The sequence below is a fragment of the Methylobacterium sp. 285MFTsu5.1 genome (assembly GCF_000383455.1).
Lineage (GTDB): Bacteria > Pseudomonadota > Alphaproteobacteria > Rhizobiales > Beijerinckiaceae > Methylobacterium.
Genome location: NZ_KB911285.1, coordinates 56535 through 112250 on the forward strand (window position 1 = coordinate 56535; position 55716 = coordinate 112250).

Annotated in this window: 49 protein-coding genes, 1 riboswitch and 1 other annotated feature (2 of these 51 running past the window's edge); of the genes, 26 read left to right on the top strand and 23 right to left on the bottom strand. The window is 72.5% G+C overall.

Going from position 1 to position 55716, the window contains the following annotated elements; translation table 11 throughout:
• From H288_RS0121240 to H288_RS0121250, 3 genes are all read right to left on the bottom strand, one after another.
• Positions 1-100, bottom strand: the start of a protein-coding gene (locus H288_RS0121240) for a tellurite resistance TerB family protein (protein ID WP_020094590.1). Its footprint begins 362 nt before the window's first position; only the first 100 of its 462 coding nucleotides appear in the window; its start codon is at positions 98-100; the stop codon falls past the left edge of the window.
• Between the two features lie 230 nt (positions 101-330).
• A complete protein-coding gene (locus H288_RS0121245; RefSeq protein WP_020094591.1) occupies positions 331-1497 on the bottom strand; it encodes a carboxylate-amine ligase in 1167 nt (388 codons plus the stop codon).
• Between the two features lie 90 nt (positions 1498-1587).
• Positions 1588-3105, bottom strand: a complete 1518-nt coding sequence (locus H288_RS0121250; RefSeq protein WP_020094592.1) for a CYTH and CHAD domain-containing protein — start codon at positions 3103-3105, stop codon at positions 1588-1590.
• 375 nt (positions 3106-3480) lie between these two features.
• On the opposite strand from H288_RS0121250, the gene selB reads away from it, so the two are divergent.
• Entirely contained in the window at positions 3481-5418 is a 1938-nt protein-coding gene (gene selB, locus H288_RS0121255) for a selenocysteine-specific translation elongation factor (RefSeq protein ID WP_234082317.1), read from the top strand.
• Between the two features lie 85 nt (positions 5419-5503).
• Here the strand turns inward: selB and H288_RS0121260 are convergent, their stop codons facing one another.
• From H288_RS0121260 to H288_RS0121270, 3 genes are all read right to left on the bottom strand, one after another.
• Positions 5504-5809 carry a hypothetical protein gene (locus H288_RS0121260; protein ID WP_026605167.1) on the bottom strand — a complete coding sequence of 102 codons (306 nt, stop codon included), beginning with the start codon at positions 5807-5809 and terminating at the stop codon, positions 5504-5506.
• Between the two features lie 98 nt (positions 5810-5907).
• On the bottom strand, positions 5908-6186 hold the full coding sequence (locus H288_RS0121265; protein ID WP_026605168.1) for an MSMEG_0570 family nitrogen starvation response protein: 279 nt from the start codon (positions 6184-6186) through the stop codon (positions 5908-5910).
• Entirely contained in the window at positions 6179-7405 is a 1227-nt protein-coding gene (locus tag H288_RS0121270) for an MSMEG_0565 family glycosyltransferase (RefSeq protein ID WP_020094596.1), read from the bottom strand. Before H288_RS0121270 ends, H288_RS0121265 begins: the two co-directional genes overlap by 8 nt.
• Before the next feature lie 333 nt (positions 7406-7738).
• Here H288_RS0121270 and H288_RS0121275 point away from each other — a divergent pair, with 333 nt between their 5' ends.
• From H288_RS0121275 to H288_RS0121305, 7 genes are all read left to right on the top strand, one after another.
• Positions 7739-8548 carry a GDSL-type esterase/lipase family protein gene (locus H288_RS0121275; protein WP_020094597.1) on the top strand — a complete coding sequence of 270 codons (810 nt, stop codon included), beginning with the start codon at positions 7739-7741 and terminating at the stop codon, positions 8546-8548.
• Positions 8549-8672: 124 nt separating this feature from the next.
• The gene (gene hslV / locus H288_RS0121280; RefSeq protein WP_020094598.1) at positions 8673-9200 is read left to right on the top strand and encodes an ATP-dependent protease subunit HslV; all 528 of its coding nucleotides are present in this window, start codon (positions 8673-8675) and stop codon (positions 9198-9200) included.
• Between the two features lie 470 nt (positions 9201-9670).
• Positions 9671-11359, top strand: a complete 1689-nt coding sequence (locus H288_RS0121285; RefSeq protein WP_020094599.1) for a CHASE3 domain-containing protein — start codon at positions 9671-9673, stop codon at positions 11357-11359.
• A gap of 148 nt (positions 11360-11507) precedes the next feature.
• The gene (locus H288_RS0121290; protein ID WP_020094600.1) at positions 11508-13178 is read left to right on the top strand and encodes a methyl-accepting chemotaxis protein; all 1671 of its coding nucleotides are present in this window, start codon (positions 11508-11510) and stop codon (positions 13176-13178) included.
• 129 nt (positions 13179-13307) lie between these two features.
• Positions 13308-13363: a sequence feature (sul1 is cis-regulatory element that is thought to sense ions involved in sulfur or methionine metabolism; They are found in Alphaproteobacteria), on the top strand.
• 60 nt (positions 13364-13423) lie between these two features.
• On the top strand, positions 13424-14920 hold the full coding sequence (locus tag H288_RS0121295; protein WP_020094601.1) for a SulP family inorganic anion transporter: 1497 nt from the start codon (positions 13424-13426) through the stop codon (positions 14918-14920).
• A 100-nt stretch (positions 14921-15020) separates the two neighbouring features.
• Positions 15021-16334, top strand: a complete 1314-nt coding sequence (gene hslU, locus H288_RS0121300) for an ATP-dependent protease ATPase subunit HslU (protein WP_020094602.1) — start codon at positions 15021-15023, stop codon at positions 16332-16334.
• Between the two features lie 161 nt (positions 16335-16495).
• On the top strand, positions 16496-17383 hold the full coding sequence (locus H288_RS0121305) for a DMT family transporter (protein WP_020094603.1): 888 nt from the start codon (positions 16496-16498) through the stop codon (positions 17381-17383).
• Between the two features lie 10 nt (positions 17384-17393).
• Here H288_RS0121305 and H288_RS0121310 read toward each other — a convergent pair whose 3' ends face one another.
• The 4 genes from H288_RS0121310 to H288_RS0121325 all read right to left on the bottom strand — a co-directional run bounded on the left by H288_RS0121310 (position 17394) and on the right by H288_RS0121325 (position 20943).
• Positions 17394-17795 (bottom strand): PTS sugar transporter subunit IIA, encoded by a 402-nt coding sequence (locus H288_RS0121310; RefSeq protein ID WP_010682249.1) that lies wholly within the window; start codon positions 17793-17795, stop codon positions 17394-17396.
• Positions 17796-17969: 174 nt separating this feature from the next.
• Entirely contained in the window at positions 17970-18410 is a 441-nt protein-coding gene (locus H288_RS0121315) for an aldolase (protein ID WP_020094605.1), read from the bottom strand.
• Positions 18410-20215, bottom strand: coding sequence for a sensor histidine kinase (locus H288_RS0121320; RefSeq protein ID WP_020094606.1), 1806 nt, complete (start codon positions 20213-20215; stop codon positions 18410-18412). Before H288_RS0121320 ends, H288_RS0121315 begins: the two co-directional genes overlap by 1 nt.
• 17 nt (positions 20216-20232) lie before the next feature.
• Complete coding sequence (locus H288_RS0121325; protein ID WP_020094607.1) at positions 20233-20943, bottom strand: response regulator transcription factor; 711 nt, start codon at positions 20941-20943, stop codon at positions 20233-20235.
• A gap of 313 nt (positions 20944-21256) precedes the next feature.
• Here H288_RS0121325 and H288_RS0121330 point away from each other — a divergent pair, with 313 nt between their 5' ends.
• The 3 genes from H288_RS0121330 (at position 21257) to lepA (ending at position 24332) form a co-directional block, all read left to right on the top strand.
• Entirely contained in the window at positions 21257-22042 is a 786-nt protein-coding gene (locus tag H288_RS0121330; protein ID WP_020094608.1) for a DUF2470 domain-containing protein, read from the top strand.
• Positions 22043-22103: 61 nt separating this feature from the next.
• Positions 22104-22304: a hypothetical protein gene (locus H288_RS0121335; RefSeq protein ID WP_010682254.1), complete on the top strand. Its 201-nt coding sequence runs from the start codon at positions 22104-22106 to the stop codon at positions 22302-22304.
• Between the two features lie 225 nt (positions 22305-22529).
• A complete protein-coding gene (lepA, locus tag H288_RS0121340; protein WP_026605171.1) occupies positions 22530-24332 on the top strand; it encodes a translation elongation factor 4 in 1803 nt (600 codons plus the stop codon).
• A gap of 107 nt (positions 24333-24439) precedes the next feature.
• Here the strand turns inward: lepA and H288_RS0121345 are convergent, their stop codons facing one another.
• The 3 genes from H288_RS0121345 to H288_RS0121355 all read right to left on the bottom strand — a co-directional run bounded on the left by H288_RS0121345 (position 24440) and on the right by H288_RS0121355 (position 27960).
• Positions 24440-24757, bottom strand: a complete 318-nt coding sequence (locus tag H288_RS0121345; protein WP_020094610.1) for a cytochrome c — start codon at positions 24755-24757, stop codon at positions 24440-24442.
• Positions 24758-24905: 148 nt separating this feature from the next.
• Positions 24906-26189, bottom strand: a complete 1284-nt coding sequence (locus H288_RS0121350) for a PQQ-dependent sugar dehydrogenase (protein WP_020094611.1) — start codon at positions 26187-26189, stop codon at positions 24906-24908.
• Between the two features lie 268 nt (positions 26190-26457).
• Positions 26458-27960 (bottom strand): NAD(P)/FAD-dependent oxidoreductase, encoded by a 1503-nt coding sequence (locus tag H288_RS0121355; protein WP_020094612.1) that lies wholly within the window; start codon positions 27958-27960, stop codon positions 26458-26460.
• Between the two features lie 208 nt (positions 27961-28168).
• Here H288_RS0121355 and H288_RS0121360 point away from each other — a divergent pair, with 208 nt between their 5' ends.
• A complete protein-coding gene (locus H288_RS0121360) occupies positions 28169-29953 on the top strand; it encodes a hypothetical protein (protein ID WP_020094613.1) in 1785 nt (594 codons plus the stop codon).
• 3 nt (positions 29954-29956) lie between these two features.
• On the opposite strand, the gene glp is transcribed toward H288_RS0121360, so the two are convergent.
• The 7 genes from glp to H288_RS0121395 form a co-directional block, all read right to left on the bottom strand.
• Entirely contained in the window at positions 29957-31186 is a 1230-nt protein-coding gene (gene glp / locus H288_RS0121365) for a gephyrin-like molybdotransferase Glp (protein WP_020094614.1), read from the bottom strand.
• Complete coding sequence (gene moaC / locus H288_RS0121370) at positions 31183-31674, bottom strand: cyclic pyranopterin monophosphate synthase MoaC (protein WP_020094615.1); 492 nt, start codon at positions 31672-31674, stop codon at positions 31183-31185. The genes glp and moaC overlap by 4 nt, the downstream gene beginning before the upstream one ends.
• A 3-nt stretch (positions 31675-31677) precedes the next feature.
• The gene (gene trpC, locus H288_RS0121375; RefSeq protein ID WP_020094616.1) at positions 31678-32565 is read right to left on the bottom strand and encodes an indole-3-glycerol phosphate synthase TrpC; all 888 of its coding nucleotides are present in this window, start codon (positions 32563-32565) and stop codon (positions 31678-31680) included.
• Positions 32562-33599, bottom strand: coding sequence for an anthranilate phosphoribosyltransferase (trpD, locus tag H288_RS0121380; RefSeq protein WP_020094617.1), 1038 nt, complete (start codon positions 33597-33599; stop codon positions 32562-32564). The genes trpC and trpD overlap by 4 nt, the downstream gene beginning before the upstream one ends.
• 34 nt (positions 33600-33633) lie before the next feature.
• Positions 33634-34248, bottom strand: a complete 615-nt coding sequence (locus H288_RS0121385) for an aminodeoxychorismate/anthranilate synthase component II (protein ID WP_026605172.1) — start codon at positions 34246-34248, stop codon at positions 33634-33636.
• 130 nt (positions 34249-34378) lie between these two features.
• On the bottom strand, positions 34379-35899 hold the full coding sequence (trpE, locus tag H288_RS0121390) for an anthranilate synthase component I (protein WP_020094619.1): 1521 nt from the start codon (positions 35897-35899) through the stop codon (positions 34379-34381).
• Positions 35900-35902: 3 nt separating this feature from the next.
• Entirely contained in the window at positions 35903-37804 is a 1902-nt protein-coding gene (locus H288_RS0121395) for a peptidylprolyl isomerase (RefSeq protein WP_020094620.1), read from the bottom strand.
• A gap of 186 nt (positions 37805-37990) precedes the next feature.
• On the opposite strand from H288_RS0121395, the gene tpiA reads away from it, so the two are divergent.
• Entirely contained in the window at positions 37991-38752 is a 762-nt protein-coding gene (tpiA, locus tag H288_RS0121400) for a triose-phosphate isomerase (protein ID WP_020094621.1), read from the top strand.
• Between the two features lie 55 nt (positions 38753-38807).
• Here tpiA and H288_RS0121405 read toward each other — a convergent pair whose 3' ends face one another.
• The gene (locus H288_RS0121405; protein ID WP_020094622.1) at positions 38808-39266 is read right to left on the bottom strand and encodes a nuclear transport factor 2 family protein; all 459 of its coding nucleotides are present in this window, start codon (positions 39264-39266) and stop codon (positions 38808-38810) included.
• A gap of 305 nt (positions 39267-39571) precedes the next feature.
• Here H288_RS0121405 and secG point away from each other — a divergent pair, with 305 nt between their 5' ends.
• From secG to H288_RS0121425, 4 genes are all read left to right on the top strand, one after another.
• The gene (secG, locus tag H288_RS0121410) at positions 39572-40006 is read left to right on the top strand and encodes a preprotein translocase subunit SecG (protein ID WP_020094623.1); all 435 of its coding nucleotides are present in this window, start codon (positions 39572-39574) and stop codon (positions 40004-40006) included.
• Positions 40007-40162: 156 nt separating this feature from the next.
• A complete protein-coding gene (locus H288_RS0121415) occupies positions 40163-41791 on the top strand; it encodes a CTP synthase (protein WP_020094624.1) in 1629 nt (542 codons plus the stop codon).
• A 58-nt stretch (positions 41792-41849) separates the two neighbouring features.
• Complete coding sequence (locus H288_RS0121420) at positions 41850-42302, top strand: DNA polymerase III subunit chi (RefSeq protein ID WP_020094625.1); 453 nt, start codon at positions 41850-41852, stop codon at positions 42300-42302.
• A gap of 2 nt (positions 42303-42304) precedes the next feature.
• Complete coding sequence (locus H288_RS0121425) at positions 42305-43894, top strand: peptidase S10 (RefSeq protein WP_020094626.1); 1590 nt, start codon at positions 42305-42307, stop codon at positions 43892-43894.
• A gap of 22 nt (positions 43895-43916) precedes the next feature.
• On the opposite strand, the gene H288_RS0121430 is transcribed toward H288_RS0121425, so the two are convergent.
• The gene (locus tag H288_RS0121430) at positions 43917-45281 is read right to left on the bottom strand and encodes a discoidin domain-containing protein (protein ID WP_020094627.1); all 1365 of its coding nucleotides are present in this window, start codon (positions 45279-45281) and stop codon (positions 43917-43919) included.
• 161 nt (positions 45282-45442) lie between these two features.
• A riboswitch (cobalamin riboswitch) is annotated at positions 45443-45638 on the top strand.
• 34 nt (positions 45639-45672) lie between these two features.
• Here H288_RS0121430 and H288_RS0121435 point away from each other — a divergent pair.
• The 9 genes from H288_RS0121435 (at position 45673) to cobJ (ending at position 54985) form a co-directional block, all read left to right on the top strand.
• Positions 45673-45855 carry a CbtB domain-containing protein gene (locus tag H288_RS0121435; protein WP_026605173.1) on the top strand — a complete coding sequence of 61 codons (183 nt, stop codon included), beginning with the start codon at positions 45673-45675 and terminating at the stop codon, positions 45853-45855.
• Positions 45856-45871: 16 nt separating this feature from the next.
• The gene (locus H288_RS0121440) at positions 45872-46624 is read left to right on the top strand and encodes a CbtA family protein (protein WP_020094629.1); all 753 of its coding nucleotides are present in this window, start codon (positions 45872-45874) and stop codon (positions 46622-46624) included.
• Positions 46617-47018, top strand: a complete 402-nt coding sequence (locus H288_RS0121445) for a DUF1636 domain-containing protein (RefSeq protein ID WP_020094630.1) — start codon at positions 46617-46619, stop codon at positions 47016-47018. The genes H288_RS0121440 and H288_RS0121445 overlap by 8 nt, the downstream gene beginning before the upstream one ends.
• A complete protein-coding gene (cobW, locus tag H288_RS0121450; RefSeq protein ID WP_020094631.1) occupies positions 47015-48049 on the top strand; it encodes a cobalamin biosynthesis protein CobW in 1035 nt (344 codons plus the stop codon). Before H288_RS0121445 ends, cobW begins: the two co-directional genes overlap by 4 nt.
• Positions 48050-48095: 46 nt before the next feature.
• A complete protein-coding gene (gene cobN, locus H288_RS0121455) occupies positions 48096-51425 on the top strand; it encodes a cobaltochelatase subunit CobN (protein ID WP_020094632.1) in 3330 nt (1109 codons plus the stop codon).
• Positions 51426-51499: 74 nt separating this feature from the next.
• On the top strand, positions 51500-52759 hold the full coding sequence (locus H288_RS0121460) for a precorrin-3B synthase (RefSeq protein ID WP_081636505.1): 1260 nt from the start codon (positions 51500-51502) through the stop codon (positions 52757-52759).
• Positions 52756-53448 (top strand): precorrin-8X methylmutase, encoded by a 693-nt coding sequence (locus tag H288_RS0121465; protein ID WP_267965793.1) that lies wholly within the window; start codon positions 52756-52758, stop codon positions 53446-53448. The genes H288_RS0121460 and H288_RS0121465 overlap by 4 nt, the downstream gene beginning before the upstream one ends.
• Positions 53448-54227, top strand: a complete 780-nt coding sequence (locus H288_RS0121470; RefSeq protein ID WP_020094635.1) for a precorrin-2 C(20)-methyltransferase — start codon at positions 53448-53450, stop codon at positions 54225-54227. Before H288_RS0121465 ends, H288_RS0121470 begins: the two co-directional genes overlap by 1 nt.
• Positions 54224-54985: a precorrin-3B C(17)-methyltransferase gene (cobJ, locus tag H288_RS0121475; protein WP_020094636.1), complete on the top strand. Its 762-nt coding sequence runs from the start codon at positions 54224-54226 to the stop codon at positions 54983-54985. The genes H288_RS0121470 and cobJ overlap by 4 nt, the downstream gene beginning before the upstream one ends.
• Here the strand turns inward: cobJ and H288_RS0121480 are convergent.
• On the bottom strand, positions 54952-55716 hold the 3' portion of the coding sequence (locus H288_RS0121480; RefSeq protein ID WP_020094637.1) for a cobalt-precorrin-6A reductase. Its footprint extends 48 nt past the window's final position; only the last 765 of its 813 coding nucleotides appear in the window; the start codon falls outside the window, past its right edge — the gene reads right to left on this strand; its stop codon occupies positions 54952-54954. The genes cobJ and H288_RS0121480 overlap by 34 nt on opposite strands.

Genomic DNA, 55716 nt, shown 5'->3' on the forward strand with positions numbered 1-55716 from the left:
TGGCGGCGGCCGAGACCGCCGCGAGCATCAACGCCTTGTCGCCGGCATAGGCCGTCACGGTACGGCCGACATGGCCGAAGAGGTCGCGCAGGAGGCTCATTCCGGAGGGTCGGCCGCGGAGTCGGGGTGGCTGCTGGGACGCGAGGGATAGCAGAGGACGGCACGGAGGGAACCCGTCGCCGCGCGACCGGCCATAAAGGCGCGCGGTACCGGCGGCCAGACATCCTTCGGCAACATGGCCATGCGACTCATACGGCCGACCGCGTCCTCGAGCGCGGCCGACGGAACGCGGCCTCGACGATCCCCCCTCAGCCGGTTCCGCGCCCGTCGTCACGCCGCCGGAGCGATGTTCGGGTGCCCCCCAGGCCCGGACCTCGAGCCGGCGGCGGTCTCCGCCGCGAGATGATCGACCACCGCCGACAGAGCCGCGCGCTCCCGCGCGCCCGACCGGCGCGCGGCCGCGAACACGCCCATCTGCCTGTCGGCGCTGGTCCCCTCCGCCACGATCCGCGCCGCGTGCCCGCAGGCGGCGGCGCAGCCCAGCGCCTCGGCATCCTCGGCGATGTCGGCGAGAAGGGTCTCGACCAGCGCGGAGACCGGCACCGTCCGGACCTGCGCCTCGTCGATGAGCGTCGCGCGCACGCCGTCGCACTCGGCCCGCCAGAGATTCTCCATGACGAAGCCGCGGGAGGCGGCGGTCAGGCCGGCATTGAGCCGCTTGTCCCGGACCACCCGGCGCACGAGGCAGCGGAACAGCGCGGCGATGCACAGCGCGTCGTCGAGGCGCGTGCAGCTGTCGGCGACCCGCAGTTCGAGGGTCGGATATTTCAGCGACGCGCGCACGTGCCACCAGAGATAGCTGGCATCCGCGATGGCGCCCGAGCGGGTCATCACGTCGACGTAGCGGGCGTAGTCGTCGGCATCGGCGAACAGCTCGGGCACGCCCGTGCGCGGCAGCTCGGCGTAGGCGCGCATCCGGTAGCCGGCGAGGCCGGTCAGTTGCCCCTGCCAGAACGGCGAGCCGGTGGAGAGCGCGAGCAGCACCGGCAGGTAGGGCAGCAGCCGGTTGATCAGCCCGACCCGCGCCTCGGGGTCCGGGACCTCCACGTGGACGTGAAGGCCGCAGACGAGGTTGCGCCGGCCGAGCATCCGGAGGTCGGCCATGATCCCGTGGTATCGGGCCTTGTCGGTGGGGCGCTGGTCACGCCACCGGGCGATCGGATGCGTGCCCGCGGCGAAGGTCAGGATCCCGCGCTCGGCGCCGATCTCCGCGAGGCTGCCGCGCAGATCCGCGAGATGCCCCCGTGCCTCGGCGAGATCGGCGGTCGGCGGCGAGGCCACCTCAACCTGGCACTGGAGCTGCTCGCGCTCGGCGTCGTCGAGGCGGGCCCGCACGGCGGCATGGAAGGCCCGGAGGCCGGCCCGCGGCGTGCCGCGCGTGCGCGCATCGGCCAGGAAGAACTCCTCCTCGATGCCGAACCTGTAGGCGTGGGCCATCCGCGCTCCCTGCCCCGGACGGGCCGATCCGCGTCCGGCGAACGCCGCCGCACCGGCCGGGTTCCGACCGGGCCGGCGGCGCGAGAAGCCTCAGCGCCAGAAGGGCTTGACGTCGAGGAGCTCGGACCGTGCGTCCGCGGCCTCGTCGAGCAATTTCTGTGCCCCCGGATCGTCGGAACCCGGCATCGGCGGTCCCGACAGGCTCTCGGTCATCGCCCGGGCCGTCTCCAGATCGTTGAGCGCGCCGAGATGGTCCTGCAGGTCGGAGAGCGCGGCGCCGAACTTCTCCTGCCGGCGGACCGCCTTCTTCTTCCGGTAGAGACCGGCGAAGAACTCCGCGCCGTAGCGGAGCTTCTTGGCGGCGATCCGCGCCCGGTGCCGCGTGTGCGGATCGAGGTGCCGGAGGCCGCGCCCGCGCTTCTTGAGGCGCGCGCGCGCCTTGTCGAGCACCTGCGCGGCGAAGTGGCGCCCGTCGACGGCCGCGTCGGGGCCGGCGGCCCAGGAGCCCGCCTCGACCCAGCCGGCGAAGTCGATGACGAGCGCGCGCCATTGCGGGCTCTCGAGGGTCTCCGAGACCGCGTCGTACGCGGTGGCGCGCTCCGCCTCGGCGCGCGCGCGCAGGGCGTCCAGGCCGGGCTCGTCGGGGCGCTGTTCCGCGAGATCCGGCAGCGTGTCGCTCAGGAATACGTCGAGGTTGCGGGCGTGGCCGAAGGGCTCGGTGACGCGCTTGATCTCGTCGTTGAAGCCGGCCGCCCGGGGATCGCTCTCCAGCATGGGCCCGAACAGCGACAGCGCCGAGCGCAGGCGGCGCAGGGAGACGCGGATCTGGTGGAGCGCCTCGGGCGGGCGGCCGCCTTCCAGGAAGGCGGTCTCGTTGAGGCGCATGTGGCGCAGGCAGGCGCGCGCCACCCGGCGGAAGACCTCCCCGGCGCTCGCGCCCTCGGGCAGTTCCACCGCCTCGGCCTTCACGACGCCGGGCTCGATCCCGTCGAGGAGCGCGTAGCCGACCGCGCTCTTGGCTTTCACGCCGAGGCGCAGCGGCACGGTCTCGGCCAGCTCCCGCGCCAGCGCGAACAGGTCGGCCGGATCGCCGGACTGGAGTTCCAGCTCGACCTCGCAGAGCGGCGCGACGCCCGAGTCGGTCTCGACATGGCCCTCGTCGAGGGTGACGAGCACGCGCGACTCGCCCTGCGCGACCGGGATCTCTCGGCGCTGCACCACGGTGGCGAACAGCCGCTCCAGCGGCGCGTCGGCCTCGCGCAGGATCGGCCCGGCGGCCGTGTCGGCCCAGGCCGCGGGCTCCGGCGCCTGCCCGGCGATCTCGCTCTCCCACTCGGCCCGGTCGAACAGGCCAACGCCGCCGCTCCCGGCCTTCACGGTCTGGATATGGCGGTCGCCCTTGGCGCGGACGCGCAGGGTCAGGCCGTTCTTCCGGAGCGCGCGATCGGGCGTGTCGTAGTAGGTCGTCACCAGGGATTCGGGCTCGGTCGCCGACGCGTCCTTCAACCGGGGATGGGACGCGAGCGCCGTCAGATCCGGCCCGGCGCAGTCGAGCTTCAGCTCGACCTCGCGGGGCTCCGCCGCGGCGTGGCTATCGGTGTCGCTCATACGCTCCTCTTCGTCGCCTGCCCCGGCTAACGAGCCAGGGATGGGCTCCGGTTGCATCGCATCCTGCGTCGCATCTCGCGGAGCCGGCATCGGGGCGTGACCGTCCGACGCACCCGCGGCAGCAAAGGCGGCGGCGCCGCCGTCGTCAAGCTGGGACGGGACCGGTCGCCCGCGGCGGATGGATGCTGCGCTGCGTTAAAATCGCGCTTTCCCAAAACGGCACGGCGTGGCAAGACAAATTGTCCACAATCCATCTGCCTCGCAGCCCCGGCCCCGACCGCCCGGAGGCGCACACGGCGCCGCGACGCGCCGGCGCGGCGGATTCCCCTTCGAGCGAGCGGTGCGCCCCTTGTGGACGGCGGCACCGCGGAGAAGATGCGGTCGGTGGCTGCTTTGAAGACACTCCTCGTCGGCGTGATCGGGCACGTCGATCACGGCAAGACGGCGCTCGTCCGCGCGCTCACCGGCGTCGAGACCGACCGGCTCAAGGAAGAGCGCGCCCGCGGCGTGTCCATCGTGCCGGGCTTCGCGCTGCTGACCGCCGCGCAGGGCGAGATCGACCTCGTCGACCTGCCGGGCCACGAACGGTTCGTCCGCGCCATGATCTCCGGCGCCACCGGCATGCGGGCCGTTCTGCTGGCGGTCGACGCCCACGAGGGCATCAAGCCGCAGACGGTGGAGCATCTCGAGATCGCCGCCCTCATCGGCGTCCGCCGCGGTGTCCTGGCGCTGACCAAGGCGGACCTCGCGACGCGCGAGACCGTGGCCGCGCGCGCCGCCGAGATCGCCGCAGCGGCCGCCCGGGCCGGGATCGAGGCCGGCCCGGTCATCGCCACCTCGACCGTGACGGGCGACGGCCTGCCGGAGCTCGCCGCCGCCCTCTCGGCGCTGGTGGCGGAGACGGAACCGGTCCGCGACGACGGCTTCCCCTACCTTCCGGTCGACCGGGTCTTCTCCCGGCCGGGCTTCGGCACCGTCGTGACCGGGACGCTGCGACGCGGGCCGCTCGCGGTCGGCGACACCGTCGAGATCGCCCCCGGCGGCCGCACCGCCACGGTGCGCGGCCTGCAGATCCACGGGCGCGCGGTCGAGCGCGCCGAGCCGGGGCGCCGCACGGCGGTCGCCCTGCGCGGCATCGACCTCGACCAGATCGCCCGTGGGCAGGCGCTGTCGCTGCCGGGCCTGCTCGCGCAGAGCCCGTGGCTCGACGTGGCGATCACCGCGGCCGCGAGCCTGCCGGACGCCCTGGCAGGCGGCACGGCCTGCCGCCTGCTCTTCGGCACCACCGAGGTCGAGGCGCGGCTGCGGCTGCTCGACTGCGACGCCCTGGAGCCGGGCGCCAGTACCCAGGCGCAGCTCCACCTCGGCGAACCGGTGGCGGTGCCGGCGCGGGAGCCCTTCGTGCTGCGGCTCGATTCGCCCTCCGTCACGGTGGCGGGCGGCCGGATCCTCGACCCGGCGAGCCGCCGCCGCCGGCGCCACGATCCCCGGGTCATGGCCGACCTCGCCGCCCTGGCGGCGGGCGGTCCCGCCGAGGCGATCACGGTCCGCCTCGGGCAGCTCGGCGCGGCCGGGGCACCGCTCAACGAGCTCGCCCGGATCGCCGGTATCGCGCCGGACCGCGCTCGGCAGGCGCTCTCCGAAGACGGTGCCCGCGCGATCGGCGACCGCTTCGTCGGGGCCGCGGCCTTCGAGGCGCTGCGCACCGGCACGCTGGCCGCCCTGGCACACCATCACCGCGACTACCCGATGGAGCACGGCATCGCCCTGGAGCGCCTGTCCCGCGCCCTGGCGCTGCCCGAGGCGGTGACCGGCGCGGTCCTGCGCGACCTCGCGGCCGCCGGCGGCGTCGCCCAGGCGGGCGCCCTGTGGCGGCGGGCCGAGTTCGACCCCGCGCGGAACGAGAGCGAGGCCGCCCGCCGGCTGGAGCAGGTCTTCCGCCGCGCCGGCCTCAGCCCGCCCGACGAGGCCGAGGCCATCGGCCGGGACGTGCGCCGCCGCGAGGCGCTGACCTACCTCGTGGGAGCCGGCACGGTGATCCGCGCCGTCGACCGGGTGCAGCGCCGCGCCGTGCTGTTCCACCGGGAAGCGGTGGCCACCGCCAAGAGCCGCCTGATCGACGCCTTCCCGACGGCGCGGACGGCGGAGACCGGATTCCTGGCCCGCGAGGCCGGTGCGACCCTGGGAATCTCACGCAAGTTCTCGATCCCGCTGCTGGAGCACCTCGACGCCACGGGCTTCACCCGCCGGGCCGGGGATCGTCGGGTGATCGTCGCCCTCGAACCCGGTCGGGCGGTCCCGGACGCCGGCTGACGCGGCGCGCTCGCTGCGCCGGCGTCCCGCACTTCACCCCCCTCTTCCACGCTCGAGAAACGCGGCAGCGCGATCGGGAACGGTGCTAGTCGTCCACACCCAACCAGTCGCCGCGTCCGGGCTCGTAGCAGGTGTACCCGATCAGGCAGCTCGGGTTGTCGCGGGTCGGCCGAAAGGCGCGCCGCGCGATCTCGGTGGGCTCGCAGAACGAGCGGTCGCGGACGAACCGGTCGTAGGTCATGCCGCCGGTCCCGAGGACGAGCGCTCCGCGCGCCTGGATGAGGCGGATCGTCTGCTGACAGGTCATCGCCGTGCTAGACGGCCGCGTCTGCGCCGCCGCGGGTGACGCGGCCAGCACCAGCACCAGCACTGCCGCAATCCGGGTCATCATCGCCTAGGCCTCCGCGCGCCGTGGGTCCTGCGGACAACCCGGCGCGCCGCTGGTCCGCGCCGCGTCGCCTCGCCGCACGGCGATGCCGCGGGCCCTCATCAGTCCTCGAAGGCCTCGACGTGGACGGTCCCGGGCTCCTGGCGGCGGGCGCCCTCCTCGATCCGGGCGAGCTGCGCCTGCGCGCGGCCGCACGGGAACCCGTAGCGGGCGCGGACGCGCTCGCTGGCGATGCCCAGGGCCAGCCGGGTCAGCGCGACGAACTCGTCGAGCGGGTAGTCCTGCCCGACCGCGAGGTGGTCCTTGATCACCAGCGACGGCGAGTAGCAGGCCTCGCGGGTCCCGTCCGGCCACCGGATATGGAAGCGCATCTCAGGCATCGCGCGGGACCCGCAGCGTGTTCCAGGCCGCCGCCCCCGTGGCCGCGGCCATCAACGGCGCGTCCCCGGGCGCGAGTTCCGCGTAGGTCGGCAGGTGGCGCGCCGCGCAGGCGTCCCAGACATGCGCCCGGGCGACCTCTCGGCCGGCATTGCGCAGCCGCGCCCGCCGGCTCGGCTCCAGGCTCGCCCGCATGGCCGACGCAATGGCGTCGGTGTCGTCCGGGTTCACCGACAGGGCTTCGCCGGGGGCGATATACTCGGTGAAGGGCGGCCGGCCCGACACGATCACCGGCGTTCCGCAGGCCATCGCCTCGAGAACGCACAGACCGTAGCTCTCGGCGAGTGAGGGAGAGACCAGGGTGTCGGCGAGGCGGTAGAGGCCCGGCATGTCCGCCTGCGCCACGGCGCCGGTTCGGATCACCGGCAGCCCGGGCCCGACCTCGAGCCCCTCGCGCTCGAGCGTGGCGCAGCACCGGGCCTCGTAGCCGGCCTGATCGAGAGGCGGCGCGGCGCCGGCCACGACCAGCTGCGCGTCGGGGCAGGTTTGGCGCAGGGCCGCGAAGGCCTCGATGATCGCCAGCGTGTTCCTGCGCGCCTCGAAGCCGCCGACGCTGAGGAAGACCGGGCCGCCGCCGAGGCCGAGGCGGCGGCGGAGCGCGTCGTCTTCCGGCCCGGGATCGGGCGTGAAGGCCGCCCCGTCGACGCCCGTGCCGACCACGTCGGCCCGGGCGCCGTACTCGGCCGCCAGCGTCGCCGCCCAGGTCCGGCTGACGCAGAGCAGGCGCCCGGCATCGAGGATCGCCCGCTCCTCCCACTGCGCGAGCCGCGGATCCGTGAACGTGTCGATCCGGTGGACCGTGCGCACGAAGCCCGGGATCAGGCGGCGCCGGGTCAGGGTGGCGAGCGCGTTGCCGCTGATCCGGCACTGGGCGTGGAAGACGTCGAAGTCGCAGGCGGCGGGCGTCGAGAAATGCGCCAGGTAGTCGGCGATCCGGGCGCCGACCAGCGCGGCGGCCGGTCCCGCGACCGGCTTGGCCGCGACCGAGATCACCGGACACTGCGCCGCGCGGAAGAAGCCGCCGCCGGTCGGGTCGGGCGCGTGGACCACCGCCTCGTGGCCGAGCCTGCCCAGGGCCTCCCCGAGAGCCAGAGCATGGACCACGCCGCCGCGCGGGTCGGTCGAGTGCGTGAGGATCGCGATGCGCAAGCGGTCGACCATGGGACGGCTCACGGAGCCCCGCAGCCGGTCGGGGGACGCGCCGCGGCCCCGACCGCGCGCTCCGCCGCCCTCTCGGAGACGCGTCGGGGTTTGTTCTGCATGGTTCATGCCGACTCGGCGTCGGGCGTGCGGGTGCCGCGACGCCAACGTCGCTGGGGTCGACCCGCCGCGCCGATGTTGCCGGGAATCCTCGGGCAAGGGCGCGCCTCCCCACTCATGCCTAATTTAGCGTTACGAATTCAGTGCGTTTTCAAACTCTGCCCGGAACCGCTCTTTTCAGGGCCCTGTGTCAGATTGTATCTACCGCTCACGAGAGCCGGAGCCGTCGGTCCCGTGTCCAAGACGCTGAACACTGTCTTCCCCGCCCGCAGGATGCTGCGCCGCCTGGGCTTGTTGGGCGCCCTCTTGGTCCTTCCGACGGCGGTCCTCGCCTACGCGGACCTGCTGCCTGAATCCCTGGACATGCTGGGCTTCGACCTGGGCGACAGCCCGGACCTGCCCCACGTCGCTCGCCAGATCGCCATCGGCGCCCCGCTCAAGATCGTCGCCTTCGGGTCGTCCTCGACGGAGGGCGTGGGCGCGTCGACCCCGGCCAACGCCTACCCGGCCCGCCTGCAGATCGACCTGCGCAAGAAGCTGCACGGGATGGACGTGGCGGTCATCAACCGCGGCATCGGCGGCGAGCACGTCGACGACATGCTGGCGCGCCTCGACCGCGACGTAATCGCGGCCGAGCCCCAGCTCGTTATCTGGCAGACGGGCAGCAACGACCCGCTGCGCGGCGTGTCGCTCGACCATTTCCGCGAGGCCACCGTGTCGGCGATCCGCCGGATCCGGGAGGCCGGCATCGACGTGGTGCTGATGGAGCCGCAATGGTGCCCGAAGCTCGAATCCACGCCGGGCGCCTCGCGCTTCCGCGACGCGGTGCGCAGCATCGGCGACGAGCTCGACGTGCCGGTGATCCGCCGGGCCGACCTGATGCACGGCTGGGTGCGCGAGGGTAAGCTGACGACCAAACAGCTCTTCGCCGCCGACGGCCTGCACATGGCCGACCGCGGCTACGCGCTCCTGGCCGAGGCCGCCGCGCAGTCGATCCTGCAGGATGCCGGCCCGGTGCGCAGCCCCGAGGCAGTCGCCGAGTAGGCGCGCGATACCGGCACCGGCTGGACTCGGCCGGCGAAGCTCCCCATCTCGGCGCGATCGAGAGCGGAGCCGAATCTTGAGCCAGGACGCATTCAGGTACGACGACCGGGGCGCCGTCCCCCAGATGCACGCGACCACGATCCTGATGGTCCGCAAGGGCGGCCGCGTCGTCATCGGCGGCGACGGTCAGGTCAGCCTCGGCCAGACCATCGTGAAGGGGAACGCCCGCAAGGTCCGGCGCCTCGCCAAGGGCGCGGTGATCGGCGGCTTCGCTGGCGCCACCGCGGACGCGTTCACGCTGTTCGAGCGCCTCGAAGCCAAGCTGGAGCAGTATCCCGGTCAGCTGACCCGGGCCTGCGTGGAACTCACCAAGGATTGGCGGACGGACCGCTACCTGCGCCGGCTCGAGGCGATGATGCTGGTCGCCGACCGCGAGGTCAGCCTGCTCCTGTCGGGCTCGGGCGACGTGCTGGAGCCCGAGAGCGGCGTCATGGCCATCGGGTCTGGCGGCAATTACGCCTTGGCGGCCGCCCGCGCGCTGGAGGACGGCGACCTCGACGCCGAGGCGATCGTGCGGCGGGCCATGACGATCGCCGCCGAGATCTGCGTCTACACCAACGGAAACCTCGTCATCGAGGCGCTGGATACCTGAGACCGGGCCGGGCGGAGCCGAGTTCGCCGGCTCCGCCGCCGTCGCCGTGCGCTCGATCGCACACGGTGTGCCCGCGTCGCCCGGATCCCGTCGCGGGCGCACGCGCATCGGCGCGGGGTCTGCCCGGCTGAACGCGGGTCATCACAGCTTCCGCGCGAAACGCGCCGCGGGCGAATACGCTACGGCGCCGGTCTTCGCATCCTGCAAACCTTCCTCGAAGCCGCGCACGAATCGTAGCGCCGCAACGAAATCCGGCCCGACGCCTCTTATCTCAGGTTGTACTCGCCGACGACAACAGTGCGCGGGACGATCACCGACGCTCGATTGCTGACAGCAGGTTTTCAACCGCCGTTCAACCGGGTTCATCCGGGCGATACAGCCCGCTGTAAGACAAAATTTACAGCGTATAATTTATCACAACCGCCAGGGAACCAAATCCGAATTCCCGAATGGGGCCCTGGGGACTGAAAATGCGCTCGATCAACGATGTCCGGATCGTAACGAAGCTGACTGCCGCATTCGGCAGCCTGGCGGCGGTCACGGTGGGGATCAGCGCCATCGGATACAGTCACCTGTCTTCGATCGAGCGCGTCAATCATCTCACGGAGCACTCCTATCAGGTCATCTCCGCCCTCGACGGCCTCACGCAGGCGATGGTCAATCAGGAGACGGGCCTGCGCGGCTACCTGATCGCGGGCGATCCGAAATTTCTGGAGCCGCTCCGCGCCGGCCAGAAGTCCTTCAAGGTGTCGCTGGAGAGCGCCAAGTCGCTCACCGCCGACAACGCCGCCCAGCAGGCGCGCCTGGAGGCCGTGCGCGGCTCGGCGGAGACATGGTCGAACGATATCGCCGCCAAGGAGATGGCCCTCGTCGAGGCGGGGAACCTCGACAAGGCCCGGCAGATCGAGGCGAGCGGCGCCGGCAAGGCGTCCATGGACGCCCTGCGCGCCAAGATCGGCGAGGCCGAGAAAGCGGAGCGCGACCTCCTCGCCGCCCGAAGCGACGAGCAGGCGCGCTCCTTCGGCGCCGCCTACCTCGCGAGCCTGCTCGGCAGCGTCGCCAGCGTCGTCATCGCGGGGCTGCTGGCCTTCCTCGTCTTCGCCATGCTGACCCGCCCCCTCGGCCGCCTCGTGGCCGTGCTGCAGCGCATGGCCCGCGGCGAGATCGAGGCCGAGATCAAGGAGGCCGCCCGCGGCGACGAGATCGGCGCGGTCGGGCGTGCCGTGGACGGGATCAAGGCGATGGTCGCCAAGAAGGCCGCGGAGGAGGCCGAGATGAAGCGGATCGCCGACGCGGCCGCCGCGGCCGAGCGGCGCCGGACCATGATCGAACTCGCCGACAGCTTCGATCGCGCGGTCGGCGGCATCGTCGGCATGGTCTCGTCCTCGGCCACCGAGCTGCAGGCGACCGCCCGGACCATGTCGGCGACGGCGTCCCAGACCTCGAGCCAGTCGAACACGGTCGCGGCGGCCGCCGAGGAGGCCGCCTCCAACGTCAACACCGTCGCGGCCGCGGCCGAGGAACTCGGCTCGTCGGTGCAGGAGATCGGCCGGCAGGTGGACGGCTCGGCGCATCTGGCGCAGCGGGCCGTCTCCGACGCCGATCAGACCGGCGCGCTCGTCCAGGAACTGAGCAATTCCGTGTCGCGGATCGGCGACGTGGTCGGGTTGATCTCCAACATCGCCGGCCAGACCAACCTGCTTGCCCTCAACGCCACCATCGAGGCGGCCCGCGCCGGGGCCGCCGGCAAGGGCTTCGCGGTCGTCGCCTCCGAGGTGAAGGCCCTGGCCGAGCAGACTGCCAAGGCGACGCACGAGATCTCCGGCCAGATCGCGCAGATCCAGGCCTCGACCGGGCAGGCGGTGACGTCGATCGCCGGCATCACGGACCGGATCCGCGAGATCAGCGGCGTCGCCACCTCGATCGCCGCCGCGGTCGAGGAACAGGGTGCGGCGACCCAGGAGATCGTCCGCAACGTCGCGCAGGCGGCCGTCGGCGCCGGCGAGGTCACGAGCAACATCTCCGGCGTGGCCGGCGCGGCCGAGGAGACCGGCGTCGCCGCCGGCCAGGTCCTCGACGCGGCCTCGGAGCTGTCCCGGCAATCCGAGCACCTGACTGCGGAGGTCAGCCGCTTCCTCGACACCGTCCGGGCGGCCTGATCGGGTCGGGCGCGGCGCCCGCCGCGCCCCTTTTTCATCAGGACCCTGCTCAGAGGCGTGACAAATAATTCCGGATCAGCTCAGTTTACGACGTCTTGACGAATAACCGGCATTTTGACGCCAATCGCGTCTCGACGGTCGGATAGCAATGAAAATCGGCGGAAAACTCCTGAGCTTCGTCGGCGCCTGCAGCCTGACGACGCTGGTCGTAGCAGGGGTCAGCGTCGCGACGCTGAAGAGCTTCGAGCGCTCGCTGACGAGCGTCGAGAGCGCGTCGATCCGGGCGCTCGACGCCGCGAACTTCAACCGCCTCGCCGCCGAAGTCACCATGGACTCGCGCGGCGTCTACGCCTCCGCCGACCGCGCGGAAGCCGCGAAGTACACCGCCGGGATCCGCAAGGGTCTCGCCGAGATGGACGCGCTGCGGGCCGACTGGGCACCGCGGGTGACCGAGGCCGAGCGGCCGCTCTTCGAGACGATGGTGCGCAACGCCGACGCGTTCCGCGCCCTCCGCAGCGCCCTCGCGGACGCGGGCGACACGACCGGCCCCAAGGCGGCCGCGGAGCTCGGGTTCAACGACGCCAACCGGGCAAACCGCAAGGCCTTCCAGGCCAGCATCGACGCCCTGGTGAAGCAGGGCCGGGGCGAGATGGCGGCGATCAAGGCCGACACCCAGGCCCTGTTCGAGACGCGCACCCTCCTCCTGCTCGGCCTCGCCCTGATCGGCACCGTGATCTGCTGCGCCCTCGGCCTGCTCATCGGTCAGCGGCAGATCGCCCGGCCGCTGCGGGCGGTCTCGGACGCGATCCAACGCCTCTCGCGCGGCGACCACACCCTGCCCGCCGTCAAGCCGGGACGCGACGAGATCGGCGCGATCTGGACGAGCATGCAGGTCTTCAGCGACACGATGCGGGAGGCCGAGGGCCTGCGGCACGAGCACCAGCGGCTGGAGGCCGACACGGCGACGCGCAAGCGCGCCGAGATGGCCGGGCTCGCCGAGCGGTTCCAGGGCAGCATCGGCGGACTCGTCGAGCACCTCGCCGGGGCCGCCGCCGGGCTGGAGCGTGCCGCCGCGACCATGGCGGGCAACGCTGAGCACGCCGGCACGCAGTCGCAGGCGGTCACCCGCGCCGCCGAGACGACGGCCCACAACGTCGAGGCCGTCGCCGCCGCCACCGAGGAGCTCGCCGCCACCGCCAGCGAGATCGGCGTCCAGGTGACCCAGACCTCGACGGCCGCCGAGAGCGCCGTCGAGGCGACGCGGCGGACCCGGGCGAGCGTCCAGGCCCTCGCCCGCAGCGCCGACGGGATCGGGCAGGTCGTCTCCCTCATCTCCACCATCGCCGGGCAGACCAACCTGCTGGCGCTCAACGCCACGATCGAGGCGGCGCGGGCCGGCGAGGCCGGGCGCGGCTTCGCGGTCGTCGCCACCGAGGTGAAGGATCTCGCGACGCAGACCGCCAAGGCCACCGAGGAGATCGCCGGGCAGATCGCCGCGATGCGGACCGCGACCCACGACGCCGTCGCGGCGATCGAGGAGATCGGCGGCACGATCGAGCAGGTCCACGGGATCGCCCTCGGCGTGGCCGCCGCCGTCGAGGAGCAGCAGCTGGCGACCCAGGAGATCGCCCGCAGCGTCTCCGAGGCCGCCAGCGGCACCCGCGCCGTCACGGACACGATGGCGCTGGTCCTGGGCGCGGCCCGCGAGACGGGCGCCAGCGCTGCGGAAGTCCTCGACGCCGCCGCCGACATCGCGCGCCGCTCGAACGGGCTCGGCGGCGAGGTCGCGGGCTTCGTGACCCAGGTCCGCGCGGCCTGAGGCGGCCGGACCGACGCGCCGGTCATTTCAGAACCGCGGAGCCGGACCCGCGATGACGGAGGCGTCGCCGAGCGTTTCCCGCCACGTTGTTGCATTGCAGCGCGCGCGCCCCTAGGGTCGGCGCATTCGCAAGGACCCGGTGAAAGCCCGGGTGGCTCTTCCGGCCGCCGATCCGCCGGACCACGCATTCGAGACGCGCTCTGACCCGCCAGCGACGCGGGCACGCCGCTCGTGCGGATTCATCGATGTCAACACACGCAGCCCGGAACGCCGGATATCTCCGGTCGTGGACCTCCAACCTGCGCGGCGACACCCTGTCGGGGATCGTCGTCGCCCTCGCGCTGATCCCAGAGGCCATCGGCTTCTCGGTCATCGCTGGGGTCGACCCGAAGGTCGGCCTCTACGCCTCGGTCGTCATCGCCTGCACCATCGCCTTCGCCGGCGGTCGCCCGGCCATGGTCTCGGCCGCCACCGCCGCCACCGCGGTGGTGATGGTCGACCTCGTGCGCGAGCACGGCGTCCAGTACCTCTTCGCCGCCACGATCCTGATGGGCGTCATCCAGATCCTGGCCGGGTTGCTCAGGCTGGGCCGGCTGATGCGGTTCGTCTCGCAATCGGTGATGACCGGTTTCGTCAACGCGCTGGCGATCCTGATCTTCCTGGCGCAGTTGCCCGAGCTCACCGGGGTCACGCCGGCGACCTACGGGCTGATCGCCCTCGGTCTGGCGATCATCTACGGATTCCCGCGGCTCACCCGCGCGATCCCGTCGCCGCTCGTGGCCATCGCCGTCCTGACGGCGATCACCGCGATCTTCCACCTCGACGTGCGCACGGTCGCCCATCTCGGCGCCCTGCCCTCGACGCTGCCGAGCTTCGCCCTGCCGGACGTGCCCCTCACCCTCGAGACCCTGCGGATCCTCCTGCCCTACGCGGCGACGCTCGCCGCGGTCGGCCTGCTGGAGAGCCTGCTCACGGCGCAGATCGTCGACGACATGACCGACACGGCCAGCGACAAGAATCGCGAGTGCATGGGCCAGGGCGTGGCCAACATGGCCTCGGCCCTGTTCGGCGGCATGGGCGGCTGCGCGATGATCGGCCAGTCGGTGATCAACGTCTCGTCGGGTGCCCGCGGGCGCCTCTCGACGCTCGTGGCCGGCGCATTCCTGCTGGTGCTCCTCGTGGCACTGCAGGACCTGCTGGCCGTCGTGCCGGTGGCGGCGCTGACGGCCGTGATGATCATGGTCTCGATCAACACCTTCTCGTGGCGCTCGCTGCTGCGGCTGCGCACCAACCCGCTGCCCTCCTCAGCGGTGATGCTGGCGACCGTCCTGGTCGTGGTCGCCACCAAGGATCTCGCGATCGGCGTGCTGGTCGGCGTGCTGCTGTCCGGCGTGTTCTTCGCCGGCAAGGTCGCCCGGCTCAACCGGATCACGTCCGCCCTCTCGGCCGACGGCGGCACCCGGACCTACACCGTCACCGGGCAAGTGTTCTTCGCCTCGGCCAGCACCTTCTCGGAGGCGATCGACGTGCTGGAGCCGGTCGAGCGCCTCGTGATCGACGTCCACGCGGCGCATTTCTGGGACATCTCGGCCATTGCGGCCCTCGACCGGGTGGTGCTCAAGGCCCGCGCCCGGGGCCGCGACGTGACGGTCATCGGCCTCAACGAGGCCAGCGCGACCCTGGTGGAGCGGTTCGGCCGGCACGACAAGGGCGACGCCGCGGCGGTCCCGGCGGCGCACTGAGGCGGCGACCGGCCGACGCGTGGCCCCTTGCGCGGGGCCGCGCGCGACCCCATTCCCGGCGCGGGGCCGTTTTCGGGCCGGGAACAGGGATGGCAAAGCGGTGACGACGTTCTCTCCCCGCGAGATCGTGTCCGAACTCGATCGGTTCATCGTCGGGCAACACGACGCCAAGCGCGCCGTGGCGATCGCGCTGCGCAACCGCTGGCGCCGCCAGCAGCTGACCGGTCCGCTCCGCGAGGAGGTCGCGCCCAAGAACATCCTGATGATCGGGCCGACCGGCTGCGGCAAGACCGAGATCGCCCGCCGCCTCGCCCGGCTCGCCAACGCGCCGTTCCTGAAGGTCGAGGCCACCAAATTCACCGAGGTCGGCTACGTCGGCCGCGACGTCGAGCAGATCGTCCGCGACCTCGTCGAGGTGGCGATCGGCCTGACGCGGCAGGTGAAGCGCGAGGGCGTCAAGGCCAAGGCCGAGGCGGCCGCCGAGAACCGGATCCTCGACGCGCTCGTCGGGCCGACGGCGAGCCAGGCCACCCGCGACAGCTTCCGGCGCAAGCTCCGCAACAGCGAGCTTGACGACAAGGAAGTGGAGCTGGAACTGACCTCCGGCGCCCCCGCGGGCATGCCGATGTTCGAGATTCCCGGCGTTCCGGGCGCCTCGATGGGCGCGATCAACATCGGCGACATGCTCGGCAAGGCGCTCGGCGGCCAGCGTGGCAAGCCGCGCCGTGTGCTGGTGCGGGACGCCTACGCGCCGCTGATGGCCGAGGAATCCGACAAGCTCGTCGACGACGAGGTGCTCGTCCGCGAGGCGATCCGCGAGGTCGAGAACAACGGCATCGTCTTCCTCGACGAGATCGACAAGATCTGCGCCCGCGAGGGCCGCTCGTCCGGCGACGTCTCGCGCGAGGGCGTGCAGCGCGACCTGCTGCCGCTGATCGAGGGGACGACCGTCGCGACCAAGCACGGGCCGGTGAAGACCGACCACGTGCTGTTCATCGCCTCTGGCGCCTTCCACGTCTCGAAGCCGGCGGACCTCCTCCCCGAACTGCAGGGCCGCCTGCCGATCCGGGTGGAATTGCAGCCGCTGACGGTGGACGATTTCAAGCAGATCCTGACCGCCACCGAGGCGAGCCTTCTCAAGCAGACGGTCGCGCTGATGGAGACGGAGGGCGTCACCCTCACCTTCTCCGACGACGCCGTGGACGCCCTCGCGCGGGTCGCCGTGGAGGTGAACTCCTCGGTGGAGAATATCGGCGCGCGCCGGCTCCAGACGGTGCTGGAGCGGGTGATCGACGAGATCTCCTTCACCGCCACCGATCGGTCCGGCGAGACGGTGCCGATCGACGCGGCCTACGTGCGCGACCGGGTGCAGGATCTGGCCTCGAACGCGGATCTGAGCCGCTTCATCCTGTAAGGGCCGGTCACGGACGACGCCGGGCCGGCGGACGCTCCGCTGGCCCGGGACGGCGAGCCGTGCGCGAGGATGGCGTGTGCCATGAGGCCGAGCGTGGGCCGCGGCGGCCCCGGCATCTGCTATGCCCGCGCCGGATCCCGGTCCTCAGGAATGTCGCCCCCGTGTCACGCAACAGGTTCGGCCTCGGCGATACGGTGCTGTCCGTGGCGGCGCTGGTCACCGGCATGGTGTCGCTCCAGTGCGGCGCGACCTTCGCCAAAAGCCTGTTCCCAGCGCTGGGCGCGGCGGGGACCTCGGCCCTCCGGGTCGGCTTCTCGGCGCTGATCCTGATCGCCGTCTGGCGGCCCTGGCGGCGCAGCCTCCCGGCACGCGAGGCCGGCTGGATCGCCCTCTACGGGACGGCCCTCGGGCTGATGAACCTCCTGTTCTACCTCGCGCTGGCACGGCTGCCGCTCGGGCCGGCCGTGGCCATCGAATTCGTCGGGCCGCTGGCGGTCGCGCTGATCGCGTCGCGCCGCCGCTCGGATTTCCTGTGGATCGGCGTGGCGGTGGCCGGGCTCGCGCTGCTGCTGCCGATCGCCGGCGCGGACGGCCTCGACCCGGTCGGCGTCGCCCTCGATCTCGGCGCGGCCTTGTGCTGGGCGCTCTACATCCTGTTCGGGCAGCGCGCGGGGCGGATCGACGGCGGCCAGGCCGTGTCCCTGGGCATGCTGACGGCGGCCCTCGTCGTGGCGCCGTTCGGCGTGGCGGAGGCCGGACCGGCCCTGCTCGCGCCCGGACTCCTCATCGCCGGCTTCGCGGTGGCGCTGCTGTCGAGCGCCCTGCCCTACTCACTGGAGATGGTCGCCCTGCGCCGCCTGGACCGGAAGAGCTTCGGCGTGCTGATGAGCCTGGAGCCCGCCGTGGCGGCCTGCGCGGGTCTGGTCCTGCTGGGAGAGCGAATCAGCGCCGTCCAGTGGCTGGCGATCGCGCTGGTGATCGCGGCATCGGTGGGAATCACCGTGAGCGCGCGGCGCGCGGCTCCGCCGGCGGCCGTCCTGGAAGCCTGATCCCGGAGAACTACTTGCCCGCCAGGACGCGCGAAGCGACGTTGATGTATTTGCGGCCGGCTTCCTGCGCGTGCAGCACGGCGTCGCCGAGCTTCTCCTCGTCGCGGACGCTGGCCAGCTTGATCAGCATCGGCAGGTTGATCCCCGCCACGACCTCCACCGATCCGCCGTTCATGCAGGACAGCGCGAGGTTCGACGGCGTGCCCCCGAACATGTCGGTCAGCACCACCACACCGTCCCCGGTATTCACGCGACAGACCGCGGACATGATGTCCCGGCGTCGCAGCTCCATATCGTCCTCCGGCCCGATCGTGATCGTTTCGATCTGATCCTGTGGACCGACCACGTGCTCCAGCGCGGCCTTGAACTCGGTCGCCAGGAGTCCGTGGGTGACGAGCACCATGCCAATCATCGACACGTGTTCCAACGTCCTGTGTGTGCCGCCATGTTGTGCATCGCACAGCCCCCCACAAGGCGATCGCGACTTTTTTGCCCGGACATTGGTGCGATCATGCCACGGCCGCCGCGTGTGCGCCATGGGGGATACCAGTCTTGGGCGAATCGAGGCGCCTGTGCGGCTGCGAAGTCACGGCCGTGGCTTTCGCAGCGCCGCACGAACCAGGAGCGGTGCGAGGCCGGCCGCCCGCGCACCCCGATCGAGGACGAGGCGCGGAACGGCGAGGCCGAGGATGTCGGCGGGTTCCGGCGGCTCGGGCAGGCGCGGTGCCGTCTCCACCAGGTCGACGGCGAGATGCAGCACCGCCTCCGGCCGCACCGCCAGGCCGAGATCGGCCGCCGACAGGATCCCCTGGCCGCGGACCTCGACACGTCCGGCGAGCGCGGGATGGGGACCGGCCGTGATTCGCCCGTCGCGAATCGCGCAGAGCACCCGGTCGTCCGCCACGAAGGCGCCGTCCGGCGCGGCGGCGAGCAGGAGCGCGAGGCTGGACTTGCCCGCGCCCGAGGGACCCCGAATCAGGATCCCGGCCCCGCACAGCGCGATGCAGGCGCCGTGCAGGGTGACCATCAGGCGTGGAGCTGCCGCGGCGCCGCCGGCAGGCGCACGATGAAGCGGGCGCCGCGCACCGTCGGCTCGCCGTCCTCGTCGGGGGCGCCGGGCCGGTTCTCGGCGCGGATCGTGCCGCGATGGGCCTGGACGATCTGGCGGGAGATCGACAGGCCGAGGCCGGAGTTCTGGCCGAAACCCTGCTCCGGCCGGTCGGTGTAGAAGCGCTCGAAGATCCGCTCCAGGGCGTGCTCCGGGATGCCAGGTCCCTCGTCCTCGCAGATCATCTCGACCTCCCCGCGCACGCGGCGCAGCACGACCCGGACCTTCGCGTCGGTCGGCGAGAACGAGCGGGCGTTGTCGAGGAGATTGTTGACCACCTGCCCGAGCCGGCTGTCGTGGCCGATGATCGTGAACGGCGCGTCCTGCTCCGAGCCCGTCGCCTCGACGTCGAGCTGGATCAGGCAATCCTTCGGGCGCCGGCGCTCGTTGGCGACCGACACGACGGTGGTGAGCAGCCGCCGGAGATCGACGCGCCGGGCCTCGGCGCGGGCGAGCTCCGCGTCGAGGCGCGAGGCGTCGGCGATGTCGCTGATCAGACGGTCGAGGCGCTTCACGTCGTGCTGGATGATCGCCATCAGCCGGCCACGGGACTCGTCGGTCTTGGCGAGCGGCAGTGTCTCGACCGCGCTGCGGAGCGAGGTCAGCGGGTTCTTCAACTCGTGGCTGACATCCGCCGCAAAACTCTCGATCGCGTCGATTCGCCGGTAGAGGGCCTGAGTCATGTCGCGCAGGGCGCCCGACAGGTGGCCGATCTCGTCCGTACGTTCGGTGAAGTCCGGGATCTCCTCGCGGGTCTTGATACCCATGCGGACCTTCTCGGCGGCCTCCGCGAGGCGGCGGACCGGTCCCGCGATCGCACCCGCCAGCAGGAACGAGAGCACCACCATCACCGCCGAGGCGACGAGGAAGACCTGCAGCAGACCGAACCGCTCCGAAGCGATGACCCGGTCGATGGCGTCGCCCTGAGTCGAGATCAAGAGGGCGCCGCGGACCGAGCCCGCCCGGTGGATCGGCACCGCCACCGAGACGGTGGTCTCACCGAGCTTGTTCCGGCGCACGAGGCTGCCGCGATTGCCGCCGAGCGCCGCCTGGACCTCCCGGAGCGAGTGCCCGTTCACCGGCCCCGTCTCCTCGGTGGTCTCGGACCGGCTGCGGAACAGGCCGCCGAGCTTGGACTGTACCGCCTCGAAGGCGGATTCGAGGATGCCGGGCTTGTGGGGCTTCGGCTCGAGCGGGTCGGGCCGGCTGGCATCGCCGCGCTTGAACAGGGTGCGGGTGTCGAACAGGAGGCCGCCCTCTTGGTCGTAGACCCGGGCGCGGTTGCCCGTCGGCGTCACGAGGCGCGACAGCAGCGGCGCCACCTTCTCGGGGTTCAGCGAGAAGGCGAGCGGCTGCGATTCCTCCTCCGCCGCCTCGCCGGCCTGCTGCTGGAGCAGCTTGTCGGGATCGATGCGGATCGTGTCGGTGTCCACCGAGGCCGAGGCGGCGATCGCCCCCGCGATGATCTCGCCCTGGATGGCGAGGCTCTGGATCCGGGCCTGGATCAGGCCCTGGCGGAACTGGTTGAGGTAGAGGAACCCAACGAGGAGCGCGATCAGCCCGACGAGGTTGAGGACGACGATGCGGCGCGTCAGGCTCGACGAGGCGCGCTGGCCGACCGCCTCCCACACGGCGCGGGGCCAGCCGAGCGGTCGGGACAGGGTCTGGGCCAGGGAGGCGCGGGGCGGGGCATCCTCGGTCTGGGTCTGGGTACGTGCGGCCACGGGGCTGATCCTGGAGATCACGCCTCCTTGAAGCGGTAGCCGACGCCGTAGAGCGTCTCGATCATGTCGAAGCTCTGGTCGGTGACCTTGAACTTCTTCCGCAACCGCTTGATGTGGCTGTCGATGGTCCGGTCATCGACGTAGACTTGGTCGTCGTAGGCCGCGTCCATGAGCGCGTTGCGGCTCTTCACGACGCCGGGGCGCTGGGCGAGCGCCTGGAGGATCAGGAACTCCGTGACCGTCAGCGTCACCGGCTCGCCCTTCCACGTGCAGGTGTGCCGCTCGGGATCCATCATCAGCGCGCCGCGCTCGAGCGACCGGGCCGCGACCTCGGCCTCGCCGCGGGGCGTGCTGCCGGGGGCCTCCTTGGCGAAGCGCCGGAGCACCGCCTTCACCCGCTCCACCAGCAGGCGCTGCGAGAACGGCTTATGGATGAAGTCGTCCGCGCCCATCTTGAGGCCGAACAGCTCGTCGATCTCCTCGTCCTTCGACGTCAGAAAGATCACGGGAAGGTCAGATTTCTGCCGCAGGCGTCGGAGAAGCTCCATCCCGTCCATGCGCGGCATCTTGATGTCGAAGATCGCGAGATCGGGCGGGGAGTGGCGCAGACCGTCCAGCGCGGAGGCCCCGTCCGTGTAGGTCTGGATGCGGTAGCCTTCGGTCTCCAGCGCGATCGACACAGAGGTGAGGATGTTCCGGTCGTCGTCGACGAGGGCGATGGTCGGCATGCGCGGTCCCTGACTGAACGGGCTCAGGCGCGGTCCCGGCTCTTCGCACAGGCCGCGCCACGTCCCGGCCCCGAGGGGGCAGACAAAAACGCGAACCGGGCAGTTTGGGCGCAGCCCGGCACACGCAAAGGGACAGGTGCTTTAGTACGGCCGATCGGAAAAAGCGAGCGGCGGTCATAGCTTGGCCGTAACACGGGAGCGCACCGGTCCTTCCGCGGCCGATCTGACGCGGTCGCGGTGCCTCGCGCCGCCGACGCTGCGCCGCTAACGTGGCGGCGAAACCGGGCGGCTGTCCGGAGGGGAGGAATCGCGCATGGGCGAGACGATCGACACGGGTCCCGGGGCGGGCGGACCGGCCCGTCCGCTGCCGGCCGAGGCGGCGCCGTTCGACGCGATCGGCCTGGCGCGCACGCTCCTGCGCAGCGTCCGGTCCGGGGCGCTCGCGACCCTGGAGCCGGACGGCACACCCTTCGCCTCCCTCGTCACCATCGCCACCGACGCGGACGGCACGCCGGTGATGCTGCTGTCGCGGCTGTCGGCCCACACCCGCAACCTGCTGGCCGACCCGCGCTGCTCGCTCCTGTTCTCGCAGGGCGGCAAGGGCGACCCGCTCGCCCATCCCCGCCTGACCGTGGTCGGACGCGCTCTGCAGACCGCCGAGGCGCGGGCCCGGGAGCGGTTCCTGGCCCGGCACCCGAAGGCCAAGCTCTACGCCGATTTCCCGGATTTCGGCTTCTTCGCCCTGGCGCCGGAGGCCGGCCACCTCAATGGCGGCTTCGCCAAGGCCGCGACCCTGACCCGCGACCAGCTCCTCCTCGACCTCTCGGATGCGCAGGCGATCGTGGCGGGCGAGCGCGGCGCCGTCGAGCACATGAACGCCGACCACGCCGACGCGCTGGCGCTCTACGCCGCCGGCGCCGGCGGCGCGGCCGACCTGCCCTGGCGACTCACCGGCCTCGACCCCGAGGGCATGGACCTGATGGCGGCCGACCGCACGGTGCGCGTCCCCTATCCGGAGCGCGTCACCGACATGGGTGCGCTGCGCAAAAGCCTCGTTGCCATGGCCGCGCGGGCGCGCGCGACCGGTGCGGACGCGTAAACGCGCAAGGACTTGGCGATCAGGCATGGCGAAAGGTCGCTGACCGCCCCATATCGGCCCCATGAGCGATACCCAGACAGATACCTACCCCTTCAGCCTCGACGTGGAGCCGGTCGGCGAGAGCGGCTCCCTGTTCCAGTGGAGCATCCGCAAGCACGGCAAGCTGCACCAGCGCTCGGACCGGAAGCATCCGACCGAGGCCAAGGCGCGCTCCCACGGCGAGGCCGAGATCGAGCGACTGATCCGCGACCGCGGTCGCTGAGCCGGATCGCTCCTCGGCGCCAGACACGATCGTGACCCGGGGGCCGGCTCGTTCCGGCCCCCGTTCGCTTGCGTGCGATCACCGACCGGGCCCGCTCTCCCCCCGGGCGCTCAGGCCGCGCTTGGCGCCTTCCCGCCGCGCTGCTATCTCGCGCGGGAGCCGCTCCATCCGAACACGTCCTGACGTCAGACGGTGCGCGCCGGCGCGCGCCCGAACGGAATGCCGATGACAGCCCCGATCGACACCATCCGCAACTTCTCGATCGTCGCGCATATCGACCACGGCAAATCGACCTTGGCCGACCGGCTGATCCAGGCCACTGGCACGGTCGCGCTCCGCGACATGAGCGAGCAGATGCTCGACTCGATGGACCTCGAGAAGGAGCGCGGCATCACCATCAAGGCGCAGACCGTGCGCCTGGAGTACAAGGCCCAGGACGGCAAGGACTACGTCCTGAACCTGATGGACACGCCCGGCCACGTGGACTTCGCCTACGAGGTCTCGCGCTCGCTCGCCGCCTGCGAGGGCTCGCTCCTGGTGGTCGACGCCTCGCAGGGCGTCGAGGCGCAGACGCTCGCCAACGTCTACCAGGCGCTCGACGCCAACCACGAGATCGTCCCGGTCCTCAACAAGGTCGACCTGCCCGCCGCCGAGCCGGACCGGGTCAAGGAGCAGATCGAGGAGGTGATCGGCCTCGACGCCTCCGACGCCGTGCCGATCTCGGCCAAGACCGGCCTCAACATCGAGGCGGTGCTGGAGGCGATCGTCACCCGCCTGCCGCCGCCGAAGGGCAGGAGCGACGCGCCTCTGAAGGCGCTGCTCGTGGACAGCTGGTACGACGCCTATCTCGGCGTCGTCGTGCTGGTGCGGATCATCGACGGCACACTCAAGAAGGGCATGACCATCCGCATGATGGGCGCCGACGCCGTCTACGGCGTCGACCGGATCGGCGTGTTCCGGCCGAAGATGGCCGACATCGACGCGCTGGGACCGGGCGAGGTCGGCTTCTTCACCGGCTCGATCAAGGAGGTGGCCGACACCCGCGTCGGCGACACGATCACCGAGGACAAGCGCCAGACCACCGAGATGCTGCCGGGCTTCAAGGAGGTCCAGGCGGTGGTGTTCTGCGGCCTGTTCCCGGTGGACGCGGCCGAGTTCGAGAACCTGCGCTCCGCCATGGGCAAGCTCCGGCTCAACGACGCCTCGTTCTCCTACGAGATGGAGACGTCGGCGGCGCTGGGCTTCGGGTTCCGCTGCGGCTTCCTCGGGCTCCTGCACCTGGAGATCATCCAGGAGCGGCTGGAGCGCGAGTTCAACCTCGACCTGATCTCCACGGCGCCCTCGGTGGTCTACCACCTGAAGATGCGCGACGGCGAGACCAAGGAGCTGCACAACCCGGCCGACATGCCGGACATCATGAAGATCGAGACGATCGAGGAGCCGTGGATCCGCGCCACGATCCTGACGCCCGACGAGTATCTCGGCGGCGTGCTGAAGCTCTGCCAGGACCGCCGCGGCGTGCAGATCGACCTCAACTACGTCGGCAAGCGCGCCATGGTGGTCTACGACCTGCCGCTGAACGAGGTCGTCTTCGACTTCTACGACCGGCTGAAGTCGATCTCGAAGGGCTACGCCTCGTTCGACTACCACGTGTCGGATTACCGCGAGGGCGACCTCGTGAAGATGTCGATCCTGGTGAATGCCGAGCCGGTGGACGCCCTCTCGATGCTGGTCCACCGCACCCGCGCCGAGTCGCGCGGCCGGGCCATGTGCGAGAAGCTGAAGGACCTGATCCCCCGCCACCTGTTCCAGATCCCCGTCCAGGCGGCGATCGGCGGCAAGATCATCGCCCGCGAGACCATCCGGGCGCTGTCGAAGGACGTCACCGCCAAGTGTTACGGCGGCGACATCTCGCGCAAGCGCAAGCTTCTCGACAAGCAGAAGGAAGGCAAGAAGAAGATGCGCCAGTTCGGGCGCGTCGAGATCCCCCAGGAGGCGTTCATCGCCGCCCTGAAGATGGACGATTGATCCACCGTGTCTTTGCGAGCGGAGCGAAGCAAACCAGGTGCGCGACGCTCGTCAATGGCCCGCCGCCCTGGGTTGTTTCGCTGCGCTCGCAATGACGGTGGTGCCGCTTACCCCGGCGGCAGCACGTCGATCTGGATGCCCGCGTAGTACGCCGCCAGATTGGCGATGTCGGCGTCCGACAGCTCCTTCGCGACCACGTTCATGATCTCGTTCTGCCGCTTGCCGTCGCGGTACTCGGTGAGCGCTTTCACGAGGTAGGGCTCGACCTGCCCGGCGAGGTTCGGCGCCTCCGGCAGCTTCGAGAGCCCGTCCATGCCGTGGCAGGTCTGGCAAGCGGTCGCGCGCTTCTTGCCTGCGGCCGCGTCGCCGGCCTGCGCCGAGAGCGGGACGAGGGTGGCGGCGAGGAGGAGAAGCGGGCGGATCATCGGGCGGGCTCGAACTCTGAGATCAGTGAAGACTTGTCCGCTCGCGTCGGAACGGGACGCGCGCCCTCTCCCGCACGTCAGAGAGGGCGCGTTGCGGCTTTCCGCGACCTGGCGCCTCACGAGCGGAGAGGCGCCAGGTCACAAAAGACTACTTCTCGTAGGAGATCCGGTAGATCGCCCCGGCGGAATCGTCCGAGACCAGCAGCGAGCCGTCGAGCATCACCGCGACGTCCACCGGGCGGCCGAGATACTCGCCGTCGCCGGTGAGCCACCCTTCCGCGAACGGCTTGACCGACTCGACCTTCCCGTCGGCCCCGAGCTTGGCGAACATCACCCGGGCGCCCACCGGCTCGGTGCGGTTCCACGAGCCGTGCTCGGCGATGAAGATCCCGCCCTTGTAGGCGGCCGGGAACTGCTTGCCGTTGTAGAAGGTCATGCCGAGATCGGCCGCGTGCGGCGGCAGCTCGGCCTGCGGGGCGACGGCGTCGGCCGGCGGGGTCTGGTCCTTGTACTCGACCGTGCGGACCGAGCCGCCACCGAACCACGGGAAGCCGAAATTCTCGCCCGCCTTGGTGGAGCGGTTCAGTTCGCCCGGCGGCTTGTCGTCGCCCATGCCGTCGACCTGGTTGTCGGTGAACCACAGCGACTTGTCGGTATTGAAATCCATCCCGACGGAGTTGCGGATGCCGGTCGCGTAGACCTCGCGGTTCTTGCCGTCGGCGTCGATGCGGATGATGCCGCCGATGCCAGTCTTCTTGTAGAGGTCCGCCTTCTCGGCGGGCGGCACGTTGTAGGGCTGGCCGAGCGCGATGTAGGTCTTGCCGTCCGGACCGACCCGGCAGACGCGGGCCGTGTGGTTGAAGCTCTCCTCGGAGGCCGGGATCAGCTGTCCCTGCTTGACCAGCACGCCGGCGGCGACGTCCGGGTTCTCGTAGAAGAACTCGGCGGCCGGGAAGGCCAGGACGCGGTTCTGCTCGACCACGGTGAGCACGCCGTCCTTCGAGAAGCAGACGCCGTTCGGGATCTTGAACGTGATGCCCGGCGCGAAGGGGCGGACCTCGTCGGCGACCCGGTCCTTGTCGCGGTCGGTGACCGTGTAGATCTTGCTCTTGCGCGTGCCGACGAAAAGCACCCCGGCATTGGGACCGACCGCGATGGCGCGGGCGTCCGGCACCACCGCGTACAGGTCGATCTTGAAGCCGTCCGGCAGCTTGATCTTCGACAGGTTCTTGCGGATCGCGTCGGGGCGGCGGCCGGTCTGCGGGATCTCCGCGGCGGCCTGGGTGTCGGTGCTGTGGAAGCCCTGGAGCTTCTCGAGGTCGTCGGTCTTGGCCTTGGTCTCGGCAGGGGCCGCACCCTGCGCCAGGGCGGGGAGCACCGCCGCCGGCATGGCCACGCCCGCGAAGAGCGCGGCGAGAAGCAGAGATCGCATCGATAGAATCCTCCCGGCGGCCCTTGGACCAGGGCATTACCGGGAAGGAACGATAGGGGCGCCGCAGAGACCGGCAAGCCGCGCCGGTGACGCGGCAGGAGCCCTGTCGCTGTCCGCGGGGTTTCCGATCGTCACCTCAGTGGGGTCGCACCCTCCGTCATCGCGAGCGAAGCGAAGCGACCCAGGGCAGCGCGACTTCGAGGCGCTCAGCGCCGCCCTGGATTGCTTCGCTTCGCTCGCAAAGACGGGAGGCCGACCGGAACTGGCCTCAGGCCACCTTGCGCGGCACGAGGCGCTCGCTGCCCAGGGCGACGTCGGCCCCGGACACGCCGGACTCGGTGTACTCGGCGTCCTCGTTCACCCGCCAGACGTCGTGCCGACGCCGGCCGCAGAGGATGTTCTCCACGGTCAGCATCGCGGTCATCATCGCGTGGTCCTGATTGTTGTACTTGTGCATGCCGTTGCGGCCCACGAGGTGCAGGCTCGGGAAATCCCGCTCCAGCTCCCGCCGCACGGTGACGACGTGGCCGGCATACTCCTCGTCGTAGACCGGGTAGGCCTTCGGCTGGCGGACCACGCAGGCATCGACGACGTCGGCCGGGTCGATCAGGCCGATCTGACCGATCTCGCGCTTGGCGAGCTCCACCAGCTCCGAATCGTCGGCGTTCCAGAGGCCGTCGCCCTCGAAGCAGAAATACTCCAGGCCCAAGCAGGTGTGGTCCGCGTCCGGCACCATCTCGGGCGACCAGGAGCGGAAATTCTGCACCCGGCCGACCTTCACCGACGGGTCGTGGATGTAGATCCAGTTGTCCGGGAAGTTCTTGTCCGACTTGGCGATGAGCGCCACCGTCAGGAAGTCGCGGTACTTCAGCGCCCGGGCGTTGAAGGTGCTGAGCGGCCGCGGGCGGATGGCGTCGACGAGCTCGCGGACCGGCGCGGACGAGACGACGTTGCGGGCCGTGAAGGTCTCGCGGCTGCCGTCCGAGCGGCGGGCCGCCACCGTCCAGATGCCGGTTCCGGCATCGTAGCTGAGGGAGTCGACGCCGCGGTCGAGCTTCAGCTGCCCGCCCTGGGCGCGGATCTTGGCGGCTGCCGCCTCCCACATCATGCCGGGGCCGCGGCGGGGATAGCGGAACGACTCGATCAGAGTCTTGATGACGGGGCCGCCGGCCTTCGGCGCCTTGCGCAGGCCCAGCGACCGCTTGATGCCGTCGCGGATCGCCGCGCCGAGGTCGAGCCCCTTGATGCGCTGCGCCGCCCAGTCGGCCGAGATCGCGTCGCACGACATGCCCCACACCTTCTCGGTGTAGGTCTTGAAGAAGATCGAGAACAGGCGCTCGCCGAACTGGTTGCGGACCCAGGCGTGGAAGGTCTTGGGCTCCGCCACCGGCCGCAGGCGGGCGTAGAGGTAAGAGGCGACGCAGGCCGCGCTGGTGAGGATCCCGAGGTTGCGCAGAGCCTCGAAGGCCTTCAGCGGGTAGGCGTAGTAGCGCCCGCGATAGTAGATCCGCGACAGGCGCGGGCGCTCGATGAAGTCGTCGGGGAGGATCTCGTCCCAGAGATCGACCACGGCCTGGGACTTCGAGAAGAACCGGTGGCCGCCGATGTCGAACAGGTAGCCGTTGTGCGAGACGGTGCGCGAGATCCCGCCGACCTGCGCCGGATCCCGCTCCAGGACGGTGACGGAGCGGCCCTTCTTCGACAGCAGGTAGGCGGCAGTCAGACCCGCAGGCCCGGCGCCGATCACCAGCGTCTCGGTGTGGTGGCTCATCCCATGCTCCGGCGATTGGTGCGGCGCGCGACGCGCAGGACGCCGACCGGTCGCCAGGATGCCCGGTCGTGGTTAAGGAATCGCTGGCGCCGCGGGGCCGGATCGACGGCCGGGCCGCGCGTCCGGTGCCCTTTGACCGCGCGTTAAGCGGAACCGCGCGAGCATGCCGGCGAGGGCATCGACCGCCCGCCCGGGTGATCCACCAAACATGCCGGCTCCGGCGCTACCCCTCTCCCGACCGCGCGGGCGGATCGAGGCCCGCACGCTGCTGTGGATCCTCGCCGCCCTGTGCATCGCGACGATGAACGCGCCCCACGCGGTTTGGGAAACCGTCCAGCACCTGCGCGTCCCGGATACCGACGACGCGATGCGCCTCGTGGAAGTCCGCGACCTGCTGGCCGGCCAGGGCTGGTACGACAACGTCCAGTACCGATTCCTGCCCCCGGGCGGCGTGCCGAGCCACTGGTCGCGCCTCGTCGACGCGCCGATCGCCGGCCTGATCCTGGCGCTCACGCCCCTGACGGGCTCCGCGCTCGCCGAGGGCCTGACGGCGGCACTCTGGCCCGTGCTGCTCTTCGGGCTCTACGGCTGGCTCCTGTATCGCGGCGTCCGGCACAGCTTCGGCAGCCGTGCCGCGCTCCTGGCCCTGATCGCGGCCACGCAGACCTTCGGTGTGACGATCCAGTTCCAGGCGGGGCGGGTGGACCACCACAATCTGCAGATTCTCTCGATCCTCGGTCTCGCCTTCTGCATGATCCGCGGCGGCCTGCGACCCGGCCTGATCGGCGGGATCCTGGCGGCCGTGTCGCTGGCGATCGGGCTCGAGGGCCTGCCCTTCGTCGCGCTGGCGGCCCTCTTCCTCACGGGCGACTGGTGCCTGCGCGGACGGCCCGCGCTGGCGTCGCTCGCGGGCTTCGGCCTGGGTCTCGGCCTCGCCGCCCCCGCGCTGTTCGCCGTCCAGACGGCCCCCTCGCTCTGGGGTGTCTCCCACTGCGACGCGCTCTCGCCACCCTGGCTCTGGCTCACCCTGGGCGGCCTCGCCCTCGCCGCGATCGCCGCCGCCGCGGGCGAGCGCCTCGCGACGGTCCCGGCGCGCCTCGCCCTGGCGGGCCTCGCGGGCAGCGTCCTGCTGGCCGGGTTCGCCGCCGCCTTCCCGTCCTGCCTCGGCGGCCCGTTCCCCGACATGCCGCCGCTGGTGCGGATCCACTGGCTGCTCACGGTCAACGAGATGGCGCCGCTGGCGAAGTTCGTGGCCCGCGGCCAGTGGGAGGCGCTGGTCTTCTACCCGGTCGTGATCCTCGCGAGCCTCACGGCCGCCGGGATGGCGTGGCGCGGCCCCGAACGCCGGGCCTGGTCGGTGGTCGCGCTGTTCCTGTGGCCGGGGCTGATCCTCGGCGTCGCGCAGTTCCGCGGACTCTACATCGTCTCCGGCTTCGTGCCGCTGGTGGCGGGCGTGGTCCTCGACCGCGCGCTGGCACGGGCAGCCCTGCCGGCCGGGGCGCGGCGCTGGCCCGTCGCGCTCCTCGGCGCCGCGATGGTCAGCAGCCTCTGGATGATCCCGGCGCTCCTGGCGGAGACCCTCGCGCCCGGCCTGCGCACCGCGCCCGACGCGGCCGAGACCAATGCCTGCCTCGGCGACACCGCGGTCCGCCCCCTGGCGCACCTGCCGGAAGGCACCGTGCTCGCCCCGATCTTCATGGGGCCGTCGATCCTCCTCCGCACCCCGCACAGCATCGTCGCCGCGCCCTATCACCGGGCCATTCCCGGCCTCACGGCGGCGATCGAGGGGCTGGGCGGCACCGAGGCCGACCTCGACCGGGTGCTGACGGCGTTCGACGTCCGCTACCTCGTCGCCTGCCCGGCCCGGCCGGCCGAGGACCTTCAGGCGGAGACGGCGTTCGCCACGCGGCTCGCCGCGGGCACGGCCGGGAGCGCGCGCCTCGTGCCGCTGGACGTGCCCGGTCCCCTCAAGGTCTGGCGCGTCGCGCCCTGACGATCAGAGCAGGCGCCGATCGAGGCGGATGATCCGGCAGGGATCGCCGGCGCGCGCGGCCGGCGCGTGCGGGGCGCGGATCAGCAGGGCTTCGGACCGTCCGAGGACGGCGAGCATCGACGAGTCCTGACGCCGCTCGGCGGTCGCGACCGGTAGACGGTCGGGCTCGAGGGCGAGGCTCGCCCGCATGTAGTCGGCCCGGCCGTCATTCTCCGGCATGTCGCGGCCGAGCGTCGCCGGCTCGCTCCGGTCGGCACCGGCCCGCGGATCACCCTGGAGCGCGCGGATGGCGGGCACCACGAACAGGAGCCCGCACACGATGGACGAGACCGGGTTGCCCGGCAGCCCGATGACCAGCATGTCGCCGAGGCGGCCGTGCATCAGCGGCTTGCCCGGCCGGAGGGCGACCCGCCAGAAGCCGAGCTCCAACCCCTCCTTGGCGAGCGCGGCCTGAACCAGATCGTGGTCGCCGACGGAGGCGCCTCCGAGGGTGATCAGCAGGTCGGCGCGCGCCGCGCGGGCGCGACGGAACGCGTCCGCCAGGGCGTCGTGGTCGTCCCCCGCGATGCCGAGATCGACGATGTCGGCGCCCGCCTCGGCGGCGAGGGCACCGAGCGCGAGGCTGTTGGAGGCGACGATCTGGTCCCAGCCGGGCGTCGCGCCCGCCTCCACCAGCTCGTCACCGGTGGCGAGGATCGCGACGCGCGGCCGGCGGCGGACCGGGAGGCGCGGGTGACCGGCCGCCGCGGCAAGCGCCAGCCGCCGCGCATCGAGGCTCATGCCGGCCGGGATCAGAGTCTCGCCGGCGGTGAAGTCGAGGCCGGCCCGGCGGATGAACCGCGCCGGCTCCACGGGCTCCAGGACGCGCACCGCGCCCGCCTCGGCGGCGGCGTTCTCCTGGATCAGGATCGCGTCCGCGCCCTCCGGCACCGGCGCCCCGGTGAAGATCCGGACCGCCTCGCCCGGGCCGATGCGGCCGGAGAAGCCGTGACCGGCCGCGCTGGCGCCGATCAGCCGCAGGATCGCCCCGACCTCCCCGGCGTCGGCGCCGCGCACGGCGTAGCCGTCCATGGCGGAGGCCGGGAACGGCGGCTGGGTCCGTGAGGCGACGACGTCCGCGGCGAGCGTCCGGCCGCAGGCCTGCGCCAGCGGGACGGTCTCCGGCTCGACCGGCGCGGTGACGCTCGCGAGCACCCGCGCCAGCGCCTCGGCGACCGGGATCAGGCCGCTCATTCCGCCGGGGCCCGGTAGGTGCCCGAGCGGCCCCCGTCCTTGGCGGTCAGCCGGATCCCCTCGATCCGCATGCCGCGATCGACCGCCTTCACCATGTCGTAGACCGTCAGGCAGGCCACCGAGACGGCGGTCAGCGCCTCCATCTCGACGCCGGTCGGGCCCTGGACCCGGACCTCGGCGGCGATGCGCAGGCCCGGGAGCGCGTCGTCGGGCTCGCACTCGACCCGCACCTTCGACAGCAGCAGCGGGTGGCAGAGCGGGATCAGCTCGTGGGTGCGCTTGGCCGCCATGATGCCGGCGAGCCGGGCCGTGCCGATCACGTCGCCCTTCTTGGCGTCGCCCTCGCGGATCAGGGCCAGGGTCTCCGGCTTCATCACGATCTGGCCTTCCGCCCGGGCCGTCCGGTCGGTGGCGGGCTTGTCGGTGACGTCGACCATGTTGGCCGCGCCGCTGGTGTCGAGATGGGTCAGCGTCGAGCCCGGCCGCATGCCTTACGCCTTCTTCCGCGGCTTGCCGCCCTTGGCCTCCGCGGCGCCGAACAGCAGGGCGTGGGCCGCCTCCGCGACGTCCGGCTGCCGCATCAGGCTCTCGCCGACCAGCACCACGCCGAGGCCGTTGTCCCGCAGCCGGACCACGTCGGCGTGGTCGCCGATCCCGCTCTCGGCCACGGCGATCCGGTCCGCCGGGATCCCCGGCGCCAGTCGGATCGCGGTCTCGAACGAGACCTCGAAGGTCTTGAGGTTGCGGTTGTTGATGCCGATCAGCGCCGTGCCGAGGGGGATGGCCCGCGCCAGCTCGGCCTCGTCGTGCACCTCGACCAGGACGTCCATCCCGAGGAGGTGCGCCGTCTCGACCAGGGCGACGGCCTCGTCGTCGTCGAGGCAGGCCATGATGACCAGGATGCAGTCGGCACCCCAGGCCCGGGCCTCGTAGACCTGATAGGGCTCGAACAGGAAATCCTTGCGCAGGACGGGCAACGCGCAGGCGGCGCGCGCCGCCGTCAGGTACTCCGGCCGCCCCTGGAACGAGGGCTCGTCGGTCAGCACCGACAGGCAGGTGGCGCCGCCGGCCTCGTAGGCGGCGGCGAGGCTTGCCGGGTCGAAATCGGCGCGGATCAGGCCCTTCGAGGGCGAGGCCTTCTTCACCTCGGCGATGAGCGCCGGGCGGTCCGCGCCGAGATGGCTCCGGATCGCCGCCGCGAAGCCGCGCACCGGCTCCGCCTGCGCGACCTTCCGCTCCAGCTTGGCGAGCGGCACCCGCAGCTTCGCCTCGGCGATCTCGCGGCGCTTGTAGGCCTCGATGCGGGCGAGGACGTTCGGCCGCTCGGTCGGCGTCCCGGCGCCGGTCTCCGGGGTCGCCTCGTGCGTCAGCGAGCTCATCGGCCCTCCTGCCCGTTGGAGTGGTCGTTCGAGGCCCGGACGAGGCGGGCGAGCGTCGCCCGGGCGGCCCCGGAATCGACGGCATCCTGCGCCTGCGCGACGCCGTCCGCCAGGGCCTGCGCGGCCCCCGCGACCACGAGCGCCGCCCCCGCGTTGAGGACCGCGATGTCCCGGTAGGCGTTCCGCGCACCCGCCAGGACGGCCTCCAGGGACCGCGCGTTGTCGGCCGGGTCGCCGCCGCGCAGCTCCTCGGGCGCGCGCAGCGCCAGACCGAGGTCGCGCGGGTCGATGGTGAAGTGGGACAGCCGCCCCTCGTCGAGGGCGACCACCCGCGTCGGGCCCGTGACGGTGATCTCGTCGAGCCCGTCGGACCCGTGGACGGTCCAGACCCGGCGGCTGCCGAGCTCGGCCAGGACCCGCGTCAGCGGCTCCGCGAGGGCCTCCTGGGCGACGCCGAAGAGCTGATAGCCGACGCCGGCCGGGTTGCTCAGCGGCCCCAGCAGGTTGAAGATCGTCCGCACGGGCAGTTCGGACCGGACCGCCGCGACGTGGCGCATGGCCGGGTGGTGGGCCTGCGCGAACAGGAAGCAGAGGCCCGCCTCGGCGAGGCAGCGGGCCTGCGCGGCGGGGTCGAGCCCGAGCCGCACGCCCAGGGCCGCGAGCACGTCGGCGGCGCCGGAGCGCGAGGTCGCCGCCCGGTTCCCGTGCTTGGCCACCGGCACGCCGCAGGCGGCCACGACGATCGCCGCCAGAGTGGAGACGTTGACGCTGCCGGAATGGTCGCCGCCGGTGCCGACGACGTCGACGGCGTTCGCGGGCGCCGCGACGCGGGTCATGCGCGCCCGCATGGCCTCGGCGGCGCCGACGATCTCCTCGACGGTCTCGCCGCGCACCTTGAGGGCGGTCAGGAAGGCGCCGGCCTGGACCGGCGTGACCTCGCCCGACAGCAGGTCGTCGAAGGCGGCGCGGGCCTCGGCGCGGTCGAGGGTGAGGCCCCCGGCGACCTTCGCGAGATGGGGTCTGAAGCTGTCCATGGGTTCTTACGGAGGGCCGCCCCGGCCCCCGGCGTCAATGCACGTCGGCACGCGTCCTGTCACGCGCCGTGTTCCAGGCGGCGGCGAGATCGAGGAAGTTCTTCACGATCTCCGTGCCGTGCTGCGATCGGATGCTCTCGGGATGGAACTGGACGCCGTGGAGCGGCCGGTCGGCGTGCTCCAGGCCCATGATCAGGCCGTCGGCCTCGGCGGTGACCCGCAGGGCCGTCGGGCAGGTCGCGCGGTCGACCACCAGGGAGTGGTAGCGCGTCGCCTCGAAACTGTCGTTGAGGCCGCGGAACAGGCCGCGCGCGCCGTGCCGGATGGTCGAGACCTTGCCGTGGAGCGGCAGCGGCGCGCGCACGACGTCGCCGCCGAAGGCCTGGCCGATCGCCTGGAGGCCGAGGCACACGCCGAAGATCGGGATCTCCTCGGACAGGTCGCGGACCACGTCGAGGCAGATCCCCGCCTCCGTGGGCGTGCACGGCCCGGGCGACAGCACGATCGCGTCGGGCGCCTTGGCGCGGATGTCGGCTATCGTGAGCGCGTCGTTGCGCGCGACCTCGACCGTGCCGCAGAGCGGCCCGATCAGATGCACGAGATTCCACGTGAAGGAATCGTAGTTGTCGATGACGAGGACGTTGGGCATCGCGGCGGCACGCTCGGGCATGCAGGCGATGTGACCGCTCGCACCCGCGCGGTCAACCGTCGGCGTCGGACGGCGGCGCAGCCGCGCGTCCGCCCTACGGCCCGCGCTACTGCCCGCGCTACGGCCCGCGCTACTGCCCGCGCTTCGCCTGCGCGGCGAAGCGCACCGCCTCCTCGGCGGCCCGGAACAGCGCCTTGGCCTTGTTGACGCATTCCTGCTGCTCGGAGGCGGGATCGGAATCGTAGACGATCCCGGCCCCGGCCTGGACGTGCATGGTCCCGTCCTTCACCACCGCGGTGCGCAGGACGATGCAGGTGTCCATCTCGCCCCGCGCGCCGAAATAGCCGATGCAGCCCGCGTACGGCCCGCGCTTCTCGCGCTCCAGCTCGTCGATGATCTCCATGGCCCGCACCTTCGGGGCGCCCGAGACCGTGCCGGCCGGGAATCCCGCCGCCAGGGCGTCCAGGGGATCGTGGCGCGGGTCGAGGTCCCCCTCGACGTTCGACACGATGTGCATGACCTGGCTGTAGCGCTCGATGAAGAACGAGTCGGTCACGCGGACGCTGCCGATCCGCGAGACCCGGCCGGCGTCGTTGCGGCCGAGGTCGAGCAGCATCAGGTGCTCGGCCCGCTCCTTCGGGTCGGCGAGCAGCTCCTCGGCGAGGGCGGAATCCTCGGCCGGGGTCGCGCCGCGGCGACGCGTGCCCGCGATCGGGCGGACCGTGACCACGCCGTCGCGCACCCGCACCAGGATCTCCGGCGAGGAGCAGACGATCTGGAAGTCCTCGAAATCGAGGTAGCAGAGGAACGGCGCCGGGTTGGTCCGCCGGAGCGAGCGGTACAGGCTGAAGGCCGGGAGCGTGAACGGCGCCGAGAACCGCTGGGACAGCACCACCTGGAAGACGTCGCCCGCGACGATGTACTCCTTGGCGCGCGCCACCATGGCGAAGAAATCGTCCGGCGGCGTGTTCGAGACCGGCTCGGGCGGGGCGACCGCCGACAGGTCCACCCGCGCCTCGATCGGCAGCGGGCCCTCGAGGGCGGCGGCGACCCGGTCGACGCGCTGCAGCGCGTCCTCGTAGGCGGCCCGGGCCGCGGTGCCGGGGGCGGGCCGGATCGGCGAGACGACCGTGATGACGTCGCGGATCGAATCGAACACCACCATCACCCGGGGGCGCACCAGGATCGCGTCCGGCACGCCCAGCGGATCCGGGTTCGGCTCCGGCAGCCGCTCCATGGCGCGGACCATGTCGTAGCCGAGGTAACCGAACAGGCCGGCGGCCATCGGCGGCAGGTCCTGGCCGTCCGGCTCGCCGATGGCGCTCTCGGCGATCAGGGCCCGCAGGCTCGCCAGCGGTGCCCTCGAATCCGGCTCGAACCGCGTGAGATCGGCCCCGCGCGCGATCGCGGGCGCGCCCGCCCGGCAGCGCCAGATCAGGTCCGGATCGAGGCCGATCATCGAGTACCGGCCGCGGACGGCACCGCCCTCGACCGATTCGAGCAGGAAGGCCGGCCCGGCATGGCCGGCGCGCAGCTTGAGGAACGCCGCCACCGGCGTCTCGAGATCGGCGACGAGGCTCACCGCCACGAGGCTCGGCTGCCCGGCCTCGTAGCGCGCCGCGAAGGCCGCGTAATCGGGCGCGTCGGCCATGCCTCAGTACTCGCCGCCGATGGCGCGCCGCAGGGCCGCCGGATCGACCTTCACGCCGGCGTTCTTCTGGACCTCGCTGATGTACTCGGACAGCACGTCGTCGGCGAGCGCCGCCTGGAAGCTCTGCGTGATCTGCTTGTCGCTCGGGCTGTCGGCCACGAAGGCCGGCACCGTCGCCGCCGTGACCTTGAAGACCGCCCGCGAATCGCCCGCGGCCGCCGTGCCGGCCTTGCCCACCGGGGTCGCGAAGATCAGGTTCACGACGTCGGCCGTGAGCATGTCCTTGGCCTGGTTGCGGGCGAGATCCTGCGCCTCCTGCAGGTTGACGCCGACCTCCTGGGCGGCGGCCTCCATGGTCTCGCCCTTGTTGATCTTCTCGACGAGCTCGCGGCCCTTGGCCTGGAGGCGCTTGGCGATCTCGGTCGCGGTCCAGCCGGCCTTCACGCCGTCCTTGACCTCGTCGAGGGGCTTGTCGTGGGCGGCGTCGATCCCGGTGACGTCGTACCAGACGTAGCCGCCGGTCTTGGTCCGCAGGGGCTCGTTGTCGCCGCCGATCTCGGCGCGGAACAGGGCCGGCAGGGTGGTCTCCGGGTCCGGGATGTCGGTGATCCGCTGCCCGTCAGGCCCCTTGCCGTTCACGTCCACCGCCTTCACGGCGACGACCTTGAGGCCGCGCTCGGCCGCGATGTCGGCCAGCGGCTTGGCGCCGGCCCGCTGGTCCTCGATCGCGTCGCGGGTGGTCTCCATGGCGTCGCGGGCGCGGGCCAGGGCGAGGGCCTTGCGGATCTCGCCGTCCACCGCCTCGAACGGCTTCACCGTCCCGGCCTCGATCTTGGTCACGCGCAGCAGCACGGTGCCGAACCGGCCCTGGACCGGCTGGCTCACGCCGCCCTCGGGCAGCGCGAAGGCGGCGTCGGCGACGGCCTTGTCGAACAGCTCGCTCTTGGTCAGCGTGCCGAGGGTCAGGTCCTTCTCGTCGGTGCCGCGCTCGGCCGCCACCGCGTCGAAGGTCTTGGAGCCGTCCGTGATCGCCTTGCGGGCCGCCTCGGCGGCGGCCGCGTCGGAGAACACGATCTGCTGGATCGTGCGCTTCTCGGGCGTGCCGTAGCGGTCCTTGTTCAGCGCGTAGGCGGCGCGGGCGTCGGCCTCGGTGATCGCGTCGGGCTTCGCCATCGCCTCGGGCTCGACCACGAGGAGGTTGGCCGCCCGGAACTCCGGCGCCCGGAAGCCGGACTTGTTGGCCTCGTACCAGGTCTTCAGCTCGTCGTCCGTCGGCTCGGGGATCTGGCCGGCCACCGAGGGCGTCAGCATCAGGTAGGCGGCCGCGCGGCGCTCGGTGGTGTAGCGATGGACGGCCTCCCGCATGGCGAGCGGCACGTGCAAATCCGACGACACCGCCTCGGCGAGCTGGAGGCGGGCGATCACCGAGCGCTGCTCGCGCACGAACAGACCCTCGTTGAGGCCGGCGCGCTGCAGGGTCTGGTAGAAGAGCTGCGGCTCGAACTGACCCTGCTGGTTCTGGAAGCTCTTCTCCTCGTGGATCGCCTTGATCACCGAGGAATCCGGCACCGTGAGGCCGAGATCGTGGGTCTTCTGATCGAGGGCGGCCTCGGTGATCAGCTGGGACATCACCTGCCGGTCCAGGCCGAGCATCCGCGCCTGGTCGGGCGTCAGCGGACGCTTCAGCTGGGTCTGATAGCGCTGCAGCTGGTTCTGGTAGGCTTGGCGCACCTGCTCGGCCGTGATCGGCGTGCTGCCGACCGTGGCCACCTTGTTGCTCGCGCCGCCGCGGAAGAACTCCTCCACCCCGAAGATGCCGACACCGGCGATCAGCAGCGTGAAGATGATCGTCAAGACGATCTTGCCGAGCCAGTGCTGGCTGGCGTTGCGGATGCCCTGAAGCATGGTCTGTGATCGAGTACCTTCGGCAGCCGCCCCGTCACCGGGCCGGCGCTGTCCCTGAGAGCCGACCGCGATAGACCATTCGCGTCCACAGGCAAAGGCTCGGGCGCTCCCGGCCGTTTGCACGCTCAAGCTCGCTCTGGTAGGCCCCGGCGACTTCGAGAAAGCCGCGGCGGAGCGAGGGCAGGAATGACGCAGTCTGGGCGCAAGCCGCTTGTCGCCGGCAACTGGAAGATGAACGGGACCCGGGCATCCATCCAGGTTGTCGAGGCGATTCGCGACGGGCTCTCGCCGGACCTCGCGTCGCGCATCGACGTGCTGATCTGCCCGCCTGCGACGCTGATCGGATCCTGCGTGGCGGCGGCGGCCGGATCGCCGATCGCGATCGGCGGCCAGAACCTGCACGCCCGGCCGAGCGGCGCCTTCACGGGCTCGATCTCGGCCGAGATGCTCGCCGATCTCGGCGCCAAGTACGTGATCGTCGGCCATTCCGAGCGCCGGGCCTACCATCACGAGACCGACGACGGGGTCCACGCCAAGGCGCTGGGCGCCCGCCGCGCCGGCCTGTGCGGCATCGTCTGCGTCGGCGAGACCATCGAGGAGCGCGAGCAGGGCCGCGCCCTCGACATCGTCCGCGCCCAGCTCGCCATCGGCCTGCCGAAGGGCGCGACGGCGGCCGACACGGTGATCGCCTACGAGCCGGTCTGGGCGATCGGCTCCGGGCGGACGCCGACGCCGCGCGACATCGCCGAGGTCCACGCCTCCCTGCGGGAGATGCTCGACAAGCTCGTCGGCGACGAGGCGCAGAAGATCCGCATCCTCTACGGCGGCTCGGTGAAGCCCGGGAACGCCAAGGAACTCCTGTCGGTGGACAACGTCGACGGCGCGCTCGTGGGCGGCGCGAGCCTCGTGGCGGAAGACTTCCTGGGGATCTGCGCCGCCTACGCCTGAGCGCGGGCCCGCGAAGCCTGGCTGGGCGCGGCGCGACAGACGCGCCGCGCGACCGTCAGATCTTGAAGGCCTGCCGGGCGAGCAGCCGCCAGCGGCCGCCGTCGCTGTGCCAGACCTGCATCACGCCGATATGGACCGGCGACGTCTTGCCGCCCGAGACCACCTCGCCGGTGAAGACGTGGCGCGCGATGGCGTCGTCGCCGACCACCGAGACGGAGCGGTCCGACAGGGTGATGCTCGGGAAGGTCGAGCGCTTGCTGGTCAGCGTCTCGATGAAGGCCGCCTTGTCCTGCACCTGACCGCTGGAATGGCCGTAGCTCAGCCTGTCGAGGGTCAGGGCGTCGAGGGCCGGACCGTCGGCGGCGAGGAGAGCCTTGGTGAGGGCGTCGACCGCCTGCTCGACCGCGGCGCCCCGGGCGGAGGGATCGGTTCCGGCCGCGGAGCCGGAGCCCGGGCGGATCAGGACGGGTGCGGCGATGGCGGCGGCGAGCGCCGCACGGCGTGACACGGACATGGCTTGCCTCCCGGACCGGGCGGCGCGTTCGGTCGGCCGCCCTGCCCCGGCAGAGAGCACGGTGCGCCGACGAAGGCGAGGGTCGGAGCGGACAGTCGGCCGCGCGCGTCAGGTTGGCGGCGGGCGACCGGTGGTGTATGCCGTCGCCGAATTCCGGCCGGTCCGCCCGAAGCGTCCCCCGAAGCCCCCGCCGCACGCCCGTGCGTCGGGGTGGTTCGTGGACGATCGCGGGCCCCGGCCCTCGTGCGTTCGTCTTCCGGTGCCCGCTGCCGGCGCGCGGCGCTGAAGAAGATCCCGGAACACCGATGCAGACCGTCCTGATCGTCGTCCACCTCATCATCGTGCTCGCGCTGATCGGCGTCGTGCTGCTCCAGCGCTCCGAGGGCGGACTCGGGCTCGGCGGCGGTGGCGGCGGTGGCGGCGTCGGCGGGTTCATGACCGGCCGCGGCCAGGCCAACGCCCTGACGCGGGCCACCGCGATCCTGGCGGCCCTGTTCTTCGCCACCAGCCTGACCCTCGCGATCCTGTCGCACCGCTCGGCGGCGCCGAAGTCGATCCTCGACACCGGCGCGCCGCAGACCTCCGGCCAGCCGGCCAAGCAGCCGACCGGTGCCGACAACCTGCTCGACACGCTGCGTCAGCAGCAGGACCGGGCGCCCGCGAACGCCCCGGCTCAGCCGGCACCGGCTCCGTCGTCTCCCGCGCAGCCGGCGGTTCCGGAAGCGCCGCAGTCGCGCTGACGGCGCGCGCCGCCGGCGGCGCAGCGTCCGACCCTTGTCCCGACGGACCGGCGCTTGGCCGGTCCACGCCATGCGTTCCGCGATCCCCAGCCCATGCGCGGGCCGGGGCCCGCTTCGTTTGGCAAATGCCAGCAGCTTCTTTATGGACCGAGGCCCATGACGCGGTACGTTTTCATCACCGGCGGCGTGGTCTCCTCCCTCGGCAAGGGCCTCGCCTCGGCGGCCCTGGCGGCGGTCCTCCAGGCCCGCGGCTACCGGGTCCGGATGCGCAAGCTCGACCCCTACCTGAACGTCGATCCGGGCACGATGAGCCCGACGCAGCACGGCGAGGTGTTCGTCACCGACGACGGTGCCGAGACCGACCTCGACCTCGGGCATTACGAGCGCTTCACCGGCGTTCCGGCGAGCCGGGCCGACAACATCACGACGGGCCGGATCTACCAGGACATCATCGCCAAGGAGCGCCGCGGCGACTACCTCGGCGCCACGATCCAGGTGATCCCGCACGTCACCAACGCGATCAAGGACTTCGTCCTCGACGGCAACGACAGCTTCGACTTCGTGCTGGTGGAGATCGGCGGCACGGTCGGCGACATCGAGGGCCTGCCGTTCTTCGAGGCGATCCGGCAGCTCGGGCAGGAGCTGCCGCGGGGCACCTGCTGCTACGTCCACCTGACGCTGCTGCCCTACATCCCGTCCGCCGGCGAGCTGAAGACCAAGCCGACCCAGCACTCCGTGAAGGAGCTGCGCTCGATCGGCATCCAGCCCGACATCCTGCTCTGCCGCTGCGACCGGCCGATCCCGATGGACGAGCGGCGCAAGCTCGCGCTGTTCTGCAACGTCCGCCAGACCGCGGTCATCGAGGCCCTCGACGTGGCCTCGATCTACGAGGTGCCGCTCTCCTATCGGACCGCGGGCCTCGACCGGGAGGTGCTCGGCCATTTCGGCCTGGAGCACGGCGAGGAGCCGGATCTCGGCCGCTGGCAGACCATCGCCGAGCGCGTGCGCAATCCCGAGGGCGAGGTCTCGATCGCCATCGTGGGTAAGTACACGGGGCTGAAGGACGCCTACAAGTCGCTGACCGAGGCGCTGACCCACGGGGGCATCAGCCACCGGGTGAAGGTCAATCTCGAGTGGATCGAGGCCGAGGTGTTCGAGCGCGAGGATCCGGCGCCTTTCCTCGAAGGCCTCAACGGGATCCTCGTGCCGGGCGGCTTCGGCCAGCGCGGGGCCGAGGGCAAGATCCGCGCGGCCCGCTACGCCCGCGAGAAGCGCATCCCCTATCTCGGCATCTGCTTCGGCATGCAGATGGCGGTGATCGAGGCGGCCCGCTCGCTGGCCGGGATGCCGGAGGCCAACTCCACGGAGTTCGGCGACACCGCCGAGCCGGTGGTCGGCCTGCTCACCGAGTGGCTGCGCGGCAACGAGCTGGAGCGGCGCGCGGCGGCCGGCGATCTCGGCGGCACGATGCGGCTCGGCGCCTACGAGGCGAAGCTCGACCCCGAGTCCAAGATCGCCCAGATTTACGGGTCCGATCAGATCTCGGAGCGCCACCGCCACCGCTACGAGGTCAACATGGCCTATCGCGAGCGGCTGGAGGCCAAGGGCCTGCGCTTCTCGGGCGTGTCCCCCGACGGCCTGTTGCCCGAGACGGTGGAGCATGTCGGGCACCCGTGGTTCATCGGCGTGCAGTTCCATCCGGAGCTGAAGTCGCGCCCGTTCGAGCCGCACCCGCTGTTCAAGGGCTTCGTCGGCGCCGCGATCGAGCAGAGCCGCCTGGTCTGAGGCCGCGGCGGCGCGCCGCTGCTCGCGCGGCGGCCCGCGGCCCTATATCCTCGGTGCCGTGACCGAGATCCTCTTCTACCACATGCAGCGGCAGCCCCTGGAGAAGGTGCTGCCGAACCTCGTCGAGCGCTCGCTGGACCGCGGCTGGCAGGCCGCGATCCAGGCGGCGAGCGAGGAGCGCCTGCAGGCGCTCGACGACCACCTCTGGACCTATTCCGACGAGAGCTTCCTGCCGCACGGCACCGACCGCGAGCCCGACGCCGCGAGCCAGCCGGTGGTGCTCACGCTCCGGGACGTGAATCCCAACACCGCCTCGATCCGCTTCCTGGTGGAGGGCGCCGACCTGCCGCCCGACGCCGGGCAGTACGAGCGGATCTGCATCCTGTTCGACGGGACTGACCAGGACGCGCTGCTGCGCGCCCGCGAGCAGTGGAAGCAGGCCAAGGACGCCGGCCACGCGGTGGCCTACTGGCAGCAGGACGAGTCCGGACGCTGGAACAAGAAGGCTTGATAATGGCCCCCCACGCACGTCTCGGGCGCGCCGCGCTCGCCCTCGCCCTGGCCCTCGCAGCGCCCACAGTGGCCCTCGCCCAGGACGCGCCGCACGGCCATCCCGCGGAGAGCAAACCGGCGCAGCGCGGCCCGGAGGGGCGCCGCCTGCCGCCCGATTCGACGACCAAGCAGAGCGTGACGCTGCCGGACGGCCGGACCCTCGACTTCACCGCCACCGCCGGCAGCCTGCCCCTCGTCGACGAGGCGGGCAAGCTGCAGGCCGAGATCGCCTACGTCGCCTACACGATGGCGCCGCAGGCCGGCCGGGAGCGTCCCGTCACTTTCGCGGTCAATGGCGGCCCGGGCGCCGCCTCGGCCTATCTCAATATCGGGGCGATCGGGCCCTGGCGGCTGCCGGTCGGCGGCGACAGCATCAGCCCGTCGCAGCCGGTGACGCTGACGCCCAACGACGGGACGTGGCTCGGCTTCACCGACCTCATCTTCCTCGATCCCGTGGGGACCGGGTACAGCCGGGCCGCGGACGGGAACGGCAAGGCCTACTGGTCGATCGATTCCGACGCCTCGACTCTGGCGGCGACCATCGCGCGCTACCTGCGCGTCAACGACCGCATGGCGAGCCCGAAATTCTTCGTCGGCGAGAGCTACGGCGGCTTCCGCGGCCCGCTGATCGCCGAGAAGCTCCAGGAGGAGATCGGCGTCGGCCTGTCCGGCATGGTGCTGCTCTCGCCGGTGCTCGATTTCGCGTGGCTGGAGACGCCGCGGGCCAACCCGTGGGGCTACGTGCTGAAGCTGCCCTCGCTGGCGGCGGGCGCGCTCGAGCGGGCCGGCACGGTGCCGACGCCAACCCTGCTCGGCGACGCGGAGGCCTACGCCTCGGGCCCGTACCTGAGCGACCTGCTCACGGGGCCGAGCGACACGGCCGCCGTCGCCCGGATGACCGAGAAGGTCGCGCCCCTCGTCGGTCTCGACCCCGCCCTGGTGCGTGCCCAGGCGGCGCGCCTCTCGACCCGGAGCGTCCAGCGCGAGATCGACCGCGCCGAGGGCCGCGTGACCAGCGCCTACGACACCGGCATCACCGGCTGGGACCCGAACCCGGACGCCGCCCAGTCGAGCTTCGAGGATCCCCAGCTCACCGCCCTCCAGGCACCGCTGACGAGCGCGATGCTCGACCTCTACGCGCGGACGCTGAAATGGCCGGTGACCAACATGCGCTACGAGCTCCTGAACAACGCCGTCAATCGCGGCTGGAACTGGGGCTCGGGCCGGCAGGCACCCGAGGTCCTGTCGAACCTGAAGGGCGATCTGGCGCTCGACGGGCACCTGCGCGTCCTCGTGGCGCACGGCTTCACCGACCTGGTGACGCCCTACTTCGCCTCGAAGCTCCTGCTGGCGCAGGTCCCCGCCTACGCCGCCGGCCGCCTGAGCCTCGCGGTCTATCCGGGCGGGCACATGTTCTACACGCGACCGGACTCGCGCGCCGCCTTCCGGACGGACGTGGAGCGGATGTACACGGACGCCCTGAAGGTGCGCGACGCCGGCTCGACCCGTCCGGCCGGAGCCCCCGCCGAGCATCTCCGGACGGCGCCGTAGCGCCTCCGGCCCGCCAAGCCGGTCACGCGTCGTCGAAGGCGAGGGCCTCGGCCGGGTAATCCACCATCGTCCGGCGCTGCGCGTCGGTGTTCTGCCACTCGCCGACCTTCATGTAGCGGCCCTCGAGATCGCGGACCTCGACCACCTTCCCGATTGTGGGGATCGACTGGAAGCCCTGCGGCCAGTTCGACGCGAAGTAGAAGACCTGCTCGACGTGGTCCGAGAGGTGGCAGATCCCCGGCCCGAACGTCCCCAGCCCGAAGACGAGGTAGCGGCCGTTCACCAGCGCCGCGACGTCGGAGATCAGCGACTCGCTCTGGATCTCCACCGGCAATCCGCGCCGCTCCGCGTACGCCTCCACCTCGGCGATGACCGGGTTCAGCCTGTTCTCGAAGACGAGCTTGACCGAGCGGATCCGGCCCTCGGCCAGGAGCCGGTCGATGACCATCCGGTAGAACGCGAAGGGCGGCTGCGGGTAGTGCGGATCGACCCAGGTGCTGAAGATGTCGCCCGACCGGATGTGGATCAGGAGCTGGTCGTCGGGCTTCACCGGGAAGTTCTTCGGCAGACCGTTGAACAGCGGCCGGATCACGCTCTGCACGATCGCGCGCGAATCCGCCGGTCCCCGCAGCGCGGTCACGCGCTCGAACTGCGTCGGGTCGAAATACAGGCCCGACAAAAAGTAGCCGTCCGCCGGCAGCGGCTCGTCCGGCGGGATGAAGGTGATGCCGTCGCAGGTCAGCCGCTCGGTCAGGAAGATCACCTTGCTGCGGTCGACCTTGGGCACCTTGATGTATTTCAGGTTGAGCGACTTCGCGATGGTCACCGCGATGATGTACTGGACGAGGCAGTTGCCGAAGGCGCCGTTCTCGAACAGCGACAGGCCGACCAGGGCATGGCTGGCGCGGTCGGGCGCCGACTGGAGCGCGTAGGTGACGTAGACGTTGGCGCCGGGCTTCTCGTTCAGGAGCGTCACGTCGAGGCCGAGCATCGCCCGCAGCGCGATCAGGTCGACCGCGGCCTCGTCGGCGCGGATGCCGATGCCGGCGATCCGGGCCGGTTCGGGCGCGGCGATCCGGACCGCGCGCGCCCAGGCCCGCTCGTCGGGGACGATCGCGGCGACGAGGGCGTCCGGGGTCGCGGTCCAGACGGCGAGGTCCGGCTCGGCCCACGTCACGCCGTCCTGCGAGACCGCCACCGCGACGTCGCCGGGCTCCGCGGGAACCGCCCCCTCCCCCGGCCGCAGGGCGACGGAATGGATCGGGAAGCGGCCGCCGAGGTCGACCTCGAGCCACGTCGTTCCCGTGCCCACATCGGAGACGATCCGCGGCTCACGGCCTGCCGCGAGATCGACGAGAACCGGGGTCGGATCGTCTGTCGGGGCCATCGGGTCTCCGGGAGTTCAGCGCCCGCGCCGGGGCCGGGCGGGTATCGGGTGCGGCGGTGCCCGCTCCGGGGCGCGGCCGTCAAGCCCGCCCCGATCGCGGGGCGGGCGCGGGAAACGGCCGCGATCCGGCGCCGCTCCGTTGTGTCCCGGCGGTCATGCGTCTACAACGGCCGGGCGACGGTGCCCCGGAGACGGGGTGAAAAGGGAATGCGGTGAGGGGTTTGAAGCCCCGATTCCGCGGCTGCCCCCGCAACTGTGAGCGGCGAGCGCCCGCCAAGCGCCACCGGAGCGATCCGGGAAGGCGGTGGGCGCGCCGAGCCGCGAGCCAGGAGACCTGCCGTCGCGACAGGATCCCGCAATGCCGCCGGTGGGGCGGCTGGAGACGCTTCTGATGACGACGCAAACCCTCGCCCCCATCGCCGCCGGCACCCGCGCGTCGGAGCGCCCGATCGCCGTCGCACTCGCGGCCGTGCTGGGCCTCGGCCTGCTGTTCATGGCGGGCTTCTCGCCGGCGATCGCGCTCCACAACGCGGCGCACGATTTCCGGCACACCCAGAACTTCCCCTGCCACTGACGTCCCCGGACCAGGGATGATCATCCGGCTCCTGTCGGCGGCCCTCGCCGCCGGCTTCTTCGCGGCTGCCATCGTGACGGGCCTCGAACTCACGCTGACCTCGCCGCTGATCGTCGCGGCCGAGCGCTACGAGCAGCAGGAGGCGCCGAACCGGGCTGCCAAGGCGCTCCCGATCAAGGCGTTCCCGATCGTGCTCGCCCATGCCGGGCACGACCACGCCGCGCCCGACGCCGCGCCGGAATGGCAGCCCGCGCCCGGCCTGCCGCGGATGGCCTTCACCGGGCTCGCGACCCTCGTGGGCGGCGTCGGCTACGCGCTGCTGCTCGGCGCGGTGATGCTCGCCTGCAGCCGCGAACCCACGCCGCAGGTCGGCCTCGCCTTCGCGGTGGCCGCCTTCGCCAGCGTCGCGCTCGCGCCGGGTCTCGGCCTGCCGCCGGAACTGCCCGGCAGCGCGGCGGCCCCGCTCGCGACGCGGCAGGCGTGGTGGGTGATGACCGCCGCGGCGACCGGGATGGGGCTCTACCTGATCACGATACGCCGCGCGCTGATCACGATCCTCGGGGGGCTCGTCCTGATCATCGCGCCGCACGTCGTCGGTGCCCCGCAGGCGCCCGAGGCCGCGTCCGAACTTCCGGCCGCGCTCGCCGCGCAATTCGCCGCGCGGTCGCTCGCCATCAGCTTCGTGTTCTGGATCCTGATCGGGCTGGGGCTCGGCTGGGCGTGGCAGGCCTTCGCCCGCGGCGCGGATCGGGGAGCGGCCCGTGCCTGAGACCGTTCTCTACGTCTGCACCACCTGCCGCCGGCCGGACGACGACCCCGACGGGCCCCGCGCCGGGGCCCGCCTGCTGGAGGCGCTTCGAGCGCGGAGCGGCGCCACGCCGGACCTGCGGGTCGAGGCGGTGGAGTGCCTTTCGGTCTGCAAGCGGCCCTGCACCGTGGCGGTCGCCGCGGCCGACCGCTGGACCTACGTCTACGGCGACATGGATCCGGCCGCCTCGGCCGAGATCATCCTCGGCGGGCTCGCGGCCTACGCGGCGACCCCGGACGGCATCGTGCCCTGGCGCGAGCGTCCGGAGGCGTTCCGCAAGGGCGTGATCGCCCGCATTCCCCCTTTCCCAGAACCCCGCCCGGTCCCCGCCGGCACCCTGGAGCCCGCGGAATGACCCTCGTGAACAAGATCCCCTGCACCATCGTCACCGGATTCCTCGGGGCCGGCAAGACGACCCTCGTCCGCCACGTGGTCGAGAACGCCAAGGGGCGCCGCCTCGCGATCCTGGTGAACGAGTTCGGTGATATCGGCTTCGACAAGTCCTTCCTGGCCGCCTGCGGCGTCGAGGGCTGCACCGAGGACGCCATCGTCGAGCTGCCGAACGGCTGCATCTGCTGCACGGTCGCGGACGATTTCGTGCCGGCGCTGGAGACCCTTCTCGGCCGCGCCGAGCCGCCGGAGCACATCCTGATCGAGACCTCCGGCCTCGCCCTGCCGAAGCCGCTGGTCCAGGCGTTCCAGTGGCCGGCGATCCGCTCGCGGGTGACCGTCGACGGAGTGGTCGCGGTGGTCGACGGCCCGGCGGTGGCCTCGGGCGCCTTCGCGGAGGATCCGGAGGCCCTCGCGGCCCAGCGCGCCGCCGACCAGTCGGTCGACCACGACAACCCCCTGGAGGAGGTGTTCGAGGACCAGCTCCTCTGCGCCGACCTCGTGGTCGTCAACAAGGCCGACCTGATCGACGCCGCGACGCGGGCGCGGGTCCGCGCCGAGGTCGAGGGGCACCTGCCCCGCGCCGTGAAGGTGGTCGAGACCGAGAACGGCGCCATCGACCCGCGGGTGCTGCTCGGTCTCGGCGCGGCCGCCGAGGACGACCTCGACGCCCGCCCCTCGCATCACGGCGAGGGCGAGGACCACGACCACGACGATTTCGAGACCGTCGCGCTTCCGGTGCGCCCGGCGGTGACCGCGGGGGATCTCGCGGCCCGGGTCGAGGCGGCGGCCGAGGCCGCCGGCGTCCTGCGCATCAAGGGCTTCGCCGAGGTCGCGGGCAAGCCGATGCGCCTCGTGGTGCAGGGTGTCGGCCGACGCGTGACCCATCATTTCGACCGCCCCTGGCGGGCCGGGGAAGCCCGCGACGGGACGCTGGTGGTGATCGGCCTCAAGGGCTTCGACAAGGACGCCGTCGCGGCGGCCCTCGCGGGATGAGGCCGGTCGCGCACGCCCGCCCGGACTCGCTCTAGGGGTCGCCGCGGTGCACCTCGTGCGCATCGATTCCGTCTCCCTCGACGAGGGCGAGGCGGCCGTGGATCTCGGGCAGGAGCCCGGCGACCTCGTGGTGCTGTCCTTCACCGACAGCGACCTCGCGTCGGTCGGGCAGGCCCACGCCGCGGAGCCCGGCCTGCCGAGCCTGCGGCTCGCGAAGCTCGCCAGGCTGCGGCACCCGCTCTCGGTTGACCTCTACGTCGAGCGCGTCGTGGCGCGCGCCAAGGTCGTGGTGATTCGCTGCCTGGGCGGCCTCGATTACTGGCGCTACGGGATCGAGCGCTGCGCCGAGGCCGCGCGGGCGCACGGCGTCGTCCTCGCGGTCCTGCCGGGCGACGACCGGCCGGACCCGCGCCTCGCCGCCTTCTCCACCGATCCCGACCTCGCCGGGCAGCTCGACGCCTATTTCCGGGCTGGCGGCCCCGACAATTTGCGGCGGATGCTGCGGCGCCTGGCGATTCGCCTGGGCGCCGACGGACCGGTCGAGCCGCCCGTGCCGCTCCCGCGCGGCTTTCCCTGGTGCCCCGGCTGCGGAGTTCTTCCCCTCGAGGCAGCCCTCTCCGCGGCCGCAACCGCGATCCCGCTCGCCGGAGCGCGCAGCGCGGCGGAGCCCGTCGCGCTCCTGCTGATCTACCGCTCCGCCGTGCTCGGCGGCGACACCGGCCCGTTCGTCGCCCTCGCCGCCGCCCTGCGGGCGCGCGGGATCGGCGTGCTGCCGATGGCCGTGTCGAGCCTGAAGGAGCCGCAGGCCGCCGCCGCGGTCGCCGCTGCCGTGCGCGCGCGCAGGCCCGATCTCGTGATCGCCGCCACCGCCTTCTCGGCCCGCGAGGACGAGACCGGCTTCGTGCTCGACGGCGCCGATTGCCCGGTTCTCCAGGCCTTCACGGTGGGGTCGCCCCGCGCGGCCTGGGAGGCCTCCGCCCGCGGTCTCGGCGCGGCCGATCTCGCCATGCAGGTCGCGCTGCCGGAATTCGACGGCCGGCTCTCGGGCTTCCCGATCTCGTTCAAGGAGGAGAGCGCCGAGATCGCCGGCTTCGCCGAGCGGCGCGCCGTGCCCTACGAGGCCGGCATCGCCGCGCTCGCCGACCGGGCCGCGGGATGGCTGCGGCTGGCCGCCCTGCCCCGGGCGGCCCGGCGCGTCGCCCTGGTCCTGTCCGACTACCCTGCCCGCGGCGGCCGGGCCGGCTTCGCGGTCGGCCTCGACACGCCCGCGAGCGCCCGCGCGATCGCCGCCGACCTCGCGGCCGCGGGCTACGCGGCCGGCGCGCTTCCGGAGCCCGGAGCGCTGATGGCGGCGCTCACGGAGGGGCCGCCCGCGTTCCGGGTGCCGCTCGCGGCCTACGCGGCGTGGTGGCGCACGCTCTCCGAGGACGTCCGCGCCGCCGTGACCGACAGCTGGGGCGAGGCCGAGGCGGACCCGGCCTGCGTCGACGGCGCCTTCCGGTTCCGAATGGTCCGGGACGGCGGCCTCGCGGTCTTCCTCCAGCCCGACCGCGGCCGCGACCCCGATCGCAAGACCGGCTACCACGACCTCGACCGCGCCCCGACCCACGCCTACCTAGCCTTCCATCTCGGCCTGCGGCAGCAATTCGACGCCCTGGTGCAGCTCGGCACGCACGGCACCGCGGAGTGGCTGCCGGGCAAGGCCGTCGCCCTGTCACCCGACTGCTTCCCGGCGCTCTGCGTCGGCGGGCTGCCGGTGATCTACCCGTTCATCGTCGACGACCCGGGTGAGGCCGCGCCGCTCAAGCGCCGCCTGGGCGGGGTCGCGCTCGGGCACCTCACGCCCGACACCGCCGTTCACGCGCTGACGCCCGAGGCGGCCCGCCTCCGCGAGCTGGTGGAGGAGTATTCCGCCGCCAGCGTGCTCGACCCCCGCCGCGCCGACCTCATCGCCCGCGCCATCCTGGAGGAGGCTGCGGCGTCCGGACTGCTGGACGGTGCCGGGATCGGCCCGGACACGCCGATGGACGAGGCGCTGACGCGGCTCGACGCCCATCTCTGCGATCTCGGCGAGACCGTCTTCCGGGACGGCCTGCACGTCTTCGCCCGCGCCCCGGACGGGGCCGCGGACGCCGTCGCGGCGAGCGCGGACTCCGAGCGGACCGGCCTGCTCGCGGCCCTCGACGGGCGGTTCGTCCGGCCGGGCCCCTCGGGCTCGCCGTCGCGCGGGCGGGCCGACGTGCTCCCGACCGGGCGCAACCTCGCGACCCTCGACCCGCGGGCCATCCCGAGCCGCGCCGCCGCACTCCTCGGCGAGAAGGCCGCCGCCGCCGTGGTGACCCGCTACCTCCAGGACGAGGGCGCCTATCCGGCCCGGATCGTCATGGATCTCTGGGCCTCGCCGACCCTGCGCACCGGTGGCGAGGACGTGGCCCACGCCCTGGCCCTGATGGGCGTCCGGCCAGTCTGGGACCATGCCAGCACCCGCGTCACCGGCTTCGAGATCCTGCCCCTCGCCATGCTGGACCGGCCGCGGATCGACGTCACCGTCCGCGTCTCCGGCGCGTTCCGCGACACCTTCCCCGACACGCTGGCGCTGCTCGACCGCGCCGCCCGCGCCGTGGCGGACCGGGACGAGGCCGACGACGAGAATCCCCTCGCGGCGGCGCGCCGGCGGGGCGACGCGTCGGTGCGCGTCTACGGGGCCGCGCCCGGCCGCTACGGCGCCGGCACCGCCGCCACAGCCCTCGACGGCGCCTGGGACGGCCGCGCCGACCTCGGCCGCGCCTACTTGGCCGCGAGCGGCCACGCCTACGGCGACCGCGAGGGGCCCGACGCCGATTTCGCCGCCCGCGTCGCGGCGGCCGACGCCTATCTCCACGCCTTCGACGTGGCCGAGCGCGACCTGTTCGACGGCGACGCCGCCGTCGACGCGATGGGCGGTTTCGCGGCGGCCGCGGCCCTGGAGGGGGCGAGCCCCGCCCTCTACAGCCTCGACGTGTCGGTCCCGGAACGGCCGAAGGCGCGGACGGCCCGCGAGGACGCGGCCCGCCTGATCCGCGGGCGCCTCGCCGACCCCCGCTGGATCGCGGCCCAGCTGCGCCACGGCTACCGGGGCGCGCAGGAGCTCGCCCAGGGGCTCGACGCGGTCTTCGTCCTGGCCGCCGCGAGCGACGCGGTGACAAATGCGGGCTTCGAGGCGCTCTACGCGGCCTGGATCGCCGACGCCGAGGTGTTCGAGCGCCTGCGCGCCGCCAATCCCGCCGCGGCCCGGGCGATCCTGGAGCGGTTCGACGAGGCGCGGGACCGCGGCCTCTGGCACAGCCGGCGCAACGCCCTCCCGGCCGACGCCCTGATGCGCGAGGCCGCCGAGTGAGTGCCGCCCCGCATCGGCGCGTCCTGCCCGAGGCACCGGCCCGCCGGGGCTGGTGTCCCGGTCTGGCGCGGCCCATGCCGACGGGCGACGGGTTGCTCGCGCGCGTGCATCCGCCGCTCGGGATCCTGACCCTCGATCAGGCCCGCGCCGTGGCGGAGGGTGCGCGGCGCTTCGGGAACGGGCACCTGGATCTCACCGCCCGGGCCAATCTCCAGATACGCGGCGTCTCCGAGGCGACGCGCGCGCCGCTGGCCACTTGGCTCGCGGCCCGGGGCCTCGGCGACGTGCGCGCCGACGGCGGCCCCCAGCGCCTGACGCTCACGAGCCCCCTGGCCGGCCACGACCCGGACGAGACGATCGACGTGCCGGCCCTCGCCCGGGCGATCGAGACCGCGGGGCTCGCGATCCCGGGGTTGCCGGCCAAGACCCTGGTCGCTGTCGAGGGCCGCCCCGGCCGGGCGCTGCCGGAGGCGGATCTCTGCGTCGTCGCCGAGGGGCCGGGCCGCGTCGCGATCACGGTCGCGCACGGTGAGACCCAGCGGACGCTCCTGACCTGCGCGGAGGACGCGGCGCCGGGCCACGTGGCGGCCCTGCTCGGAGCCTTCGCGCGGACTGGCCGGCGCCGGATGCGCGACCTGTCGGACGACGAGCGGACCGCGCTGACCGAGGCGCTTCCGTCAGGAGAGTCCCCCGCCGGACCGGCACAGGCGCATCGGGGCTTCGCACCGCAACGGGAGCCGGCGCGTCCGGCGGGCGGACGCGACCTTCGGAGCGTCGCCGCCGACGCGCCCTTCGGGCGCTGCACTGCCGACGCCCTCGACCGGATCGCGGCTACGGCAGCGGCGATCGGCTCCGACGAGATCCGCCTCTCCCCCACGCGCGGCTTCGTGATGCTGGCGCCGGCCGCTGCCGAAGCGGCGGCCGCGATTGCGGCGCTCGCGGCCGAGTTCATCGTCGTCCCCGACGATCCGCGGCGCGCGATCGCGGCCTGCACGGGGGCGCCGGGCTGCGCCTCCGGATCGACCCCCACGCTCGCGGACGCGGCCCGCCTCGCGGCGGCGTTCGGCACCCTGGCGGCCGCGGGCCATGCCGCGCACGTCTCGGGCTGCGCCAAGGGCTGCGCGCGGCCGGGTGCGGCGGACCTGACCCTCGTCGGCCGCGACGGCCTCTACGGCGTTGTGATCGGGGGTGCGCCCGGCGATGAGCCGGCGATGGATCTCCCTATCGAGGCCGTGCTGGAGCGGCTAGGAAGGGCCGAGATCGACGGGCTCTCCGCCGCCTTCGCGCCGGAGATCACCCCTTCGGAATGCGGGAGGACCAGGAGACCGGCATGAGCGCGAGCCAGAACGCCCTGCGCCAGACAGGATCGGAGCCAGCCGCGGCCCACGAGTCCCCGTCCCGCTACGACTACATCCGCGACGGCGGCGCGATCTACGCGCGCTCCTTCGCAATGATCCGCGCCGAGTCCGCTCTCGGGCGCTGGTCGGGCGCCGCCGAGCGCGTCGTCGTCCGCATGATCCATGCCTGCGGCATGACCGACCTGCCGGCCGACGTGGAGATGGCGCCCGGTTTCGCCGAGGCCGGCGTCGCGGCCTTGAAGGCCGGCGCACCGATCCTGTGCGACGTCCGCATGGTCGCCGACGGCGTCACCCGGGCGCGGCTGCCGGCCGGCAACGAGGTGATCTGCACCCTGGGCGACCCGCGCGTGCCGGACCTCGCCAAGAGCCTCGGCACGACCCGCTCCGCGGCCGCCATGGAGCTGTGGCGGGAGCATCTCCCGGGCAGCGTCGTGGCGGTGGGCAACGCCCCGACCGCCCTGTTCCGCCTCTTGGAGCTGCTCGATGCCGGCGTGGCACCGCCCGCCGCGGTGATCGGCATTCCGGTCGGCTTCGTCGGCGCGGCGGAGTCGAAGGAGGCCCTGGCGCGGGACGGCCGCGTGCCGTTCGTAGTCGTGCACGGACGGCGCGGCGGCAGCGCCATGACGGCCGCGGCGGTCAACGCGCTCGCCAGCGAGGTCGAGTGATGGACGGTTTCGAGCGCCTCGACGGCCCGACCGAGGAGATCCCCGCGGCCGCGGTGACGGGCACGCTCTACGGCGTCGGGATGGGCCCGGGCGATCCGGAGCTGCTGACCGTGAAGGCGCAGCGCATCCTGATGCGCGCGCCCGTGCTGGTGCATTTCTGCAAGCGCGGCCGGCGGGGCAACGCCCGCACCATCGCGGACGCGATCCTGCGCGACCCGGCCCGCGAGATGGCCCTCGCCTATCCCTACACGACCGAGATCCATCCCGAGCACCCGGACTACGTCGCGGCGCTGGCCGGATTCTACGACGAGGCGGCCGGGCAGCTCGCCGATCACCTGGGCGCCGGGCGCGACGTCGCGATCCTGTCGGAGGGCGATCCGTTCTTCTACGGCTCGTTCATGCACCTCTGGCGGCGCCTGAAGGACCGGTTCCCCGTGGAGGTGGTTCCGGGCGTCACCGGCATGTCGGGCTGCTGGACCCGGGCCGGCACGCCGATCACGTGGGGCGACGACGTCCTCACCGTCCTGCCGGCGACCCTGTCGCTCGACGCGCTGACCGAGCGCCTGCGCGGCACGGACGCGGCCGTGGTGATGAAGCTCGGGCGGCACCTGCCGAAGGTCCGGGCCGCCCTGTCGGCCGCCGGGCTGCTCGCGCGCGCGGTCTACGTGGAGCGCGGCACGATGGCGGGCGAGCGGGTCGTGATGCTGGCCGACAAGGCCGACGACGACGCGCCCTACTTCTCGATGGTGCTCCTGCCCGGAGAGGGCCGGCGACCGTGAGCGGAAGCCTCACCGTCGTCGGCCTCGGGCCGGGCGACGCGGCCCTGCTGACCGAGTCGGCCCGCCGGGCGCTGGACGCGGCGGAGGACGTCGTCGGCTACTTCCCCTACGTGGCCCGCGTGCCCGAGCGGCCCGGCCTCGTCCGGCACGCCAGTGACAACCGGGTGGAGGTCGACCGGGCGCGCCACGCGCTGCAGCTCGCCGCCTCCGGCCGCCGGGTCGCGGTCGTCTCCGGCGGCGATCCCGGCGTCTTCGCCATGGCGGCGGCGGTGTTCGAGGCGGTCGAGTACGGCGAGCCCGGCTGGCGCGACCTCGCCATCACGGTGGAGCCGGGCATCACCGCGATGCTCGCCGCCGCGGCCCGGCTCGGGGCACCGCTCGGCGGCGACTTCTGCGCGCTCTCGCTCTCGGACAACCTGAAACCCTGGCCGGTCGTGACCGCGCGGCTGGAGGCGGTGCTGCGCGCGGATTTCGTGGTGGCGCTCTACAACCCGATCTCCACCGCCCGGCCCTGGCAGCTCGGGGCGGCGCTGGAGATCGCGGCCGGGATCCGCGCGCCCGAGACGCCGGTGATGTTCGCCCGCGCCGTCAGCCGGCCGGACGAGGCGATCCGCGTCGCGACCCTCGCCGAGGCGCCCGCGGTGCCGGCCGACATGGCCACGATGGTGATCCTGGGCGCCTCGACGACGCGGCTGATCCCGCGCGCGGGCCGGGCGCCCTTCGTCTACACGGCCCGCAAGGTCGAGGGATCGGCGTGATCGCCCGCGTCCAGCCAGTCGCGCGCGCCGGCGGCGTCCGCGACGCTCGGCACGTCGGGCTTGCCCGGCCGACGCACCATCACGACCGGGATTCCGAGGCCGCGCGCCGCCGCGATCTTGCCGTAGGTCGCCGCGCCGCCCGCGTTCTTGCTGACCACGATCTCGATCCGGCTCGCCCGCATCAGGGCCGTCTCGGACGCGGCGTCGAACGGTCCGCGCGCCTCCAGGGCGGTCAGATGCGGCACCGGCAGGATGCCGCCCAGCGGCTCGACCGTCCGCGCCAAGTAGCTGTGCTGGGGCGCCGCCGCGAAGGCCCCGGCCTCCTGTCGACCGATCGTCAGGAACACGCGCCGGGGCTCGGGGCCAAGGGCGGCGACCGCCTCCTCCATCCCGTCGACCTCGACCCAGTCGTCGCCGGGCTCCCGGCTCCAGGCCGGCCTGCGGATCGCGAGGAGCGGCACGCCCGTCAGGGCCGCCGCGCGCGCGGCGTTGGCCGAGATCCGCGCGGCGAACGGGTGGGTCGCGTCGATCAGGCGGGTGATCGCCTCGGCCTCCAGGTAGCGGGCGAGGCCCTCGGCGCCGCCGAACCCGCCGATCCGGGTCGGGACCGGCTCGGGCTTCGGCGCCGCCGTCCGTCCCGCCAGCGAGAGGGTCACGGCGCGATCCGCCTGCCCCGCGAGCGACCGCACCAGGGCGCTCGCCTCGCCGGTCCCGCCGAGGATCAGGATCCG

What these genes read in the sequence shown, in the direction of transcription:
- H288_RS0121245 (WP_020094591.1), bottom strand. Translation starts at nt 1,497, where the DNA reads ATGGCCCACGCCTACAGGTTCGGCATCGAGGAGGAGTTCTTCCTGGCC.
- H288_RS0121250 (WP_020094592.1), bottom strand. Translation starts at nt 3,105, where the DNA reads ATGAGCGACACCGATAGCCACGCCGCGGCGGAGCCCCGCGAGGTCGAG.
- selB (WP_234082317.1), top strand. Translation starts at nt 3,481, where the DNA reads ATGCGGTCGGTGGCTGCTTTGAAGACACTCCTCGTCGGCGTGATCGGG.
- H288_RS0121260 (WP_026605167.1), bottom strand. Translation starts at nt 5,809, where the DNA reads ATGATGACCCGGATTGCGGCAGTGCTGGTGCTGGTGCTGGCCGCGTCA.
- H288_RS0121265 (WP_026605168.1), bottom strand. Translation starts at nt 6,186, where the DNA reads ATGCCTGAGATGCGCTTCCATATCCGGTGGCCGGACGGGACCCGCGAG.
- H288_RS0121270 (WP_020094596.1), bottom strand. Translation starts at nt 7,405, where the DNA reads ATGGTCGACCGCTTGCGCATCGCGATCCTCACGCACTCGACCGACCCG.
- hslV (WP_020094598.1), top strand. Translation starts at nt 8,673, where the DNA reads ATGCACGCGACCACGATCCTGATGGTCCGCAAGGGCGGCCGCGTCGTC.
- H288_RS0121285 (WP_020094599.1), top strand. Translation starts at nt 9,671, where the DNA reads ATGCGCTCGATCAACGATGTCCGGATCGTAACGAAGCTGACTGCCGCA.
- H288_RS0121290 (WP_020094600.1), top strand. Translation starts at nt 11,508, where the DNA reads ATGAAAATCGGCGGAAAACTCCTGAGCTTCGTCGGCGCCTGCAGCCTG.
- H288_RS0121295 (WP_020094601.1), top strand. Translation starts at nt 13,424, where the DNA reads ATGTCAACACACGCAGCCCGGAACGCCGGATATCTCCGGTCGTGGACC.
- H288_RS0121310 (WP_010682249.1), bottom strand. Translation starts at nt 17,795, where the DNA reads ATGATTGGCATGGTGCTCGTCACCCACGGACTCCTGGCGACCGAGTTC.
- H288_RS0121315 (WP_020094605.1), bottom strand. Translation starts at nt 18,410, where the DNA reads ATGGTCACCCTGCACGGCGCCTGCATCGCGCTGTGCGGGGCCGGGATC.
- H288_RS0121325 (WP_020094607.1), bottom strand. Translation starts at nt 20,943, where the DNA reads ATGCCGACCATCGCCCTCGTCGACGACGACCGGAACATCCTCACCTCT.
- H288_RS0121330 (WP_020094608.1), top strand. Translation starts at nt 21,257, where the DNA reads ATGGGCGAGACGATCGACACGGGTCCCGGGGCGGGCGGACCGGCCCGT.
- H288_RS0121335 (WP_010682254.1), top strand. Translation starts at nt 22,104, where the DNA reads ATGAGCGATACCCAGACAGATACCTACCCCTTCAGCCTCGACGTGGAG.
- lepA (WP_026605171.1), top strand. Translation starts at nt 22,530, where the DNA reads ATGACAGCCCCGATCGACACCATCCGCAACTTCTCGATCGTCGCGCAT.
- H288_RS0121345 (WP_020094610.1), bottom strand. Translation starts at nt 24,757, where the DNA reads ATGATCCGCCCGCTTCTCCTCCTCGCCGCCACCCTCGTCCCGCTCTCG.
- H288_RS0121350 (WP_020094611.1), bottom strand. Translation starts at nt 26,189, where the DNA reads ATGCGATCTCTGCTTCTCGCCGCGCTCTTCGCGGGCGTGGCCATGCCG.
- H288_RS0121355 (WP_020094612.1), bottom strand. Translation starts at nt 27,960, where the DNA reads ATGAGCCACCACACCGAGACGCTGGTGATCGGCGCCGGGCCTGCGGGT.
- H288_RS0121360 (WP_020094613.1), top strand. Translation starts at nt 28,169, where the DNA reads ATGCCGGCTCCGGCGCTACCCCTCTCCCGACCGCGCGGGCGGATCGAG.
- glp (WP_020094614.1), bottom strand. Translation starts at nt 31,186, where the DNA reads ATGAGCGGCCTGATCCCGGTCGCCGAGGCGCTGGCGCGGGTGCTCGCG.
- moaC (WP_020094615.1), bottom strand. Translation starts at nt 31,674, where the DNA reads ATGCGGCCGGGCTCGACGCTGACCCATCTCGACACCAGCGGCGCGGCC.
- trpC (WP_020094616.1), bottom strand. Translation starts at nt 32,565, where the DNA reads ATGAGCTCGCTGACGCACGAGGCGACCCCGGAGACCGGCGCCGGGACG.
- trpD (WP_020094617.1), bottom strand. Translation starts at nt 33,599, where the DNA reads ATGGACAGCTTCAGACCCCATCTCGCGAAGGTCGCCGGGGGCCTCACC.
- H288_RS0121385 (WP_026605172.1), bottom strand. Translation starts at nt 34,248, where the DNA reads ATGCCCAACGTCCTCGTCATCGACAACTACGATTCCTTCACGTGGAAT.
- trpE (WP_020094619.1), bottom strand. Translation starts at nt 35,899, where the DNA reads ATGGCCGACGCGCCCGATTACGCGGCCTTCGCGGCGCGCTACGAGGCC.
- H288_RS0121395 (WP_020094620.1), bottom strand. Translation starts at nt 37,804, where the DNA reads ATGCTTCAGGGCATCCGCAACGCCAGCCAGCACTGGCTCGGCAAGATC.
- tpiA (WP_020094621.1), top strand. Translation starts at nt 37,991, where the DNA reads ATGACGCAGTCTGGGCGCAAGCCGCTTGTCGCCGGCAACTGGAAGATG.
- H288_RS0121405 (WP_020094622.1), bottom strand. Translation starts at nt 39,266, where the DNA reads ATGTCCGTGTCACGCCGTGCGGCGCTCGCCGCCGCCATCGCCGCACCC.
- secG (WP_020094623.1), top strand. Translation starts at nt 39,572, where the DNA reads ATGCAGACCGTCCTGATCGTCGTCCACCTCATCATCGTGCTCGCGCTG.
- H288_RS0121415 (WP_020094624.1), top strand. Translation starts at nt 40,163, where the DNA reads ATGACGCGGTACGTTTTCATCACCGGCGGCGTGGTCTCCTCCCTCGGC.
- H288_RS0121425 (WP_020094626.1), top strand. Translation starts at nt 42,305, where the DNA reads ATGGCCCCCCACGCACGTCTCGGGCGCGCCGCGCTCGCCCTCGCCCTG.
- H288_RS0121430 (WP_020094627.1), bottom strand. Translation starts at nt 45,281, where the DNA reads ATGGCCCCGACAGACGATCCGACCCCGGTTCTCGTCGATCTCGCGGCA.
- H288_RS0121435 (WP_026605173.1), top strand. Translation starts at nt 45,673, where the DNA reads ATGACGACGCAAACCCTCGCCCCCATCGCCGCCGGCACCCGCGCGTCG.
- H288_RS0121440 (WP_020094629.1), top strand. Translation starts at nt 45,872, where the DNA reads ATGATCATCCGGCTCCTGTCGGCGGCCCTCGCCGCCGGCTTCTTCGCG.
- cobW (WP_020094631.1), top strand. Translation starts at nt 47,015, where the DNA reads ATGACCCTCGTGAACAAGATCCCCTGCACCATCGTCACCGGATTCCTC.
- H288_RS0121460 (WP_081636505.1), top strand. Translation starts at nt 51,500, where the DNA reads ATGCCGACGGGCGACGGGTTGCTCGCGCGCGTGCATCCGCCGCTCGGG.
- H288_RS0121465 (WP_267965793.1), top strand. Translation starts at nt 52,756, where the DNA reads ATGAGCGCGAGCCAGAACGCCCTGCGCCAGACAGGATCGGAGCCAGCC.
- H288_RS0121470 (WP_020094635.1), top strand. Translation starts at nt 53,448, where the DNA reads ATGGACGGTTTCGAGCGCCTCGACGGCCCGACCGAGGAGATCCCCGCG.